Source organism: Sporosarcina sp. FSL K6-1540, assembly GCF_038620285.1.
GTDB classification, from domain to species: domain Bacteria; phylum Bacillota; class Bacilli; order Bacillales_A; family Planococcaceae; genus Sporosarcina; species Sporosarcina psychrophila.
The window spans coordinates 4,264,634-4,320,385 of record NZ_CP152018.1 but is presented as its reverse complement, the minus strand read 5'-3'; the positions used below and the strand labels follow the sequence as shown (position 1 = coordinate 4,320,385).

The window sequence follows — 55,752 nt, the reverse complement described above, 5'->3', positions numbered from 1 at the left end:
ATGATTTAGAGTGCGTCAAAATGTACGGTCATAATCACAAGATGGCGCACATGATGGGTACGCATTCATATTCAAAATGTGTTTTAGCCATTGGTCGGTGGGCTATGGAAGGTTTCATAGTGGGGTTAGAAGCGGAAGTGGAGCCTGAACAACGTGAACGGGTGAAAAAGGCGTTTGACCAGTTTAAGGAGTGATTAAATGGACAAACCAAAAATTACTCCTCACCAACTAAATCTGTACACATCCCAGGTAACTGATATCTATGTCGCACTTGAAGATGAAATCTTTCAGATGATTGCCAAGCGATTAAAAACGCCACCAGAACTCGGAAAAGACTACGTATTGCAGTGGCAAGTTGAGAAGATGCAGCAGTTACGAATGCTTAATGCTGATACGATTGCCGAACTATCAAAGGCTACAGGGTTATCTGCTGATGCCATTCGACAAGCAGTTGGCAACGTTGGATTTAAGACAATTGAGGGCATTGATGAAGAGTTGAAAAGCGTTAAAAAGAAGCTGCCTTTACCTACTCAAATTGATAAGGTGCTTGAGAGTTTTGTAAAACAGACGTTTTTGCAGATTGATAACTTTGTGAATCAGACGCTCATATCTACTAATTACGGCGAGGGTTCAGTTACTCGGATGTATCGGAAAATCATTGAAGAAACGACTGGTAAAGTGTTGGCCGGTACGAAGACGATTAACCAAGCGGTTGCTGAAACAGTTGTTAAGTGGGGCAATAAAGGCGTTGCAACGTCATTCGTCGACAAGGGTGGCAACGTATGGTCGATGGAACGTTATGTAGATGCAGTAATTCGCTCGACAACCAATAATACTTACAATAATCTGCGCATGTCCCGTATGGATGAGTACGGCGTGGACTTGGTGCTTGTGAGTAGCCACGCGGCAGCACGTCCGATATGTGCGAGGATTCAAGGGCGAGTGGCGTCGATGAGCGGTAAACATCCAGATTACCCCGACATAAAAGACTTTGGCTACGGGACTCCCGGAGGCATTCGAGGAATCCACTGCAAGCATTTGTTTATACCTTTTATTGAAGGCGTGAACACCAACAATCAACAGCAGTTCGATGTCGATAAAGTGGATGAACAATACAAATTGACGCAGAAGCAACGGCAGTTAGAAGTTCAAGTTAGAAAAGCAAAGCGCTCATTAACACTTGCCGATGAAGTTGGAGATGTAGATACAATTCAGAATTATAAAAACCTTGTGAGGTCGAAACAGGCTGACATTCGTGAGTTTATTGGTGAACACAACTTGCCAAGGCGTTATGATAAGGAAAAGGTGTTTTAGAGAGACGAGGTGTAACCAGTGAAGAAAATCAATTTCAAAGATTTTTATCATGAGTGGCCAATGAAAAAACCAGTATCCGTCGAAAAATATTATTTAAACGACGGTTATACACTCGATACTCGACAAATGACATATTCATTTATCGGCGTAGACCAAGAGGGAATGGAACCAACATTTGAAATAGATGATGTGATCCTACACCAACGTGATTCAAAGCCTTATGTAATCGTTAAGATTGAAAGATTCGCAAGTGAGGTATATGCAGAAAAGTTAGATGTAAATATGAAAAGGACAAATTACTTTATTTGGCTAGAAGAAACAGAAATATACCACAAACTCAAAGATGTTGAATGGGTTTAGGAGTCATCCAAATAGGCTGGCTTTTTTCTATGCAATGAAAGGGGTGTTTGAATGAAGATTGACGGCAATACCTCAGATGGATACCACACATTCAACGAACTTTACCACCATCGCATGATTCTGTTCTCGGTTATTTGCAATCAGAACAAACGGCGTGCTTGGAAGAGTAAGAAACACGACGACGGAACAATGTATGATGATTATTTCATCGTAGGAATTGAAACACCAGAAGGCAGTTACACCTATCACTACCACATTGACAATTGGGACTACTTCAAGGTTAAGCAGATTGCGAGAGCGCCAGAATGGGATGGTCACAAACCGGAGGATATTACACGATTGTTATCTTTAGTTGCTGATATAGCAGAAAGGTAAGGTGGTCCAGTATCTCGGTTGGCTACTCCGTTATGTAGCTACAATATAAAGCGAAAAGGAATGGTGTAAACGATGGGGAATTTTGCAGGTCTTCAGTTATGCGAAACGTGTGAAAAAACTATGACTGATGCTGGCGTTTTTGGTCTAGTTTTTAAAGAAACGATTAAATATAAAGAGGAATTAAATTTCGGTCAAGCATTTGAAGCTGTTGCACAAGGTGGAGGCATGAGGTTGCCGCAATGGGCGCCGGACGTTGTCATTCGTGCGCAATATCCTGATGAACATAGCAAGATGACAGCGCCTTATCTGTACGTTGAAAGTCGTTTTGGTCGAGTGCCGTGGAAAGAAACAATGATTGAGTTGTTTGCTGAGAATTGGGAGGTAGTTGAATAATGTCAAATCCACAAATTGAAAACAATTTTAAATATCACTCGCCAAAAGAAGGACAGCCCGAAAAGTACACTGCTATTCGTGAAAAGGCAAAGGAACTTGCATATTTGATCGACAAGGAATGTCCAAATAGCCGTGAAAAGTCGGTCGCTATGACCAATTTAGAAACAGCTGTCATGTGGGCGAACGCTTCGATTGCACGAAATTAAAACATGACTTGAGCTCAGTCATTAAATAGGCTTATTTATTTTGTCTTTATCCGTAGACGCTATAAAGAACGGAAGGAAAACACTATCCATAATTGGAGGGAACTATATATGTTTAAATTATTACGATTACCAATTCAATTCTTTTCAGCTGATACAGGCGGCGGAAGTGGTGACCAGACACCACCAGAACAAACTGGGGGAGAGCAACAAACTGACAATCAACAGCAACAACAAACGGGTACAGGCGACCAAACACCACCAGGGGACAGCAAGACGTTCACGCAAGACGATGTCAACAATCTGGTTGCACGCGAAAGTAAAACGGCGCAAGAAAAACTGTTGAAGAAACTCGGAATTGAGGACTTTGACAGCGCAAAAGATGGTCTCGAAAAGTTTCGCACTTGGCAGGATGAGCAAAAGACAGAAGCTGAAAGGCAAGCTGATTCATTGAAAGCATTGGAAACTGAAAAGGAATCCATGCTCACTGAAAATCAGACGCTTAAAGCGCAATTATCAGCCGTTAAAGCAGGAGTATTAGCCGATAGTGTGCCAGACGTGGTGACTTTAGCCAAAACTATGCTCAGTGATGAAGTGGATATGGATGCGGCTATTACAGCTGTTGTTGAGAAATACCCTCATTTTGCACAGGCGGCACAAGAAGAAACGGGAGATTCTAAACCGAAATTTTCGAATGGCCAACATCAAACGCAACCATCATCTGATGCAGATAAGTGGTTAGCAGCATTCAAACAATAAAAAATAGGAAATAGGAGTGATTATTAATGCCGGTTAACTACGCAGAAATGTACATGCAAGCATTGCAACAAAAATTTACAGAAGGACTACGATTTAACGCTCTTTTCAACACGGCGAACAACGCCAATATCAAGTGGATCAATGCAAAGACGGTACAAATTCCGCGCATTACAGTAGGTGGTTATGTAGATGTTGACCGTGATGTAGTCGGATCGTTTACTCGACGGGCGGACAACGATTGGGAAACGAAGACAATCGAACACGATCGTGAATTCCGTACGCTTGTAGATCCGATGGATATTGACGAAACGAATCTTGCGTTGTCTATTGCGAACATTACGCGCGTTTTCAATGATGAACAGAAGTTGCCGGAAATGGACAAGTACGCAGCATCCAAGTTGTTTGATGAATTCACGACATTCGGCGGTACTACAGACGAAACGGCGCTTACTGTGGCGAATATCTTAAGTAAATTTGATGACTTCATGGCGGACATGGACGATGCCGAAGTACCACAAAGCGGACGAATCTTATACGTAACTCCAACAGTCAACAAACTACTTAAAGAAGCGGAAGGGATTCAGCGCTCAATCGACGTTGCCGGAAATAGCCAAAACATAAAGCGTAGCATTTACTCACTTGATGATGTAACGATTGAAATGGTTCCGTCTAGTCGCATGAAAACGGCTTATAACTTCACAGATGGCGCGATTGCAGATGTAGCGGCGAAGCAAATCAATATGATTCTCGTTCATCCATTGTCTGTTATTTCACCGCACAAGTATGACTTTGTTAGTCTTGATCAACCATCCGCAGGTTCTGGTGGGAAATTCCTTTATTACGAACGTGCTTACTGGGATCTTTTCGCAATCGAAAAGAAGGTTCCGGGTATTATGTTCAACGTTGAAGGTGAATGAGCAGGAGATCGAGAGAGGGCATAGCGCCTTCTCTTTTTTAAATTATTAACTTGGAGGTAATCGAATGAGTAACGCAGTGAAAATCCGAAAGAAAAACCGTGTTTTACATGTGGAAACAGATCGTTTGGTAGGCTTTCTAAACCAAGGCTACGATCAAATCGATGAAGATGGAAATGTAGTTAAACGAGCTACTGGCGGTCGTACCGTATCGCTTCCTGAATACAACAAAGTCATTGATGAAAATGAAGCGCTTAAAGCGAAAGTGAAAGAACTTGAAGCTGCATCAAAAAAAGCAGAAACACCTAAAAAGTAAGGCGGTGATTGTGTGCCATATTTAACGTATAGCGAATACATGAGTTTTCTCCTTGCTGAAGTGGATGAAATCGAATTTAATAGATTGCTAATCAGAGCAAGTGATGTGTTGGATAACGTCACTAGTGATTTTTATCAATTAAACGTATTGGAAACGGATATTCCGTTTAGACGGAATAAATTCAAAAAAGCGGTTGCCTGTCAGGTTGAATACTTTAACGAGTTGGGCGCCACCACATTCGAGGGTATCAACAACTCTCCACAATCGTTTTCAGCAGGTCGTACTAGTGTATCTAATGCAAGTCGATACAATCCCGGCGGAGCAAATGAAAGTAAGCCATTAATAGCCGAAGAGGTGTTTATTCACCTTGAAAGAACCGGGCTTTTGTTTCGGGGGGTGAGTGTATGGTGATGCCAAAACCACCTAAGAAATTTTGTATTGATTCTTTCATTTACAAAGAGTATGCGGGCGAAAATAACTGGTCCGAACCCATCTACGCAGGTCCTGTCTTGATTGAACGTTGTCGTATTGATAGAGGGGCGGCATATACGTCCACGACGTCCGGTAAACAACTGCTGTATAATGCGGTTGTTTTTTGTTACGAAGGCATGACGACACCGTTGCCTATATTTAAGGCGCAATCTGTACTTGTATATGACGGTAACGAACATGTGGTGACGAAAGTCATTCCGATTCATGAAGCCTACAGCACCACCATTTATTCGTACGAATTAGAGGTGGTCTGATGGTGAATGTAAAGATTAACCTCGACGTAGCCAGGAGAAAGCTGAGCTCGCAAAGTTTGGACCGTGGCAGGTATGCACTTGCCAACCAAGCGATGGCGGATATGAATCAATTCGTGCCGATGCTTAGTACAGCACTGAGAGGAACAGCGAGCATTGACGGAGATGGTAAAGGTATCACCTACAACACGCCATATGCAAAGGCTCACTTTTATGGTTCCAGGACAACTAAAGGCGGTAAAACGATAACTTTCAATAACTACACCACGCCTGGCACTGGTCCACGGTGGGACCTAAAAGCGAAAAGTGTATTTATGTCCGATTGGATCAATGCATTTACGAAGGGGGCTGATTGGTAATGGACTTTATGGAGCGATTGTGCGACAAAATAAACGACATGCCACAGCTTCCTGTCGCGTGCAAGCTAGGCTATCTCGGCGTGGCTGAATCGCTTGTGATTTATCCGTTGCCCGGCTCAAAAGTGGTACAAGAATTCATGGACGGCACTAGTGACCAGCAACTCAATTATGAGATTGCTATGAAATCAAAGTCACAAAGCAAGATTAATGATGTGTTGTGGATGATTCAGAACGAGTTGGAAAAGCTCAAAGCGCTAGAAAGTCAAGACGACAGTTTCAAATTCGATGAATTAATCATAACGAACAAGCCTTTCATCAATCAGATTGATGAACAAGGTTGGTTTGTTTTTTTATTGGATGTACAAGCAAATATCACAGTATTTTAAAGGAGGAAAAATGAATGGGTAGAAAAAAGAACGCATTACGAGGGCATTTCGTGCAAGCATACGTACCAGGGGTAAATACACCAGTTGAGGATGATTGGTTGGAGTTGGCGAAACTCATTTCTGCAATCAATGATGACACGCAAGAAGAAACAGAAGATACAGCGTGGTATGACGGTGACGGAACGCCGGAAACAAGCGTCACCTCGGTTGCGGGAGCTTATTCTGTCGAAGGTCAATACGACCCATCTGACGAGGCGCAAGAACTAATCGCGGAAATGAAATACAAAACTGGTGAGGGCCGTAAAGTTTGGCACCGAGTTGTCGCATCTAGCGGTACAAAAGAGTGGGTAGGACGCGCAACTGTAACGGGTATTGTAGCCGGCTCTGGTGACGCTTCGGCTTATGAAGAGTTTAGTTGTAATATTCGGTTTGACTCTATCCCTACGGAGGGTGTGCCGGTCCCGTAATAGCCCTGTCAGTAATGAGCGCGCCCATGATAGGAGCGGAACCAATAACTGATGGGGCTATTTTAAAGCTTGAATAAAGGGATGTCTTCGGGCGTCTCTTTTATTTTTTAAAGGAGGAATAACAATGACGAATGAATTGACTATCGATATACAGCGTACAGGCTTTCCTGTAAAAATCGGAACGGTGGAATTATGGTTTGATAGCTCATTGGAAAATCTTCGTTCGTTTTTCAATATCGAAGAAGTGGCACAAGAGAAGCTGAAAGAGGCGCAAGAAAAGGCCAGTCACATTCATTTTCCTGCCGAGATCACCATCGAAAACTTGGATGATGAAATGGTGGACGCAGCATTTGATGTGAAAGGTGAGTTTTTAGCAGCGCAGTATGATGTATTGTTTGGCGACGGAACGTTTAAAAAGATTTACAAAAAGCACCCCGATATTTTGGCATTGGAGCAAACGCTTGAAATCGTAGGCGTAGCTATTTCTAAACGAATTGAAGAACAGGAATCAGTACGAGCGAAAGAAACGGAATCCAAAAAAGCTGAATATCTGAATAAAAAAGCACAAAAGAAGTAGGTGACTAGCTATGCGATTAAACGATCCATTGGTTAACACTTGTGAATATGAAGGTGCGCGGTATTCTCTTGATTTGTCGTTCGACAACGTACTGAATGTTTTTGATGTCTTTGATGACGCGGATCTACGAGAATATGAACAGGCTGATATAGCCCTAGCTCTACTGGTAGGTGTGGAGTACAAGTCCAACACTAATGATTTATGGAATTATATCTATGCAACTTATATCAATGTTGAAAGTAAACGTTCGATTGAATATGACAGGAAAGGTAATCCATTGCCGTTTCAAAAGGAGTCCAAGCAGTCGATCGATTTTAATAAAGACGCTGAGTATATATATGCCAGCTTCATGCAAGCATACAAAATCAACCTTTATCATGAACGAGGTAAGCTCCACTGGCACGAATTCAAATCACTGTTAAGTGGATTACCGTCAGATACGATTATGCAAAGAATCATTCAGATACGACTGTACGAACCGTCGAAAGGTGAATCAAGCGAATACAAACAAGCAATGCGCGATTTACAGAAAATATATGCGTTAGAAGAAATAGAAGAAGAGTAATTGTGAGTCGTCCATTCGGGCGGCTTATTTTTTATGTCTTTTGGAAAGGAGGAATAAAATGGCATCAGACGGTTTAATCAGAATCGACATAGAGGTTGACGGCAAGCAAATCACGGTTGCGTCAAGTGCATTGGACGGTCTCGAAGCGGCGGCTTTACGGTCTGGACGAGGAACTAAAACAGCGGCGGATGGCATGAGCGATCTAGGCAGTAGTAGCTCAAGAGCCGGCAAAGACTTAACGAGCACAAGTGGAGCTGTCAGCGGGTTAGCGGATGCCAGTACAAGCGCATCCAAAACTGTGGCAGGTGCGGCAAGTAACCTGGGTGACTTAGGAAGTATCAGCTCAAGCGCGAGTAAGAATCTGCAAGACACGAACTTAGTGATTGGGGATATTGCTGGCGGTAGTACTGCTGCGTCAGGAAGCATCAAAAACACTGCGGGCACTTTAGCCGATTTAAGCAGCATCAGTTCAACAGCGGGCAGTAATTTGCAAAATACCAATTTAGTAATCGGTGACATAGCTGGTGGCAGTTCTGCTGCATCAGGAAGCATTGCTGGCGCAGCAGATAGCTTAAATAATATGGGCGGCAGTGCAGATAATGCGGCAGATGCTACCAGACGAGCAGCGCAGGAAACTGCAAATGTTGGCGATCAATCTAGTAGAGCTTCGATGGGGATCAAGGATATAGCTGTAGCTCTCGGTTTAGTTGAGATAGCTTCGGCGGCATTCAGCGTACTGAAAGGTGCATTGGATAGCGCTATTAGTCGGTTTGATACTTTGGCAGGATTTCCTGTCGTAATGGAGCGCATGGGCTTTAGCAGTGAACAAGCTAAAGACTCTATTGAAAAACTATCCAACGGTATCCAAGGGCTACCAACGACACTAGATGGGATTGTTGCTAGTACACAAAGAATCGCGATATTGACGGGCGACTTAGACACGGCTACAGATACCGCATTATCACTGAATAATGCATTCCTAGCATCTGGCGCAAGTGCCGGAGATGCCGAACGCGGACTTACTCAATATGTTCAAATGCTCTCAAAAGGTTCAGTGGATATCATGTCATGGCGGACGCTCCAAGAAACGATGGGGTACGCGCTTAAAGAAACCGCAAAAGAGTTCGGGTTTACAGGAGAGTCGGCGCAGAATGATTTGTATTCAGCGTTGAAAGACGGCGACATTGTTTTCAAGGACTTTAATGCGAAATTAATCGAACTGAATGAAGGTGTTGGCGGGTTTGCTGATATGGCCGCGACTGGTAGTGCGGGTATTGCCACATCTTTCGGCAATCTAAAGAATGCTGTAACCGTTGGAGTAGCGAACATTATCATATCATTTGATAAACTCGCCCAAGATACGACTGGTAAGACTATTGCTCAAAATTTAGATGGTTTGAAAGTGGTCGTAAGTGCATCCTTTAAGGCGATTGGTTCGGTTATTGAAGCAACTGTACCGATTGTGAAAGGATTTGCGACCGTTGTGCAAGCGACGATACCAGTCGTTGAGGCGTTGTCTCCTGCAATTATAGGATTAGTAGCAGCTTACGCGTCATACATGGTCATCACGAATGTTACGGCGGCAATCAAGGCATCGAACGCGGTATTGGTTATTGCGCAAGCATCCCAAACCGCATTGACAGTAGCGACAAGAGCGCAAATGGCGGCGGCAGTAGCATCAGCGACAGCTACAGGTGCAAACGCGGCGGCTACGGTAGCGCAAACTGGCGCAGTCACTCTTAGCACACTAGCCATTGGGGTGCTGACAGGGAAAGAAAATCTGTTAACTGTTGCAAAAATAGCAGGGACGGCAGCTACTGTGGCATGGGGTGCGGCAATCAAGTTCCTGTTGGGCCCAGTTGGATTAGTGATATCCGGCATAGCAATCTTGGTTACCGGCATTGTCGCTTTAGTCAAATGGTTCAACAGAACAACCGAAGAAGGCGAAAAATTAACTGCTCAAACTGATAGCTTGGCAAGTTCCACAGAAACATTATCCACTGCTGTCGAGGATTCTTCAAAAGCGTTTGAAAAAAGCCAACAGAATATCGAAACGAGCGCACAAGCCTACGCAGAACTCGCCGTCAAAGTAGAAGAATTAGCAGCGAAAGAAAATAAGTCTGCGGAAGAAAAGAAGCAGTTAAAATCCTATGTCGATGAACTAAACAGGAGTGTTGATGGCTTAAACCTTGTATACGGAAAGCAATCTGAAGCACTGAACATGACCTCCGAAGAGATGACAAATCGCATTAACCTCATGAAAGAAGAGGAAGGAATGCTTGCATCACAGGAGAGGCTCACCGAATTAATAAAAGAAGAAATCGACATTGGACTCCAACTCAAAGAAGTTAATGGGCTAAGGGAAGAAAGTAATCAGTTATACAAAGACGGCGAGATAACAAAAAAAGAACATAAAGAAGCAGTTAAAGGCTTAGAAGAACAAGAAAACGCATTATCGGAAGCCCATACAAAGGCTGGAGCAGAACGTGTAAGTGTCGAGGGACAAATCATTGAGTCGAGCGGCAAGGTAGCTGCGGCGGCAGAAGAAGATATGGGGAAACAACTACTGTTGTTTGATGCGTTGCCTAAAGAATTACAAGAAACAGTGAAGTCTATGAAATCATCATGGGATGACTACGCAAGCGCTGCGACTGATATGTTTGATACTATCAGCACAAAATCGACGGTATCTGTTGGGAAAATGACAAAGAACCTTGAAGAGAATCAACGGGTAATTACTAAATGGTCAGAAAACATTGCTACACTCGCGAAACGCGGCATAGATGAGGGGTTACTCAACACCTTGCGAGAAGCGGGTCCAGAATCAGCAGGACATGTTAACGCCTTAGTTAAGGCGTCTGATACCGAGTTGGCCAAACTAAGCGACGCGTTTTCTAAAGGTGGAGATGTCGCTACTAAAGCGTTGAGCAAATCGCTCGGTATCGAAAATACCGGCATTATGGCGGAGGTCGGCCATTTAGTTGTCAACACCGAAAGGGCCTTGGCAGACCAAATTAAAGGCGCGGGCTTTGAAACTGTCGGCGCTGCCATCCCAGAGGGCTTGGCAAAAGGCGTAGATGGTGGTAAAAAGGATGTCGAAAAATCAGTAACGGATATGGCGAAAGGTACTGCCGAAGCAGCTAAGAAAGAATTGAAAGTTAACAGTCCGTCCAAAGTATTCGCCGATATCGGTGAAGGTGTTCCGGAAGGTATGGTTGTCGGCGTCGGGAAAGGTACACCGAAAGTTATTGAAGCTATGAACAAACTAGTCAAAGCAATGCTAGTTCCGTTCGCTAACATCAAAACCGAGTTCCAAAAGGTCGGAGGCTTTGCAGCAGACGGTCTAAACGTCGGATTGAACAACGGATCGTCTAAAGTTATGGCTACAGCTAGAGGGCTTGCTAATAGCGTTGCTTCTGAAATGAGAAGGGCGTTGGACATTAACTCCCCGGCTGGCGAAACAATAGAAATCGGTGAATTCACTGGCCAAGGTCTTGCAATTGGTATGGAGTCCACCAAAGAGTTGAACAAGAAAGCGGTAAACACTGTCGGTAGTGTAATCAAAGAAGCTACCAAAAAGAACGCTTCAGAAGTCACGAAGATCGCTGCCGAAGCCGAGAAAAAACGAACAGAAATTCAAAGCGATTACGCTAAGAAACGTGCTGAACTTTCCAAGAAAACCGCATCCTCTTCACAAGCGGCATTGAAAACGCACAAGGACAAAAAAGGTGTAATCGTTACAACTGGTGAAGCGAAAGTTTATAAGATCCGTCAAGATTCATCTGCTAAATTGACGAAACTAAATGAAGACGAGCAGAAGAAACTAGCAACCGTCAACACGAAGGCTTATGCGGAAATGCAAAAGAAAGAAAGTGAACTTTCTAAAGTAAGACTCGAAGCTCTTAAGAGCTTCGTAGCTGACAAGAAAACAACCGAAGAACTTTCATTAGCTGCCGAATCAGAGATATGGAGAAAGTCGTTAGTGTTATTCTCCGACGGATCTAAGGAACGCATAGAGGTTCAGAAGCAGCACCAGGCGGCGCTTAATACATTGAACGACAAGATACTGAAAGAAAACGAAACGTTCATCGGTAAAGTAACAACGATTAACGACAAGTTGGCCGCAAATGAACAAAAATTGACCGATGATTATACAAAGTCGGTTGATGATCGTACAAAGGCGTTAACTAATTTTGTCGGTATCTTTGACGCTTACGAATACAAGTTTGAACAATCCGGTCAAGATTTAACTAGCAATCTAAGGTCGCAAGTTTCGGCGCTTGAAGAGTGGTCCCGTATGTTCGAAATGTTATCCGGAAAAGCGATTGACAAAGGATTGCTTGAAGAATTGCGGATAATGGGAGTTAAGGCTTTACCTCAAATGGTGGCATTAAACACGATGACAGACAGAGAACTCACGGAGTATTCGAATCTGTACAAGCAACGATCTAAATCAGCACGCGAACAAGCCGAAAAAGAAATGGCTCCAATGAAAGCTAACACCGAGAAACAAATCATTGAACTACGCAAAGCCGCTAACAAAGAACTTACTTTGCTAGAGGTTGAATGGCTCTCCAAAATGAAAGCTATCACTAGAAGCAGTGATGAAGAATTGAAGACTCTTAAATCAATAGGCGTAAGCGCAGGACAAGGGTTGTTGAACGGCTTGTCATCTATGGAGTCGTCACTAGTTAACAAGGCTACATCAATAGCTGAGAACGTCAAAAAGGCAATGGCAAAGGCGTTAGACATCAACTCCCCTTCCAGATGGATGAGGGATTTTATTGCTGGCAACATGGCGTTAGGATTCATTGCTGGCGTTGATAAAAACGAATCGAAAATATTGAACGCGGCAAGCCACTTCGGAGAACTGATGAAACCTAAAACAAGTGACATCATGATCCCGAACGTCAACATTAGACCATTCAACCCTACGTTCGGTGGTGGGTCTGGTGGCGGTTCGACATCTACCGACAACAGAAAAACGTTCGCACCACAAATCACTAATCACTTCACACCAGCCGAATCAACACCGTCTCAATCAGCACGTAAACAGAAACAAGAACTTCAACGCCTGGCATTGGAATACCGAGGAGGGTAGCCATGATTAAATTAAATTTTACGAATACAAGAGGTCAATCAATAGAGTTATACGGTTCACCCTTCCGGCTTTCCAATTTCGAGGGGTTGGGTGACGTTGAAGCTGACATCCAAACGCAGAAGTCCCCATTTCAAGACGGTAGCACGTACACCGATGCGTTATTGTTGGAGCGTTATATAAAGCTAGAATTAAAGATTGAAGGAAAAGACGAGGTTGATCTAGCCAATAACAGACGGTTGTTGTCGGGGATATTTAGTCCGAAGTTAGGTCCAGGTATATTGCAATACACGGATGAAAGTGGCTCGAAACAAATTTACGCAGTTGCAGAAGGTGTGCCTACTTATCCGGACGGTTCAACTAATAGGGGAAGAACGTTTCAAAAAGCGCTTTTGTTTTTAGTATGTCCTAATCCCTACTGGCAGGATATCAATCCGATTGTGACAAAACTACAAGACTTCGTGGGCAACTTCTTCTTCCCTATATCATTCCCTGCGAGTTTTTCAATTCGTGGTGACGAGAAGAAATTGTTAAACGAAGGACACGCACCCACGCCGATTAAAGTCACATTTAGAGGTGAAGCAGTCAATCCGATGATTACGAAGGTCTCCACAGGCGAATTCATCCGAATTAACCGGACAATTCCCGCTGAACATAGTTTGGTAATTACGACGGACTTCGATTACAGGACGGTCCGTATCCTAGACCCATACGGAAATGAAAAAAACGCAATGGGTTATATCGACTTGGACGGCACGTTTTTCTCTCTCGATGTGGGCGAGAACAACCTGAAATTCATTACAAGTGGTGGTAATCCCGAAGTGTTTATAGAGTATCGAAATTTGTATTTAGGGGTGTGATTGAATGGCTGAACACAGTAAATTCTTTGATAGTTTAAATCCGCTCGATCCCGATAAAGTTTATACCGCTGATGAGTTTATAGATTACTTTGAAAAACTCATTACGACCGGAATTATGAAGAGTGAAGCGAACATGTTAAAAGTCGAAACAAGCGGGTCGAACATGAATACCACGGTTGATACAGGCGCCGCTTATCTGAATGGTAGGCTCTATGAAAACGACGCCAAATTATCATTAACACACGAGGTTGAAGCGTTGGGGAAATCACGCATTGACCGCGTGGTAGTTCGATTAGTATTGAGTGTGGATGCGCGATATATTAAAGCGTTCGTTAAGAAGGGTGTGGCGGGTGTTTCTCCGATTGCGCCACCTTTGGAACGTACTGGTGACATATATGAAATATCACTAGCTCAGGTCAAAGTGATTGGTGGGCAGACATATATCAATGTTGCCGATGTTGTGGATGAACGAGGGAAAGTTGATATTTGTCCGTGGGCGGGTAGTAAGATTTTGCCTAACTTTAATGATGCGGCTTTGGCTGAATTGGTTGCAAAAGTTGAAAACCTTACAGCGAATACATCTTGGAAAACGACAACGCTGCTTAATGGATGGGCAGGTACTTTTGAATATCGAAAAAATGCGGTCGGTATCTTGGAGTTATCTTTTATAGCGAACGCGACAAACACACATCCCACAACATTGATAGCCACTCTGCCAGCGGATTATAGACCACGCAGAACGACCGTCTTTCCTGTTATTCATGCAGGGAATGGAAGTATGGTCGGTGCTCAAATTTTTATACAATCCAATGGCGAAGTGCGGTTTGCGGGAGGGTCGGTAATATCTGCCGGAATTAACTACGGATTCAATGTCACGATTCCGTCGCAGTAGATGTCACGACAGGAAAGGAGGATGACGCAAATTGAAACCTATACGAATATTCACACCTGACATAGATTTACTAGGAGAGATTAGCAATTATGAATCTCTTTTTTTTGTGCGTTCTTTTCACGGAATTGGCGATTTGGAATTACGTATCAACCGACACAAAAATTACACCGACACCCTGCAAAAAGGAAACATCATCGTTGTCGGCAATGACAAGCATAAAGCGTACATTATCCTCCACAGAGAAATAGAGCTAGATGAGGCGGGCAAGGTAACAGAAAACTGGCTCATCAAAGCGCTTGAATTAAAAGCAGTAACGGGCGACCGTATAACATTGCCACCTTCCCATACGGCTCAGGATAACAAATCTGCACCTGCTGAGACGGTCATGAAACATTACGTTAATGGGAATGTCATAAATCCTGTAGACAGCAAACGGAAGATTCCGCAGATGTTGCTTGCACCTGACTTAAACCGTGGTCCACACATCAACTGGCAGTCCCGATTTAAAAATCTTGCTGAAGAGCAAGCGGAAATATCTTTAGTATCTGGCATCGGTTGGGGCGCACGCGTGGATTATGATTTGCGGAAATGGATATTCGACGTTTCAGAAGGACGAGATTTAACCGTCAATCAAGAGGTCCATTCACCTGTTATTTTCAGTCCACAGTTTGACAATATCAAAAACATGCAATATGTCGAGTCAGATTTAAATTTTAAAAACATGGCATATATCGCAGGTCAAGGTGAAGGTGTTGAACGGCGCGTGGTCGAACTTGGGCAAGCGTCTGGGTTAGCGCGCAAGGAGCTATTTGTGGATGCTAGGGACGTATCAGAGGAAACGGATATCGAAGGTGAAGATCCCGTACTTCGCCCTCCACAGGAGATAATCACAGACCTTATTAATCGAGGTGAACAAAAGCTTGCTGAAATGATACAGGAAATATTCTTAGAAGCACAAATTATGACGCCTGTAAAAACTGTGGACATTGAAAAACAAACGCACTTTGCAACACAATTCCAGATTGTGGAGTCGGTTAAAATAACTGAGGGATTCGCGTCATCTTTTGTCTATGAGCGAGATTATGATTTAGGTGATATCGCGACAATTCAAAATACGGATTGGGGTGTTACGAAAAATGCTCGGATTACCGAGGCTAAGGAAATCTATGAGCCGGACGGATTCCAACTCTATGTGACATTTGGAAACAGTCGTCCCACATTGATTAGCAAAATTAAGCAGGAATTATCCGGTATGAGAACAGAAATAACAAAGTGAGGTGAGGTTTATGAACGTAACGGATAAAGAATTATTGAGGGCGAAGGGTATTCCTGCACCTCAATATTATAATGAAGGAACTGGGAAATTTGAAGTTATCACAGGGCGCGATGGAGCAAACGCATTTATTGAAAAAGGACAAGTGACGGTAGATTCCTTTGGTGGTTCCGCGGATGTAACAAAAACATACGGGACTAAAAAGTTCGGGGTTGCCGTTATTAATTTAGGTACGTCTGATTTAACTTTTACAGTTAATGATATTACGATACCTGTTTACCCCGGCACTGCGTTCGGTTCTTTATTTGAAGGTTTTACTGAAATAACCATTAACACTACATCGAAATTTGATTGCGTTATAAAGGAGTGATGACAAATGGGATGGAACATAAATGACCCATCTTTGGGTAACGACCCCGCTTATTTAACGCCTAGAATTGTAAAGCTCGAAAGAGACAAGTTAAACACTTCCGAATTAGGCGCAACAGTTGCAACGCTAGTTGATGGCCAAGTTCCACTAGACCAATTGCCGGATATTGAAACTGGCGGTGTGAAAAGTGTCAACAGTAAATTACCTGATGTAAATGGTGACGTAGCAATCACAATACCATCAACTCCCGAAGACGTAGGTTTAAGCAACGTCGATAACGTCAAGCAGATGTCTATCGCGGGCGGGACATATACAGGTATTGCGAAAGCACATCCAAACACATCGTACACAGTCGCTCAATTGCACAACGTCATTTTATCAACAGGCGACCCAACAGGCGGCAATAACGGAGATATTTGGATTAAGTATGTGTGAGGTGATAATTTATGGCTACAGGTGACTTAAAAAAGTTCGGGACCGCTACGTTTAGTGGAACCAAGCAACTTAATCCAACTAATCCTAAAGGTTCTGGCAACATTCCTTCCGGTTCATTAGCCACACTAAACATCGTCAATTCTGATGCGGATGACGCTTATTTAATACGATGGATTGAGGTTGTCGACAATGACAAGTTGCTGCACATTAGCGACAGAGCTGTCGCGTCAAACGTTTCTTGGAATGAATTGAACGCCCAAGGGCTTATAGCGGGGAAAAACGTCACTATCGATGGTAAAGCTTACCTGTTGCGAGTCCTTTCCGGCGGTACTTCTGGAAGAGGTTCTAATAACGGAGCTTTTCCGATAGGCAACGAATGGGATAGGATAGTCGGCAACGAGAGTGGTTATGCAAATTTACCGACACCTACACCGACCGATTTAACGAACGTAGTAGCAAACGAGTTCGGCGTTCACAACCGTTTTTGGAATTGGTTTAGAGTGTGGACTTGGACTGATGAATGGTCGAGGGGGTGGGCGACGGCTAATTATTTCGCCGCAAATCCACACTCATATAAGGATAAAGAAACGGTATGGCGACCTGTCTTGGAGTCCGTTGCTATAAAAAAGCCCAACCTATCGCCAAATATCAACGGAGTCTACCACAAATACTCCGACGGGTGGGTAAATATTAACGGAACATATCGTAAAATCGATTCCATCCACACGAATATAAACGGCATATGGCGAAAGTCGTAAAGGAGGAAAACGATGATTGACATCGTAATATTTGACCGTCCATTGATCGGATACAAACAAAATAACGCAGTCGTCTACGCGAGTGTTCCGCATGAATTATCCGATGTGGACGCTAAACAATATGGCTATGAGCAAGTTAAATCGGCATTAGAATATGAACGGACGCGGGATTCTCCTTCAATTGACGGTAGTGAGATGGGAGCAATTGAAACGTTCATTCCTGAATTACCGAAAGTGAAAGCGTTGAAATTAATCGGTGATACTTACGTTCAATTTGAGGAAGATGAAACGGAACGAACGCTAGCTTTTACTATTGAAGCTACGGATCAATATGGCGACCCGATTGAGCGTGATTGGGAATGGACGGGCGCAGTTGACGGTGTGTTGACTGTTACACCGATTGACGAAGGTTTGACGGTTACAGTATCCGCTGATGGCGTCACTGCTAGCATTGATGTTAGTGTTTATCCATATGTTGAGCCTGTTCATGAAAAAACTATCGAGGAAAAACTAAACGAACTGTCGGTAAACCTAGGAAACACTCAAGCCCAATCATTCAACACAGATACGGCCTTAATGGAATTTATGGATTACTACTTTGAAAATGGAGGAATGTAAAATGGCGGTATTAGGATTCAGAACGACTAACTATGCGGTATGTATTTATGTTCACGGGACACAAAGGATTGCGAACATCGCAAGTGAATACCACGAACCGGTGAAGCAGTATGCGGCGAAGAAATATACAATTGAGCATTATGCGCCCGAGAATAATCGGACAAAGCAACTTGATATCGCATTGGCGAACGGTTATATCACAGTAGCAGAGTATGATGAAACGATTGCTTATATGGATACACCACTTGAAATGCTAATTGAGGATTGAACAATAACACTCGGTGAGGTGTATTTTTTTATGTCTGAAATCTAATTACCTATTAAATATATGAAAAGTAAAAGACCTCATTTGCGTTTGAGGTCTTTCTTTGAATTCAAATCAATGGTTAGAAGAGAGTAAATATTGTTTTGATTAGTTGAATGATATTCACTATTATAGTTGTTGATTTTATTATCGATTTTTTCAATTTCTTTGTTAGTTTCTTTAATAGACGTTTCCAAGGTACTTATTGCGTTTGTAAGTCTACCTAATTCAACATTGTCTCTTTCCTTCTCGACGATGACATTATATAAGGCTGAAACAGCTAAAAGTAAAGATAAACAAGCTATTAGCAATCCGAGAACAGTTAAAAAATTTGAATCTTCGGGAGGGATCATAGTTAGTCTGTAAATTGATGCGCATCCACCGGAAAATGCCATAATAGCTATTATGGTATAAAGGATTTTCATGTTTGATTCCTCCTAAGTAAATAATGCCTAGACGCAATTATATCAAACTATTAGGAGATTTGTGAGGAAATGAGGAGAATCAATGAATCTACCAATCTGAATCATAACGCGTCAATTATAGTTGCTTGTAGAAATCGTCCAACGTTGATTAGCAAGATTAAGCAGGAGTTGAGTGGGATGCGGAATGAGATGGTGAGGTAAATGCGGCTTAGGCTAGCGTTATTTTTTATGACATTTCAATTTTGTTCTATCTATTTTACTATGATATGGTATTTTTATCATGTAGGATATTATTGGAATGGGTGGTATAAAAATGAATGAAGAATTGTTTAAATTATTGAAAAGAGAACTTGAAGACCGTTCACATTATTATCATAAGGGAACAGAAGAATTAATAAAAATACTCGTCCTTGAAACAAGAAAAAGTCTTGAAACCATTTTGAAAGAGAATTCTTACTTTCCCTATGAGCCAATAGAATTACAAACAGTTTTAAAAGAATTTTTTGTTGAATGGAATAATGAAATGGAAGGTATTCTAGAGCGATTAGAGGAAGAAAAAGTAAATCTCGATGAAGATCTTGATGAAGATTTGCTTGAAGAACAGTATGAGACTATTAAAGAAGACATGAGATTTATGGAGTCAGTTTTTGATTTTGCGACAGATGTAGAAAATTTCCAAGCAAACGATAATTAATCGTACTTTTCAGAAGAATTTTAGTACAAACTTTCAAGTGGATATCCTTGATTAACAAAAAATGTAGCTTAATTGAATCTTGTAATAAAAAACATTAAAGATTATTAAAAATATTTTGTAGCTAGGTACTTTCAATCGAGAGTGCTTAATCTTTACCTGGAAATAAGAATTGATGAGATTTGGAGAAGTGGATAGCGGGTATAATTGGGGGAGGTGGAGTTACTGATGAGGATAAGTTCAGATTCACTTGAAACATTCGAACAAGAAATCTATTCCTGTCGGGATTGTCGAGTAGATATCCCGAAAAGTAAGGTGAATAAGGATACTTGGTGTTGTGATTATTGCGGGGAAAAGGTGATTATTGATATTGGTAAACGGCATAATTTAGCTAGGTTATATCCGCACGAGATGAACAATTTTGATATGGTGTATGATCAATATTCGGAGAAATTTTACGGTATCAAAGGTATTAACAATAAGGAAGAGAAATCTATTATTGGTGTCGAGGGATATCGGGGAATAACAGTTCGTGAGGATGAACTAGTTAATTGCATGTGGGTAATCCGATGAAATTAGTACCTGCAAGATAGGACTAATTTTTCAGCGACATTAAGCAAATCAAGAACGTCCAATTGGGGGCGTTCTTTTAATTTACTAAAAATAAGGAGTGAACTATATGGGAGGAATTAATCTGGAACATTTAGATATCGTACACATGTATTTATTCGGGGGAGTTAAGTTTCTACATTTTTTATTAATCTTAATGGCATTAGATATTATCACTGGAATCTTTAAGGCTTATAAGAATGAGAATTTATGGAGTCGGAAGAGTCTATTTGGATATGCGAGGAAACTATTGGTTCTCGTCATGATAATCACGGCTAACATTATTGACCAAATACTAGGTATGAGCGGCGCAGTAACATATGCGACCGTTCTTTTTTATATCGTAAATGAAGCATTGTCCATAATGGAAAACATGGCTGAGCTCGGTGTATTAGTACCAGCAGGATTAGCGTCGAAATTGAAGGTTATTGAATCAAGCAATCAATCATTTTCAGAGGAGATACGTGAAGAGCTGATTGGCTCGAAAGTGGACCATCAATTAATTGTCGCTAAAATCGACAATCGAATTAGTGCGAAAGTGGATGAGTTGGTTGATATTCAAAAGGATCAATTGAAGGAAGGTGAGTGACCATGTCGTACACAATAATTAACATCTTTATTCCGGCAACCCTCTATCCACTCAAAGCGCCATACGCAATGATGCCAGAATATATCACCATCCACAATACTTACAACGATGCTACAGCAGCCAATGAGATTGCTTATATGACCCGTAATACAAATCCAGTAAGTTACCACGTAGCCATCGACGACAAGCAAGCATTACAAGCCATCCCTTTTACACGTAACGCCTTTCACGCGGGGGATGGTCTGGGCAAAGGTAATCGAGCATCCATCGGAATTGAAATTTGTTATTCGAAATCTGGTGGACCTAAATATGTAGCTGCAGAAGAAAATACTGTTGAATATGTAGCTCATTTACTAAAGCAATACGGCTGGGGAATCGATCGCGTGAAATGGCATCGTGATTGGAGTGGGAAGAATTGTCCTCATAGAATCATCGATGAAGGACGTACCAAGTCAGTTAAGGACCGGATAGCGTCTAAATTAAAAGAGTTGAATAACCCAACACCACCAAAGGAGGAAATACGAATGTTCAAACCAAGTTCTGCAACGCTTAAAGCGGCTTACGAGCAGTTTCTAACAGGCGCAATTAAAGATGGTACGATTGCCGCTAAGTGGCTCACAGATTTTAAGGCGAATAAGTTGTCACTTGATGATGCGCTTGCTCTTAAAGTTATTGTTGATCAGCGTGAGAAATAAGTAAGACCAAAGTAAAAAGCGGAACCTCCACAGAATTAATTGTGGTAGGCCGCTTTTTTTATTTGCCAAGACACAGTCATCTATTCTTGGTTTACATACATAATTCACTTATCCCTACCAAAGTAAACGTGGAAAGATAAAATTGATTATTGAAAGTAAAAGGCGACTACTCTTAATTGAGCGGTCGCCTTTTTTTGTTTGTCGAATTAAAGAGGTATTCAAATGAATAAGGACGAATAGAGAATAATACCCTGTCCTTATTCAACTAAAGGGGCAGTTTACTTTAATAAAGGGAGACGAAAAACAATATGATAGATTCATGTAAATGTAATGAAACATATGATTTAAAAGTTGAAGCAGATATAGGTGCCGACGCTATATGGTGTAATAAATGTTATTATAACTTTGACATAGAATATGTCCCAATTTCAATCGAGCTGAAGTCGGAATTAATGGAATGGATATCGAAATATGGTGAATGGATTGATTGGGATAATGATGAAATAGTTCCTAGTGGGATTGAACTTGAAGAAAAACATAATAAACAAGGACTGAAATTAACAGAAAAAGTACAAAAAGAACTCGATGGTAAATATAAAGTTTCGTTTTCACCTTCTACATATGCAAAAAGACGTGCAAATAAAAATCAATAATCCTTGTTCAACTAACGTGGTGCTTTAGTTCAACAACAGGAGATCGTCAATTGACGGTCTTTTTATTTGTCCAGTTGTCTGTGGAAAGGTTAAATAAGTACAAAGCAAAAGCGACCCGTCCACAGATTATATTGTGGGTAGGTCGATTGTTTATTTGCACTTGTAAACTTCTAAATATACCCATATGATGAAGGTTACTGACCGTGGATATTTGAAGATGGTCGGATACATATAATTCATTGAAAAATGGTTGTTCAACAAACGGGCCATTTAATTGAACAGTAAGGGGGATTTATACATGTTGTTGCTATCGACCGTTTTAAGCGCAATAGCAAGTGGATTACTCATTTTAAGTGCTGCTTTTTATTTACGGCATTTACAAAAAACTAAAACACAAAGAAAACTTACATCTTTTGAATCGACAATGTACATTGTCATACAGCTTGCATATATTCTCTTTGCAATCAGCTTACTGATTGGGATATTTTTCAGATAGAATTTACTTCCGCAATCGGGCGCGATTGTTGGATAAATATTTTTTAGAAAAGGGTGGCTTCGGCTACTCTTAATTTGTAGGTAATTTAAAAATAATCAAAAAGCGACTACTCTTAATTGAGCGGTCGCCTTTTTTTGTTTGTCGAATTAAAGAGGTATCCGTATGAATAAGGACGAATAAAGAATAAAGCTCTGTTCTTATTCAACTAACAGGTAGTATATTAGAGCTTAATTAGAGAATTTAAAATTAACAAGATAAGGAGTGTAGTATTTTGGAACACGAATTAAAGGAGTTTATCGAGAAGTGTGATAAAGCAATAAAACAGGAAGATTTTGATACTCTGAAGAACTACTATACTGATGATGCGATTCTGGTAGTAAAACCAGAAATGATTGCCCGAGGAAAAGAGGAAATCAAACAAGCATTTATTAAAATTGCGAAATATTTTAATAATAGTCTTGTCCCAGCACAGGGAGAAATGATTATTCTAGAAGCCGGAGATACTGCATTAGTTATTTCTCAAACACTACTTGATGCCGATAAAAATGAAACGGAATATTCTATGGATAGAAGGGCGACATATGTATTTAAGAAAAATTCGCATGGCGAATGGCTTTGTGCAATCGATAACTCATATGGTACAGACTTAATCAATAAGTAGACTTTTATTATATAGGACCAAAGCAAAATCGGCTCCTCCACAGATCAGCTTGTGGATGGGCCGCTTTTTTGTTTAAGCGAGTTTGCAAGGTTCCAACTTTACCCATAGAATAAAGGCTAAAGAATTGAATAATAGATTAATAGGGGGGCGTCTTTATAGGTATCTTAAATAATCCTGTAACTACAAATAAAGAAGATGCAGGAATCTTGGAAGGACGGACAATTATGAAGGAAAAGAGTGAGATTTTTTTAAAGCTATATTCTTTATTGTTTGGGTCAGGGATGGCCAAAGATTTGAGACCTGTAAATTGCACGACACTGCTTGCGATAGCGTCATTCATAGACGACAAGGGAAACTGTTGCCCGACACAAGTACATATTGCCGAAGTCACAGGCATGTCTACAACTACTGTGAATAAGGCCGTTAATGCTTTACTGGAGTTCAAAGTAAATGGGAAATCAATAATTACTCGTGAATTTGTTCAGCAAGCACAATTTACATACTCCTACTACACTTTTCACCTGATTTGACGCTTTACATAGGTAATGTAGGAAACAGGACGCACAGGGCTTCAGATTAAAAAGAATAAATATTTCTTATTAAACTAACGGAGCAGTAGAGTTGAACAAGGAAAAGTTTACAGAGAATATAAGTTAATAGAAAATAGTGAAAAGCGGGGTTCGAAAATGGAGAAAGTTCTTGAAAAACTAAAAGAATTAGAGTCAGGTGAAGTGGGAATTATTATATATTCTCAAGTAAAACAGAATATACTTTTATCATTAAATAAAGGTTTAATAATACCTCTTGCTTCTGCGGCAAAAGTTGCAATTGCCTTTTGTATAGCAAAATTAGTTGAAGAAAGACACTATAAATGGACTGACATTATTGAAGATGTAATTTTAAATCCAGAAGAGGATAGTAACGAAGTGTATCCTCACTTTCAAAGTAGAGAAAATTTGGCACTCCAAGATGCGGTTGAAGTGATGATAGCCTGTCATGATAGCTTTGTTGCAGATAGAATTGTTCAATTTTGTGGTGGATGGGAAATGATTAACAATAAAATAAAATCATATTTTAAAAACATAAATATCACTCAAAATCCAAGAGACTTGGATAACAACGGAGAAATGAGTGAGATGCTAGAACTTTTACGATTAATATATCAAGGGTACAAAACTAATCCTGATTTATGGATTCCAGTTATTAATGGTTTAGTTAGGCAACGAGGCAATATAGAAGGTATACCAAGCCATTTCTTAAATCATATGACTGGCGGATTAGATAATGTAATAGTTGACATCGGTATAATGGGAGAGTTTTCCAAAAACCCGTTATTATTTGTTTTGGGTGCAAAGGAGTTACCAAATCGATATAAAGAGAAATTAGCAGATGAAATTATTATTGATGCAATGAAATTACTTTATGATGAGTATTGCAATCAGGAAGTTGCGCTAGAAAATAAAAGTCTATCTAATTAATAGTGCAACTTAAACTAACGGGCGGTTTAGTTCAACAACAGGAGATCGTTTATTGACGGTCTTTTTTATATGCCCAAAATATCTAAGATGTATCGTTTTAAAGGTTAATTGGTAATATTTTATAATTTCCATTTCGAGCTTGCAACGCGAACGGTCGTTCTATATACTAATGAAAAAGGGAGGGAACAAGTGTGCGTAATCAATTAATTAAGTCTACAGTGTATAACGAGCCCTTGGATATGATGTACATGGCTGCAGACGGTTCAATCAGCAAGCGAAGAATCAGCGTACTACAGGTCGGTGAGGCATCATTTCGCGCATTCTGTTTCTTACGTAAATCCAAGCGTACTTTTACAATTGATAACGTGCTCGCGCTTGTTCCCGTAATTACGAAAGAACGTGCATTAATATGATGGACTACAGTAAGTTTCCCGACCGACAAATCGCCTGTATCGATATGATGAGCTTCTACGCGAGCTGCATGGCTACATTGCATAATATAGATGTCCAAGCAGTTCCTATTGCTGTTGTAGGCAGTTTTAAACAAAGTGGGTCGGTTGTATTAGCTGCCAGTCCACCCATGAAAAAGAGATTTCGAATCAAGACGGGGCATCGATTATTTGAAATACCAAGTCATCCCGAAATTCGATTATTCGAGCCGCAAATGGCACATTTTCTTGAAATGTCAATGTCCATCACACGAATCCTCCATAAATACGTACCTGCAGAGGCTATACATGTCTACTCGGTCGATGAATCGTTTATTGACCTAACAGGAACCGAGAAGCTATGGGGCGATCCAGAACAAACTGTTAAGGATATACAAGCGGAAATACTGGAAACTTTAAATTTACCTTCCACAGCTGGCATGGGACCAAACATGTTAATGGCAAAGTTGGCTCTGGATCTCGAAGCAAAGAAAACAGGCTTTGCAAAATGGACCTATGAAGATGTGCCGACGAAACTATGGCCTATATCACCATTAAGTGAAATGTGGGGTATTGGCAGCCGGACGGAAAAGTCATTAAACGACATCAGTATATTTTCGGTTGGAGATCTAGCGAAAGCAGATTTGAAAAGGCTCGAAAAGAAGTTTGGTGTTATGGGCAATCAATATTATCATCATGCATGGGGAATCGATTTATCAGAGCTGGGTGCTCCACTCTTGGAAGGTCAAGCGAAGAGTTACGGCAAAGGACAGACGCTATATAGGGATTACGTGACCCGTGAATCCGTTCTCGTTGTCATATTGGAGATGTGTGAGGATGTTTCTCGTCGGGCAAGAGAGGCAAGAAGAGAGGGCAGGACTGTTCACCTTGGGATTGGTTACAGTAAGCATTCGTTCGGTGGCGGATTTAGTCGGTCACTATCAATAGAAGAAGCTACAAATGACACAATGAAGATTTACCGAACTTGCATGGCTTTATTCGATAAATTTCATGATGGCCGTCCTGTACGTAAAATCACGATTTCAATCACCAATCTTGAAGATGAAACGTCCATGCAGCTAAGCTTTTTTGATGAACATAAGGTCCGGAATCGCAAATTAGGAATGGTTATGGATAATATTCGTGATAGGTATGGATCCACAGCAATGCTAAGAGCCGTGTCGCTCACGGAAGATGGTACCGCAATCGGTCGTTCGAAGTTAGTCGGCGGTCACAAGTAATGGGAGGATTATCATGATAAGAGATCGTGGCAATATTAAATGGACTGCGATGATGCTATCAGAGCACGTCGCAGAGTTGCATAGATGGCAAAATGAAGATAATTACGAAGAACGTCCGCAGCTTGATGATTTTGATTTACAAGCTATCCAGTATGAAATAGAAGTTGCACAAAAAAGGGAATGCACAGTACACGTAAAGTTTTGGGATAAAGGGAATTCCGTGTTTTACATGGGTGTCATTCGAGAAGTAAATGTCGAGTCGATGTGGATTACGGTTGATAGCCCGTTTGGGAGGGACCGTATGCCGGTGAAGGATATAATAAGTGTCCAATGCGCAGAATAACGCCTAGAAGCCCTTTCCTGTCTTGGATTGGGTTTTTTGTTTGTCGTTAATTGTCGAAATATTATAAAAGGACTTACTTCCCACCTGTCGAATAGTGATAGATAGGAGGAATGTAAATATGAAATGCATGGTATGTGAAACGTCGTTTAGTCCATCGGACATACTTGTAATGGAGGATGACGAGTTGCCGATTTGTGAAAAATGTGAATGGAAAGAACACTACATTCTCGTTGAATATGACGGAAAGGAAGATTTGCTTGATCATTTGAAAATAAAGGTTCATAAAAAAAGAAGATGTTCGTATTGCGATCGCGGTCTAGTAGAATTACATAGTATTAAATTTGGGAATCCAATTGCAGCCGTTGTTTGTTGTGACGACTGTAAAAAGGAAGATAAAATGAACATATATTTACGTATGACTTAATTTGAAAAAAAGAGAGGGTTAATCTCACCTGAAAACAACAGCCACCTACTCGGTTGAGAAGATGGCTGTTGTTATTTTTATTATCCTTTTCCTGTGCTTATACATAGAAGGTTTTCAATAAATGTGGTCTTTTTTCGTGAAACCACATTTCCGACCACGCTAATGTGGTCTATTTTGTGGTCCGCTCACAATTAAATCACAAAAATAGAATGGCAAGGAAGAGCACAGAATAGAAAAGCGATGCAAAAACGCTCTACACCGGATTTCGATAACCGAATTCATGATGTGAATATGACAGGGAAAGTTGTTTTAAATGATGATTGTTCTCTTGATTATTTCGGTTCTCATTCTCATTGCAATCCCGAATGTCACAAAGCATTCTAAGTCAATTGATGAAAAGGGGTGTGATGCTTATATGCAAATGGTTCAAGGACAAATTGAAGCGTTTAAAATGGATGAAAAACATCTGCCGACCTCCCTTGCAGAAATGACTGAAAAGGAATATCTGCCCGAAAATGCCCAGTGCCCTGATGGAACGCAATTGTCAATTGATGGTGATGGGAAAGTGGATAAGGTGGGGGGAACCGCCAGTTTTGGAGCAGACTAAGGAAAGTGGATTCACGTTCCTTGAAATGGTTCTAGTATTAGCTGTTTTGTCAATTATAACAGCAATCATTTTGCCTATAGGTGACAAATGGATACAAGCTGAATCTGAGGATGACGCGCTTCAAGCATTTATAGCTACTGTCTATAATTTACAAGCTTATTCGATGGCAAACTATGTAGCAACAGGATTGCAATTCAAGGATTCGGGAACTGAATATATCACATCTTATTTGGTGGACGGGGAAGTGAAAGTTGAAGTTGCACGAAACGTTTTTCCTAATGGGATGCGTTTGGCAGGCACGAGCCAATTGAAGGCGATTGAATTTCGTGGAAATGGAGATATCCTGAAGTCTGGTACAATGGCATTCTTAACGAGTTCCGGAATTATCGAAATACGATTTCAGTTTCAGCGTGGAAGGATGATTATCTATGAATGAAGGGGGATACTCATGGCCGGAAGCGGTACTTACATTGACGATTGTGATTGTAATATTTGGGACACTACTTCCATTTGCTTCAATAGTGAACTCAAAGTTACAAATAAAGAAGGCGCATATGTATGCGGCGGAAACTACTCATCAAGGGGCTATTTATTTTAGAGCGTATGGTTTGATGGAGGGTGTCCGTCGAGTTGATGGAGTGGATTATAATTGGACTATTGACGGACAATCCGTTTGTGTGTCTTATGAGATAGTCGAGAAGGTGTTCAATAAATGCGTTCATTCGTGAAGAAACCAAATGAACAGGGCTATACATTTTTAGAAAGTATCTTTCAACTAATCATCATGACCATTTTCATTCATCTATTCCTATTATTTTTCTTCTGGAAAGGCTCGATAGAACAACACTATACAGATTACTCATCAACTGAATGGGAATTATTCTCGGCCGATTTACAATACCTTCTATCTGACGTCAACGAAATCCGATTGGTTAACGGTGGAAGTGCAATCCGGCTTAAGAACAATCGGGGGCTGATTGATATTGAACAAAGCGGAACAGTTATCCGGAAGCGAGTAGACACAACTGGGCATATTCCTTTAGTTACAGGAGTAAAGGCAGTCACGTTTACATTTGATGGAATAACTATAACTGCTAATGTGACAATGTTGAATGATTCCATTAAAGTAAGGGGTTTTGCGGTTGGATTTTATCCGAAATGAACATGGGGCCATGCTTGCGGCCGCAATTATTTTATTATTTTTCGTTAGTCTCTTTCTTTTCTCCCTCGTTTCATGGCATGATAGTATTCAAAGAAGTTATGATTCGCTTGAAACGTATTATGAAAACGAAACGGTGAGAACAATGAAACGGAACGGATAAAACTATTCGTTCTGCCAAGTGGGTGATGACATGAAAAAAGTGTATTTGATTGGCTATATGGGATGTGGGAAGAGTGCGATCGGTAAACGACTCAGCTTTGCGACGAAAATGCCATATTATGATATGGATACTGAAATCGTGAGGATGACTGGTTTGACGATCCCCCAAATATTTGAAATGTATGGTGAAGAACGTTTTCGTGAAATGGAAACGGAGTTCCTTCGCACGTTCCGTGATGAATTTTGTATCATTGCGACAGGTGGTGGTGTGGCGATGCGTAAAGAAAATAGGGAGATTATGCGGGAAACAGGTCTTGTCTTTTTTCTGAATGCTCCGTTTCGTGACATATGGCGACGGATTTCCACGGACCGAAACCGACCGATTGTACAAAGATCGACACGCTCCGACCTTGAACAGTTGTTTAATAATCGAAAACCTCAATATCTACATGGTGCACATTTTAAAGTCGAAACGGAAAATCGATCTTTGCGTGACATTGTGGATTATATCGCATTCCAAATAGGAAGACTTAAAGGGGAAATATAAATGAAGACGAAAATAAACCACCGATTATCGTTTTCTTATTCCTTTAATTGGACGAAAATTTAATTAATGACCAAAAAGACGAACGATTTATAGTTAATATCTATTTTAGTTCGTTAAAACGACTGTCAATTAAAAAGTATTGCGCTTTTAAAAATGAAATGTTAAGATATAAGGCGAAAGGGCATTAGTTGTCCGAATCTTAGTTATCTTTATTTCAATTGAATAACGCGAATGATTGTATGGGGAGAGCACGCAATGGCGTCGCCGAAGGAGCAAGTAACTTATTGTTATGAATCTCTCAGGTAACAAGACTCATACATGACGCATCTCTGGAGAGCGCCGGTTAAGCTGGTCACCAACGAGGAAAGCCGCAAGGTCAAACTTTCAGGTACAAGGACAGAGGTTTCCTAATTAGGGGACCTCTGTCTTTTTTTATCAAATTTTTAAGGGGGAATAGAACTTGTCAGAGTCATTGAAACGCACGGTTCTTTTTGACAGTTACGCTGAATACGGCGGTAAAACGATTGATTTTGGTGGTTGGGAATTACCTGTTCAGTTTTCAAGCATTAAAGCTGAACACGAAGCTGTACGGACAAAAGCAGGTCTTTTTGATGTTTCGCACATGGGCGAAGTGCTTGTCACAGGAGAAGGCGCATTATCATATTTGCAAAAGATGGTTACGAACGATGTATCGAAACTTAAAGACGGACAAGCTCAATACACGGCTATGTGTTATGAAAGTGGCGGGACTGTGGATGATCTTTTAATCTACAAACGTGGGGATAATAATTACCTTTTGGTAGTCAATGCTTCAAATATCGACAAAGATCTTGAGTGGATGAATAGCCATACTACGGACGATGTCAAAATTGAGGACGCATCATCTTCTTACGCACTGCTTGCATTGCAAGGACCTATTGCGCAAGAAGTACTTCAAACATTGACGGATGAGCCTTTAGCAGACATTAAGTTTTTCCGTTTCAAAGAAAATGTTGACATTTCCGGACACCAAGTTCTTGTTTCGCGTACTGGATACACGGGAGAAGATGGATTCGAAATTTACGGCTCTCCTGAAGCAATTGTCGCATTATGGAGTGTTATTCTGAAAGCGGGCGCAAGTGAAGGTGTTGTACCAGCAGGTCTTGGTGCACGTGATACACTACGTTTTGAGGCTGGTTTACCACTATATGGACAAGAACTATCAAAAGATATTTCACCACTTGAAACGGGCCTTGGCTTCGTTGTGAAGTTGAATAAAGAAGAGGATTTCTTTGGTAAAGAAGTTCTAGCTTCCCAAAAAGAAAATGGTGTGCCGCGTAAACTTGTCGGCGTGGAAATGATCGACAAAGGAATTCCGCGTACAGGTTATAAAGTATTCCTTGGCGAAGAACAAATTGGTGAAGTAACAACGGGTACACAATCACCGACACTTAAAAAGAACATTGGTTTTGCACTTCTAAACAGTGAACACACTGCTGAAGGAACTGAAATTGAAGTCGAAATTCGTGCTAAGCGTTTGAAAGCAGTAATTATCGCTACACCATTTTATAAACGCTAATCATATACCATCTATGAAAAGGGGTTAAGAGGACATGCAGCATCGTTATATTCCAATGACTGAAACCGATCGCGATGAAATGATGAAAACAATCGGAATTACTTCCGTAGATGAACTTTTTGAAGATATTCCTGAAAAGGTTAGATTTAAAGGCGAGTACAATATTAAAAAAGCGAAATCCGAGTCTTCTTTGACAAAAGAACTTTCAAAACTTGCAGCGAAAAATGCGGATGCGCGTACATATGCATCATTCCTTGGCGCAGGTGTCTATGATCATTACAAGCCGATCATTGTCGACCATGTCATTTCACGATCCGAGTTCTATACGGCTTATACACCTTACCAACCGGAAATCTCGCAAGGTGAATTGCAGGCTATCTTTGAATTCCAGACAATGATCTGTGAACTGACAGGTATGGATCTTGCAAACTCATCTATGTATGACGGCGGAACGGCTCTTGCAGAAGCGGGTACGCTTGCATCAGGTCATACACGCCGTAAAAAACTTCTTATTTCTGAAACAGTTAACCCTGAATCGCGTGATGTTGTACTTTCTTATGCGTCTGGGCAGTATATCGAAGTGGTCACAATTCCACAAAAAGATGGCGTAACTGATATGGCTAAGCTAGAAGAAATGATGGATGAGGATACAGCTGCTGTCCTTGTACAATACCCAAATTTCTTTGGTCAAATCGAAGACATTCAAAAAATTGGTGAAATTGCACATGCTAAAGGCGGACTGTTCGTTGTTTCATCAAATCCGCTTGCACTTGGCATACTAACACCACCAGGTAAGCTTGGTGCCGACATTACAGTTGGTGATGCACAACCATTCGGTATTCCTGAATCATTTGGCGGACCACATTGTGGTTATTTTGCGGTGACGAAAAAGTTGATGCGTAAAGTTCCAGGTCGTCTTGTTGGAGAAACAACTGATGATGAAGGCCGTCGTGGCTACGTGTTGACACTTCAAGCGCGTGAACAACATATCCGCCGTGATAAAGCGACGTCTAATATCTGTTCAAACCAAGCGTTGAACGCACTTGCTGCTTCTGTAGCGATGACTGCGCTCGGTAAAATAGGCGCACAAGAAATCGCCTACCAGAACATTGTTAAAACACGCTATGCGAAAGAAACCTTTGAAAAAGCTGGCTTCGACGTTAAATTTAGTGGATCACATTTCAACGAAATCGTCGTTGATTGCAAACGGTCTGTAAAAGAAGTAAATGCAAACCTATTTACAAAAGGGATTATCGGTGGTTATGACTTAGGCCTGACGTATCCTGAATTTGCTAACCATGCACTAATCGCCGTTACAGAACAGCGTACGAAAGAAGAAATCGATGCACTTGTGCAGGAAATGGAGGCCCTTCATGCATAAAGATAACCAGGCGTTAATTTTCGAACTTACTAGAGAAGGACGGATAGGTTATAGTCTTCCTGAACTTGATGTCCCTGAACTTGACCTTTCCAATCTATTACCAAAGGGATTTGTACGCGAGGAAGCTGCTGAACTTCCGGAAGTTTCTGAACTTGACATTATGCGTCATTACACTGCACTTTCCAATCGTAACCATGGTATCGATTCAGGATTTTATCCACTTGGATCATGTACGATGAAATATAATCCGAAAATCAACGAATCCGTTGCACGTTATCCTGGATTCGCGAATATTCATCCATTGCAAGAAGAGTCGACTGTTCAAGGTGCACTAGAGGTTTTATATGACCTGCAAGAGCATCTTGTAGAAATTACAGGAATGGATGAAGTGACACTTCAGCCGGCGGCAGGAGCGCACGGCGAGTGGACAGCATTGATGATGATTCGGGCTTTCCATGAAGCTAACGGCGACTTCAAACGTACAAAAGTACTTGTTCCCGATTCTGCACACGGTACAAACCCGGCATCAGCTACAGTTGCTGGTTTCGACACGATTACAGTCAAGTCAGGTGAAGACGGACTTGTAGATCTTGAGGACCTGAAACGACATGTAGGGGATGACACGGCGGCGCTTATGCTGACGAATCCGAATACACTTGGTCTTTTTGAAGAAGAAATTCTTGAAATGGCTGAGATCGTTCATGCTGCTGGCGGAAAACTTTATTATGACGGCGCAAACTTGAATGCGGTTATGTCTAAAGCACGCCCTGGCGATATGGGCTTCGATGCTGTTCACTTAAACTTGCACAAAACATTCACAGGACCACATGGTGGCGGTGGACCAGGTTCAGGTCCGGTTGGCGTGAAGAAGGATCTTATTCCATTCCTGCCGAAACCAGTCCTTGTGAAAAAAGATGAAGTTTACACATTTGAATACAATTTACCACAATCGATTGGTCGTGTTAAACCGTTCTACGGTAACTTCGGTATCTATCTGCGTGCATACACGTATATTCGTTCAATGGGGCCAGATGGCCTGAAAGCTGTTACGGAATATGCCGTATTGAATGCGAACTACATGATGCGCAGATTGGAGCCACATTTCGATTTGCCATATAACCGTCATTGTAAACATGAATTTGTTCTGTCGGGTCGCCGTCAGAAGAAACTTGGCGTGCGTACGCTGGATATGGCGAAGCGACTGCTTGACTTTGGCTATCACCCGCCTACAATTTACTTCCCACTTAACGTTGAGGAAGGCATGATGATTGAGCCTACAGAAACAGAATCGAAAGAAACACTCGATGCATTCTGTGATGCACTTATTCAAATTGCGAAAGAAGTGGAAGAAAACCCGGAAATCGTACAAAACGCACCGCATACAACTGTTATCAATCGTCTTGATGAAACGAAAGCGGCACGTTTCCCTGTACTTCGTTATACAAAAGCATAAGTTTGTAATTAGTCGCTAGTGAAAAAGCAAAGCATGCAGAGAAAGTAATTTATTTCTCTGCATGCTTTTTTGTCATTTTTAGGAGTAACTTTGAATGGAGAAGGATATGATCACATTGGAACAATTTTTGTTTGAATTCTCTTTATATCCCGAGGGTAATGCTGAATTGGTACTGTAATAATTAGTGGAGGTTAGGAAACGTAGCTTGGTTCGTTAGGAAAAAGAGAAAACAATTATAAATCCATTGGTTTCTCTTTTTGTCCGATCATATTCAATTCGCATTATGGAAGTGATTTTACTTTTCTTTACTACATATAATTAAAGAAAAGGAGTGGGGAAGATAAAACAGTCAAAAAGGACTTTATTTGTACTGTGTATTGTAGGCGTTTTTCTAGTAGTTTACGGATCAGCCATCGTCTTACGACTTCTATTAGGGAATTTTTTATTAGATGGTGGACTAACCAATCTGAATTACTTATTACTTACTCTTTTATGTGTGGTACCATTTCTATTATATTTATTGATCAGCAAGAATTATTGTGAAAAAGTTACGGAAGTAATTTTGATAAGCGGGCTCTTCTTTTTGATTTTTTTTGTTTACTCTAACTTTATGCTTGTGTTTTCTATGACTGAACAATCACAGGCGATTGCAGTCAGATTATTGATGATTTATCCCGCGTTAGCATTAATATTAGTAGTTGTTTTACATTTTACTCAAGGTAGAAATGCAGGAAGTAAGAATTTATTTGAACGTTAATGTGATCTCTTTTTAACTTTGGGAATCTTGTTCACAATTATAGCTTTCTTCGAAATCAGAGCAAGAAACTCTAAACAAAAAGATGATATTTCGTTCGAATACGAACGGAATATCATCTTTTTAAATTCCAATAAACTTACACACTTACGAACGTTTTCCAATGAAGGAAGAAGTTTCTGTTTTATTTACTTTTCACTTTACCTGTCCATTGACGGAAACCGCCTTGCAGGTGAAACAGTTGTTGATAGTCTTTTTTCTTTAAGAATAATGCTCCACGTGCACTTTTTCCGCCATTTTGATCGTACAAATAAACGGGCTTGTCTGAACGGATCTCTTTAAACCGTTGACGGAACTGAGAATAAGGGATATTGCGCGCACCTAAAATATGACCGGCATCATAATCTTTTGCCTCACGTACATCAATCAGTTGTGCTTTCCGATACCCTTCGATAAATTGCTCCTGCGTCAAGTTTGTAACGGCTTTACGCAGACGTAGCATCGTCACAACGAAATAAATGATTACGATGAGAGCGACGGCTCCTAAAAATATATAATTCAAAACAACTTTCCCCTTTCTCTCTACCTTTTCATTATAAAGATTGAACAGCACTTGTTCAATGGGCAAGCTCTTTTTTGATGTCGGTTAAAAAGCCATTATGATCAAAAGTTTGAACTTTTACTGGTTAATCCCTCCTTTTATAATTCGGATTTCGGTCATGTGGTGTTATCGCAGGAAGTAAAAGTGGCAAGATACTTTTTCACTAGAAGAGAGCGGAGTGAGTAAGGTACTTAGTTGTCCTTCGACTTAGCTAGTAAATAACCTAATATATAACCATAAATAATATGCCCAGCCATCCAGTATGAAAAAGAAGGAAAACTCCTGAAGTCTGGTGTTTTGTCTGAAAAGGTTGTTGTAGGAAAAAGGGCGATACCGATAATGAGGCAGACAGTAGTAGCCGTAACTATGATTTGCTTTCGGGAAGATATTTTTAGGTGAACAAACAACAGATACAAACAAATTGCTAAAGCGATTGAGACGAGTAGGTGAAAACCTACTTCAATTAGTTCTGGAAAAGCGAACGTGTTGATATAAGGAATATAATCGACGTTTAATAACAGTGTGTAAACTGTTAAGTGAGTAATTAGTTCAACGCCTTTCAAAAATGTTGCTAAAACTAAACCGGAGAGTAATCCGTATAAAATAGCATTTTTCAATCCTGTCTTTGTTAAAATCATGCCATCACTCCTTTTAAATTTTTCCATGTACGCAAACCGTGTTTAGCTTCTTAATTAGTGAGGCAAACTACAATAATGTTGAAAAAAGGGAGTAGATCATTATGAATGCAAAAAAAACAGCACTGAAAATCCTAAAAGAAAGCTTCGTGGGTACGATGGCGACTATTCAACAGAATAAGCCCCATACAAGATACATGACGTTTTTCAGTGATGAATTTATACTCTACACCGCAACATCGAAAAAAACGCAGAAAGTGGATGAACTTGAAAAAAATCCATATACGCACATATTAATCGGTTACGATGGAAAAGGTATTGGAGATGACTATCTAGAAATTGAAGGGACTGTCACTATTTCAGACGATGAAAGCTTTAAAGAGAAGGTTTGGAATAAGCATATGGCATCATGGTTTAGTGGTCCAGAAGATCCGAATCTCATCATTTTGAAAGTTTTACCCGATTCAATACGCTTAATGAATAACAATGGTGAAGAACCGCAAATGATTGAATTATGAATAGCGGGTGCCGGCTAAACAAGCCGGTGCCCTATTTTTGATCACTAGGATTGCCCCCAAAAAAATTCTTAGTTGCATAGTCGATTGCACTCGTGCCCCTAAGGTGAATATCGGTGTGCTCATTTTTTAGGGCTAATTTTTCGTTTATTTATAATAAGCTGGAATCCTTTTTAAAGGAAATAGTTGTTTACGCTCTGACTATTCAAAGGGGAAAAGGTTACGGGATAGGGTTTAAATCTGCAATATGCATATAGAAACAGTATTATGGAAGAAGTGTTACTGTCCGAACAAGCTAAATTACGACTATCGATACTGTCGGTTAATCCGTATACATATCCTAAATAGAGAAACAAGTTAGACTAGATTAGTCTTCCTCATAGGATATAGAACTTGTAAAATTGTATGAAACGAAGTGTAAGCCGATTTATGGTATATTACTATATAAAAAGAATGGATGTGAGACAATGTTTTTAGCTTGGAATGAAATTAAAAAGAATAAATTGCGATTTACATTAATCATAGGAATATTAATGCTCGTTTCATATTTAGTATTCTTTCTATCAGGTCTCGCAAATGGCTTGGAAAATATGAATCGAGAATCCGTCGACAAATGGGAAGCGACATCAATCATTTTGACTGAGGAATCAGACAAAAGTATGAATCAATCATCTCTTAAACTGGCTGATGTGGATAATATCGATACAAAGGAAATTGCTGTAATTGGTCAAATAAATGCTATCGCAGGAAATGGAGATCAGAAGAGCAACGTCTCTATTTTCGGGATAAATAAAGATGAATTCATAATGCCAAAGGTTACGGAAGGAGAAGTATTTGCAGGCAGTAACGAAGTGGTCGCGAGTGATGCATTAAAGGAAGACGGATTTAAAGTAGGCGATGAATTGCAACTATCTTCCTCCGATGAAGTTTTAACAATTGTCGGATTCACAGACAAAGCGCGATTTAATGCAGCTCCAGTACTTTATAGTGACCTTACCACTTTCCAACGGGTCAAGTTTGGAGAAGCGGCTGAGGCGAATAAGGAAAGCATAAATGGAATTGTTGTCCGAACTGGGGATACTTCAGGTCTCATTCGGGATGATTCACTCGAAGCTATTGAGATTGAAACTTTCATACGGAGTTTACCTGGTTATACAGAACAGAATTTGACGTTGAATTTCATGATCTATTTCTTGTTTGTTATTTCGGCGGTCATCGTAGCAATTTTCTTGTACGTATTGACAGTCCAGAAGATAAGTATGTTTGGTGTTATGAAAGCACAAGGCATCTCGAATAGGTATCTGTCTCGCTCAGTCGTTGCACAGACATTCCTATTGTCGGCAATTGGTGTAGCCATAGGTTTTGGATTCGCGTTAATTACGGGAGCATTTTTACCAAGTGCGGTGCCTGTTGCATTTGACCTTGTAAGTATGCTCATCTATGGACTGATTCTGATTGCCGTTGCGATATTGGGCGCATTGTTCTCGGTCCTTACAATTGTGCGAATCGATCCATTGAAAGCGATAGGAGGATAAATGATGGCAGTTTTAGAATTAATTCAAGTGAAAAAAACATTTGGCAGCGGTCATAAACAAGTTGAAGCAATGAAGGCAACTGACTTCATTGCAGAAAGAGGAGAACTTATCGCAATTATCGGTCCTTCAGGTTCGGGCAAAAGCACATTCCTTACGATTGTGGGCGGGCTTCTTACGCCTACTTCAGGAGATGTAATAATTAACGATAAGAATCTTGCGGATTTAAATGAAAAGGAACGGTCAAAAATTCGGCTGAAGGAAATTGGATTCATTTTACAGGCGTCTAATCTTGTCCCATTCCTAACTGTCGCAAATCAATTAAAACTGTTGGATCAAGTGAAAAAAGACAATATGACAAAAAAACAACTCGAAGAACTCTATGAAGACTTGGGAATTGGCGACTTGCGTTCTAAATATCCAGCTGATTTGTCCGGTGGTGAACGTCAGCGAGTGGCAATTGCCAAAGCACTTTATAGTAATCCATCTATTATTTTAGCTGATGAACCAACGGCTTCCCTAGACTCAGATCGTGCCTATGAAGTGATGGAACTGTTGAAAAATGAAACTAAGAATAAGAACACTACGACTATTGTGGTCACGCATGATACACGTTTAGTTGGCTATTGTGACAAGGTATATAACATGACGGATGGTGTTTTGATCTTAGATGATGAAAATAGATAGCCTAAGTGTTGATGGGAATGTTAAAATGATAGTCGTTGTGAAGGGGGGAATTCGGATGGGGAAAAAGGTTTGGCACTTCATTAATTCAGGGAAATGCCGCGCTTCGTTCAACATGGCGCTCGACGAAGCATTGCTGGAATGGCATAGTAAAGGGGAAATTGGTCCAGTGCTTCGATTTTATGAATGGGAGCCGGCGACACTGTCGATTGGTTATTTTCAAAGTGTTGAAAAAGAAATAAATTTGGATGAAGTGAAAAAACATGGGCTTGGTTTCGTCAGGCGACCTACTGGAGGAAGAGGCGTTCTCCATGAACATGAACTTACATACAGCGTAATTGTCAGTGAAAGTTATCCGAATATGCCTGAAACGGTTACGGAAGCATACCGCGTTATTTCGGGTGGTGTGCTTGAAGGGTTCCGTAATCTTGGGCTGGATGCAACATTTTCAGTGCCCCAAACGGCGCAACAGAGCGATGATTTAAAAAAACCAAAAAGCGCCGTGTGTTTTGATGCGCCTAGTTGGTATGAACTTGTTGTTGAAGGAAAGAAAGTGGCTGGCAGTGCGCAGACGAGACAGAAAGGTGTCATTTTGCAGCACGGTGCGATACTTCTAAGTCTGGATGTTGATAAGCTCGTTTCCCTTTTTACATTCAAGTCAGAAGTGCAGCGTGAACAAATGCGTACAAGCTTGCCTGAGAAAGCGGTAGCGATCGATAGATTGGTTGACCGTCCAGTGACGGTTAGCGAATGTGCGGACGCGTTTTCAAAAGGATTTGAATTAGCGCTCGATATGGAACTGGAACCTATGGAATTAACAGAGCAACAGCTCCAATATGTCTTCGAAATTGAACGTACTAAATATGCAAATGACGACTGGACATTTAAGAAATAATACCTAATTAAATGAAAAAGCGGAAGTAGCCATAATTGGCAGCTTCCGCTTTTCTTAAGTTACAGGAACAGTTTCTGTTTCTGTTTCAGAATCGCTCTTCGTTACAACTTCCATAGCCACAGCGCCATGCTCTTCAATCTCTAACAATCTTTCGAATGAAGCAATTGCAACTTCTACTTGCTTGTCATCCGGATCTTTTGTCGTCAATAACTGAAGCCACAATCCAGGATAACCTAAATATTTCAGTACTGGAACGTTACGAAGTGAGTTTGTTAATTGTAAAACCTCGAAAGAAATACCAAGCACAACCGGAATAAGAAGAATCCGGTTCACAATGCGTAACCAAAATGGGTCGGTCGGCACGAGGAAGTAGACAAACATCCCAACAATTACAGTGAATAGCATGAAACTACTGCCGCAACGGAAATGAAGTCTTGACTGTGCCTGAACATTTTCGACTGTCATGGGCAATTTGTTTTCATAAGCGTTGATTACTTTATGCTCAGCCCCGTGATATTGGAATACCCGTTTAATAAGGGGAGTCATCGAGATGAGGGAAACATACGTCAGTAACAAAATAAGTTTGAACAAACTTTCAAGTAAAATTTGGGCAGTTTTCCCGGGAGCAACAAACTGCAATGCTTGTGCAAGAAAAACTGGGATAAGTGTGAAAACAAATTTCCCGAAAAGCAGAGATAATACTCCGACCGCAGCGACACCAAGAACCATCGCTAATTTTGAAGTCTCTTCTTCCTTTTCTATTTCTTCTCCCGGCATTACATCGTACCGTTCGCTTGAAAATGTTAAATGCCGCGATCCGACGCCAGCGGATTCGATTAATGCAACTATCCCCCGAACAAATGGGATTTTTTTCAGTTTCATCCGGACACTATTCTTTTCTTTAGGCAGATGGAAGTAATCGATTGTATCGTCCTTCCGTCTAATTGCCGCCACAGTATGATTTTTACCGCCGAACATTACCCCTTCGACAAGTGCTTGTCCCCCGTAAGCGGGAGGTTGTTGTTCTTTTCCCATACATTTACCCACGCTTTCTTTTATATCAACTAAATCCTATAATTCATTATACTAAAAAACAGCCATACACTCCACAATGATGTTTAAAATGTTCTGAACCTCCCGACACTTTGTATAGGAGGGATTTTCATGATTAATAAAACATTAATATGGACCGCGCTAATTGGCGCCTTTTTCACCACAATAGCACTTAAATTTTTGCAGTCATTTAATTTTATAAGCTGGTCGCCTGTTGGCTGGGCAAAAAAGTGGCAGTTGTTCGCTTCGGCACATTTCACAATTAAATGGGCTTTGCTTTTTGTAGCGCTAGTATTGTTATATATTATTGTTTATTTTGCGGTTTCATTCACAACGTCAATTCCTCCATCTATTACTGCCTTAATCATCGGAATTATCGTTGTTTTTGCAGTCGAATGGACGATTGGCTCACCGAAAACGCCTTTAGAAGCTATAAAATCCATATCACTCCCATATTTTGCCGTTATGGCTATAGTTTTCAGGTTTATTACTGGTACGGCCGTTTTTATGAAGAAACTTTCGGATGAAAGTGTAAAATGAGTTGCTACAAAAGAACGATATGATAAAATGGGATAGACAACGGTGAGGGGAATGGTGTGGCGATGAAGTTACTAATTCTGAACGGACCCAATCTTAACAGGCTCGGAAAGAGAGAGCCGGGTATTTATGGCGCAGAAACATTGGAAGACGTTGAACGTAAATTAGACAAAGTGGCTTTGTTACATGGTGTTGAACTATCATTCTTCCAATCTAACTGGGAGGGTGCTTTAATCGACCGAATCCATGAAGCAGAAGACGCTGGCTTGGATGGTATTGTCTTCAATCCAGGTGCGTTTACGCATTATAGTATCGCTCTGCGTGATGCTGTCGCGTCTGTTGATGTACCTGTCATCGAAATCCATATTTCGAACATACATAGCCGTGAACCGTTCAGAGAGACATCCGTTATTGCGCCAGTCTGTATCGGCCAGTTAGCCGGATTCGGCACGGACGGATATGAACTCGCCTTCCACGCTTTCCTTCTCCGGGGAAAAGGGGTATGAAACTGTGAAATTGACAAAACTACGTGAACTGTTAACAGAAAATGGCATTGATGCACTACTCGTTACGAACTCGTACAACCGTCGTTATATGACTGGCTTCACGGGGACAGCAGGACTTGCTCTTATCTCGTCTGACGATGCAGTGTTCATTACAGATTTCCGTTATACTGAACAGGCGGAACGAGAAATCAATGGCTTCCGTATCGTTCAGCATACGACTACCATCATTGAAGAAGTGGCCGAGCAAGCGAAAAACATGAAGCTTCGGACAATCGGTTTCGAAAAAGATGATATGTCATTTGGTCTTTACGAATTATATAATGGAAAAGTCGAAGCGGAGCTAAAACCTGTTTCGGGACTCGTCGAAAAACTGCGTATGGTGAAAACAGAAGATGAGCTAGCTATTTTGAAAAAAGCAGCTAAAATTGCAGATGATGCATTCACGCATATTTGTAAATTTATCAAGCCGGGCGTGACGGAATTAGAAGTCTCAAATGAACTTGAGTTTGCGATGCGTAAACAAGGGGCAACTTCATCTTCCTTCTCAATTATCGTGGCATCTGGTTTACGCGGAGCACTTCCACACGGAGTTGCAACGGACAAAGTAATCGAATCAGGAGATCTTGTTACGCTCGATTTCGGCGCATTGTATGAAGGGTATATTTCTGACATTACGCGTACTGTCGCTGTCGGTGAACCTTCTGATAAACTGAAAGAGATTTACGCAGTGACTCTTGCAGCACAAGAACTTGCTTTAAAAGAGATTAAACCGGGTATGACCGGAATAGAAGCGGATGCAATTGCACGCGATTACATCAAATCTAAAGGCTACGGTGAAGCATTTGGTCATTCAACGGGACATGGTATCGGTCTTGAAGTACACGAAGGACCGGCATTATCTTTCCGTTCTGGAACGGTACTTGAGCCAAATATGGTTGTCACAGTTGAGCCAGGTATCTATCTGCCTGGAATCGGCGGTGTCCGTATCGAGGACGATATCATTATGACGCAAAATGGTAACGAACGTTTAACACATTCAACAAAAGAACTACTTATCTTATAATCTATTATCAATTGGAGGAATCATCTTGATTTCAGTAAACGACTTTAAAACAGGATTAACAATCGAATTTGACGGGGATATTTGGCGCGTAATGGATTTCCAACACGTTAAACCAGGTAAAGGCGCGGCGTTCGTTCGTTCGAAACTGCGCAACTTACGTTCAGGCAACGTCAATGAAAAAACGTTCCGTGCTGGAGAAAAAGTTGCGAAAGCACAAATTGATAACCGCCGCATGCAATATTTGTATGCAAATGGAGACGAGCATGTCTTTATGGATAACGAATCGTACGAACAGATTGAACTTCCAGAGAAGCAGATTGAAGACGAATTGAAGTTCCTAAAAGAAAATATGGAAGTTCATGTTATCTTGTTTAAAGATGAAGTACTTGGTGTTGAACTACCTGTAACAGTTGTTCTTGAAGTTGCAGAAACTGAGCCGGGTATTAAAGGCGATACAGCAAGCGGTGGTTCTAAACCAGCTAAAATGGAAACTGGCGTTGTTGTACAAGTGCCATTCTTCGTTAACATCGGAGATAAACTTATCATCAATACAGTGGAATCTGAATACGTTTCTCGCGCATAAGGAAGAATCGTTCTTTTTGCCAACTTACTTTGTTAAAACTAAAAAAACACCTTGCGTTCCTAATTGGGATGCAAGGTGTTTTTTGCATATGACAGGTCCACTGCACATAGGATAGTGTAATGGGGGGAATACCGGATGGAACTAAATGATTTGCTACGCGTTGCCGGTATCGGATTAGTCATCGGTTTTCTGCATATCTTTTTCGAACAAACTGGCAGGAAAGAGTTTTCCTTTTTTCTTTTTTTCATCGCTTATATCTATATCACTGCTGAAATGCTCCGCTTCCTGAAGATTTTCTTCACTGAAATCACGGAGTTTTTCCAGTGGTTGTCGATGTCAGTCTGATGTTAACCTTAATTCAGTTAATTGTTGTCTTCCTTATTCTCCTCCTCATTTCATTTACTGTACCTAAACTGCAGCCAATTTTGTATGCATCTATTTTTTTCTATTTTCTCTTCCACCTGCTTAATACAATCGTCTTTCCGTTCGGGAAATATTTTGTCGCTTTGTTTGAACCATTACCAGATCCATTTGCAAAATTATTAATCGGCAGTGCCATTCTGTTTTATGTCTCTGAGCTCATCGCAAAACATATCGAAGAGGCAGGATACGGCTCACTTGCCGCAGTAGCTCATTTCGCTGTAAAAATTGTCATACTGACTTTGTGGATGCAGCAGACGTCCGCATTAATCGAAATCCTTTCAAAACTCATTACAAAATGAACAGGCGGGGCATCCATGATTTCTTTTTTAGAATCGATACTCGGAACCGTATTGTCAAGCTTTGTCATTATCATCATTGCAACTTTTATGGCATTGTTGGTAGATTTTTTGTTCCCATCGTTTGCAAAATGGACGAGGATGATTTTGATATTTATTGTTGTAACGGTTGTATTGCAACCCGCATTTGAACATCTAACTCTCATTCGTGATATTGCAAACTCGATATCGATGATGTTCATTTCTATTTATCCGATATTGACTGCCAGCATGGTTGCTGCGGGTGGAGCATTCAGTATGCTGAACTTTCAGCCTGCAATGCTGTTATTTGCAAATGGTGCAATTGTCCTCACGGAGAAAGTACTGATACCACTTTTAACAGCTGCACTTATCTTAGATCTTGTATCTAGGATACTACCGGCCGTTCCGTTTACTAAAATGGCAGATTTAATTCGGACGACCCTTCTGGGAACGGTTTCGGCCGTCGTTGCAGCTTACTCCATTTTTATAACCGTGGGAGGCACGATGACTTGGGCGCTCACTGGGCTAGCGAGCGAACCTATTAAAGAGCTGATACGTCAAAACGTCCCCCTTATTGGTTCATTTATGACCGAAAGCATGGGAACGATGGGTCGCTATTCGTCGGGGGCGAGTGTTTTCGCTGGAGGTTGGCTTATATCGGCAATTTGGACTGTTGCACTCATTCCATCGTTTAAAACACTCCTTACCGCGTTTTTCTACAGATGGACCGCAGCACTCATTGAACCATTTGCGAATGAAGATATCACTGGAATTTTGGACGATATTGGTAGAACGTTATTTGTGTTATGTGCTGTTTCTTTTTTAATAGCTTTTGCGTTTATCTATACTGCACTTTTTTCAATAATCCTTGTGAAGTTGATTACTACGATGAAATGAGGCGTGGAATGGAGTCTTTTTTAATAGGTGTTCTTCTTATCACCCTTTTGGCTTCAACAATTCTGTTGTTATTTCCAAATGAAACAGAAGAAAATTTCCTGCCAATTGTTAAACTCGCTATGGGCATTTGGATGATTCAATCATTCTTCAAGATTTTTGGTCATAGCCTTCTATGAAACTGCATAAAATGATTCATTGATGACAGGTCGTACAAGCGGCACAATGAGTGGAAATGGTGATAATATGCACAAACCAACAAGGAAAACCCATACGATCCTCCTCGGGACGATTGTTCTCCTGGTCATCATTTTCATCAATTCTAGTCTTGGGGTCATCGGGGGGGAGAAGGGAAAGAGGGAGGAGAGCGGGGAATTTGCAGCACTACAAGAGGCGCTGATGAAAATTGAAGGGATCGGGGAAATTTCGTTATATTTCCATTATGAAAATAGGGAGTCTACTAATCAGCTAACCGATTACTTTTCAACGTCCACTGCATCGGCTAAAAAGGGAAGTGAGCTACAAGGCGTTCTTGTCGTTGCGGAAGGTGCGGAAGACTTCAAAATTCAAAACGAACTATCGAAGATCCTGTCAACCGTCCTCCAGCTGCCCGAACATCGAATTGTCATCGCTAAAATGAATAATAGGGGGAACACTAATGAGAACGAATAAAAGAACAGTATGGTTTTTAACATTGCTCAGTCTAGTTGCAGTCATTTCCATCTATTACATCAAGGAAAAATCACCAATGCCGTTCGATGGGATCAACATTTTTAAAGACTCAGAAAGCGCTGTACAACTGGTCGAAAACTCGAATGATGCAGAAAAAACACAACCAGTCTTCGCAGAAGCAGTTGTGTTCGAAGAAATGCGAATGCAGATCCGTGATGAACGAAGCAAAATTGGGGAGCAATTGTTGTCTAAAATATTAACGTCTGATACAGCCGAAGAAAAAAACAAGGTGTACGAAGAGATGGGTCAGCTGACTAAACGCGAATCGGCTGAGGCGCTAATGGAATTACAAATTAAAGCAATGGGATATCCTGAAGCATTTGTCTACAATGAAGACGGTGCAGTGAAAATTACTGTCCTTTCCAACGAAGGCCATTCATCTAAAATGGCGGAAGAGATTACTCATTACGTCATGACGAGCTGGAAAGACGCAAAAGCAGTGAATATTACTTTTACTGGTGACATGGAATGAATATGGAAAATGAAGGCCCTAAATAGGGTCTTTTTTTTATTATATAGGAGATAATAAAATCTCGTACTGTGGAGAAGTTGTAACGTAGAGATTTTACGTCTAGACTCCAGCGCCTATCCCTTGGGCCACACGACGTGGGTCATGCAGCTATTGCAACAGGATGTCGCGGAATTAAACTGCCTTCCTCTGTCACTTTAGGCCTTTGCCTACAGACCTTCCGGCTGAGACTGAACTTCATCCCTCCTACATATCGGAGCTAAACATACGCCTATGCTTTTGTTCTTTAACAGCAAACTTTAATGTAAATAACCATTATCTATTTCAATATGGGACGAAAACAGCTAAAATAGTTAAAGAACATAATTATAATGGAGTCAGGAGAATCGATCATGCTAAAAATTCAAGAAATCCGTGAAATTATTAAACTAATTGATCAATCTTCAATTGAAAAATTCACTTATGAATCAGATGGTGCAAAACTCGTATTAAAAAAAGGTAGTGCGGCACAAGCTGCAGTAGCTACAACAGTTGTCGAACAAGAACAATCTGTTCAACAGGGAGTGTCTGCTGAGCAAGTTCAGAGAACAGAAGAAGTAATTGCTCCTCAACAGGTAACACCAGTTGTACCCGTTGTTGAAGTACAAGTGGAAGATCCATCGCTGCACAAAATTACATCACCGATGGTTGGAACATTCTATTCAGCATCGTCCCCTGATGTACCAGCTTATGTACAAAAAGGTGATAGCGTGAAATCGGAAGCTATCGTGTGCATCGTAGAAGCAATGAAGCTATTCAATGAAATTGAAGCGGAAGTTTCAGGGGAAATCGTTGAGATTCTCGTAAAAGACGGTCAGCTCGTTGAATACGGACAACCTCTCTTCCTTGTAAGAGCTAATTAAGGAGGAATGAAAAATGAAGAAGGTTTTAATAGCTAATCGCGGTGAAATTGCCGTACGTATTATCAGGGCTTGTAAAGAACTTGGTATGAAAACAGTCGCGGTTTATTCAGAAGCTGATCAGGAAGCTCTTCATGTCGAATTAGCAGATGAAGCTTATTGCGTCGGTCCAAAATTATCTAAAGACAGCTACCTAAATTTTTCAAATATCATCAGTGTTGCAAAACTAACTGGTTGCGATGGAATTCATCCGGGATATGGTTTCCTAGCGGAAAATGCGAGTTTCGCCGAACTATGTGAAGAGGTTAACATTGAATTTATTGGACCTACTGCGGACAATATTTCACGGATGGGTACGAAAGACGTAGCACGTGAAACAATGCGAGAAGCAGGTGTGCCAATTGTTCCAGGTTCTACTGGAATCGTTGCTGATGAACAAGATGGTCTCCGAATCGCTGAAGAAATCGGTTTTCCAGTTATCATCAAAGCTACAGCAGGCGGCGGTGGTAAAGGTATTCGTGTTGCAAGGGATGCTGAAGAGTTAATCAATGGAATCAAAATCACTCAAAAAGAGGCTGCTGCTGCATTCGGCAATCCTGGCGTCTACATTGAGAAGTTTATTGAAGTGTTCCGCCATATCGAAGTTCAAATACTTGCTGATAAATATGGTAATACAATTCATTTAGGAGAACGTGATTGTTCGATTCAGCGCAGAATGCAAAAGCTTGTTGAAGAAGGGCCATCACCAGCTCTGACACCTGAACTGAGATTAGCAGTAGGCGACGCGGCGGTCAAAGCGGCAGAAGCTGTCAATTACGAGGGTGCTGGAACAGTTGAATTCATTTTCGATCATATCAATCAAAAATTCTACTTCATGGAAATGAATACGCGAATCCAAGTAGAACACACGATTACAGAGATGATTACAGGAATTGATTTGGTTCAACAGCAACTGAAAATTGCGTCAGGTGAAAAACTTGCCTATCGCCAAGAAGATATTAAAATCAATGGTTGGTCAATCGAATGCCGCATCAACGCAGAAAATCCGTCGAAAAACTTTATGCCTTCACCGGGGAAAGTAACTATGTACATGCCTCCAGGCGGCTTTGGTGTTCGGGTAGATTCTGCCATGTATACGGGCTATTCAATCCCGCCGTTTTACGATTCGATGGTTGCGAAACTAATTGTTCATGCAGATACAAGGGAAGAAGCGGTAGCTAGGATGAAACGTGCACTTGATGAATTTATCATTGAGGGTGTCGAAACAACTATCCCGTTCCACTTGAAGCTTATGGATAATGAAGTCTTCAAATCAGGAGATTTCGATACGAAATTTCTTGAAAGATACACGATTATGAACTGAAAGGGAGGGGACTTGGAATGACTGATAAAACAATTCCAACATTCGTCGGGATGGCTCCGGCGGGGGATGGTGAGCTCGGACGTGTCCAGCTTGCTCCCGAAGTTCTTGAAGTGATTATCGGAATTGCGACGACGGAAGTAAAAGGCGTCGCGAATACAAGAGGAAACTTTGCCACTGGAGTTGCGGAAAAGTTCGGTAAAGTGAACCATGGGAAAGGGGTCAAAACGGAATGGTCTGAAGAGGGTCTGACGATTGACGTATATTGCGTTGTCGAATACGGCTATTCTGTACCTGCCATTGCCGTGGATATCCAAAAGCAAATTCGTCATGCAATTTTCCACATGACTTCCCTTGAAACGAAAGAAGTCAATGTCCATATTACAGGGATCCAGTTTGAGGCTGGAGCGGAAACGGAATGATCTGAAAAGCATCGTCCAGCCGGATGATGCTTTTCAACTTGTCTTACTGTATCCGGCAACCTGTTTATGCTATGATAATGCCCTAGAGATATGGTAGTGGAGGAGAATAAGAAGATGAAACGAAGAGAAGCACGTGAAAAAGCAGTACAAACCCTTTTTCAACTTGATAATACAGAATTGAGTGTAGATGAAGCAATTAACTACATTGTTGAAGAACCAGCAAATCGTTTTTATGAACAGCTTGTACGGGGAACTGTGCAAAATAAAGAAGCAATAGATGAGGTCCTCACAGGAAAACTGGAACACTGGTCATTGGACCGACTTCCGAAAATTGAGCGGACTGTTTTGAGAATCGCAGTTTATGAATTGCTGTTCAATGAGGAAGTACCACATAGAGTGGTCTTGAATGAGGCAATCGAGCTATGTAAAATATTCGGCGATGAAAAATCAGGCCGTTTTGTGAACGGTGTACTATCCAAGTTTGAAGAAAAATAATTGAAACCATTTGGAGGAATCATGATGACTGGAAAACTGATTGATGGAAAAGTAATCGGGCAAGAGATCAGAGACGAAATCAAGGAAAGAGTAACTGCTTTGAAAGAGCACGGTTGTCAGCCGGGGCTTGCGGTCGTTCTGGTTGGTGAGAATCAGGCTTCCCGTACATATGTTAGGAACAAGCAGAAATCAAGTTCGGAAGTGGGCATGAAATCGGAACTGATTGAACTTCCAGTCACAGTATCCGAAAAGGAGTTACTCAATCATGTCACACGGCTGAATAATGATGATTCAATTCATGGTATTCTGGTTCAGCTTCCATTACCCGACCATATTGACGAAAACCTAGTCATCAGTGCAATTGACCCGACAAAAGATGTAGATGGATTCCATCCTGAAAATGTTGGGAAAATGATTATTGGTCAAAAAGCATTTCTATCATGCACGCCATACGGTATCATCAAACTCCTCGAACGAACAGATACTGAAATCAGCGGTAAGCATGCTGTTATCGTTGGACGCAGTAACATTGTCGGAAAACCGATGGGTCAATTGCTTTTACAGCGCGATGCGACAGTCACATACTGTCATTCTAAAACCAAGGATTTAGCTTCATTTACGAAACAGGCTGATATTCTCATTGTCGCAATAGGCAAGACAAAGTTCATCACAGATGAGCACATTAAAGAAGGCGCTGTCGTTATAGATGTTGGTATGAACCGCGATGAAAATGGTAAATTATGCGGAGACGTCGATTTCGAATCGGCAAAAACGAAAGCTTCAGCTATTACACCGGTTCCAGGTGGGGTAGGTCCGATGACAATTACGATGTTACTGAAAAACACACTTCATAGTGCAGAACAGGCTTCTGCAGAGGGAAGATGTTCACAACAACTATAAAAAACCGGACGGACGCTGTTTTTCATTGAAAAGACAGCGTTTCTATACGTCAAGAAACGGGAGGCGGGACTGTTGGCCGGACACCCACACTTGTCTGTACAAGCATTAACGAAATACATTAAACGGAAGTTCGATGCAGATCCCCATTTACGTAATGTATTTGTTAAAGGGGAACTGTCGAACGTTAAAAGTCATCCGAGCGGACATATATACTTCACCTTGAAAGATGAAAAAAGTAGGATACAGTCAGCGATGTTCCGTTCTAGCGCATCAAGTCTTAAATTCAAGCCTGAAAATGGCATGAACGTACTGATTACAGGCGATGTAACAGTTTTTGAAACGAGCGGAAACTATCAATTATATGTCCAATCAATGCAACCTGATGGTATCGGTGCGCTTTATCTCGCGTTTGAACAATTGAAAGAGAGTCTGGGGAAAGAAGGATTGTTCGATGCGCGTTGGAAAAAACCGCTACCTTTGTTTCCAACTAAAATCGGTGTAGTTACGGCGCAATCTGGTGCCGCAATTCAAGATATCTGTTCAACAATTGAAAGACGTTATCCACTTGCAGAAATCATTTTGTTTCCTGCGATTGTTCAGGGACCGCAAGCCGCACCTTCCATTGTCAAATCAATCGAACAGGCAGATACATATGGTTCCATCGATGTTCTCATCGTTGGACGCGGCGGGGGTTCTATAGAAGACCTATGGGCGTTCAATGAAGAGTCGGTAGCACGAGCAATCTTTTCTTGCCGACTTCCGGTTATCAGCGCTGTCGGGCATGAAACCGACACGACAATTGCCGATTTTGTCTCGGACAGAAGGGCACCTACTCCGACAGCAGCAGCTGAAATGGCCGTTCCTGCACGTGACGAGTTGTTTGAAAGGCTATTGGACCGGAAACGTGCTATTTATAATTCACTTTCCAATCAGATAAAAAATGAACGCAAACATCTTATAAGCTTACAAACATCCTATCCACTTCAATTTCCAGAGCGTCTTTATCGTCCGTTCACTGATAGATTGATTGGACTTGAGGGCAGACTCTTACGAAGCGGACAAGATATTACAGGCCACCGGCTATCCCAATACCAAAGGTTAAATAGTATGCTGTCCACTTTCTCACCTGAACAGCGAATCAAAGAAGGTCACAGGAATATAGTGGCACTCACGGAACGTTTGACTAGGGGAGTTCATCAAGACGTTCGCATACAAAGTGATCGTTTCCATGCATCTGTTCGTATGCTAAAGGCACTTAACCCACTTACTATTATGGAGCGCGGCTATTCGATTGTTTATCAGAACAACGAAGTTGCTAATTCTACCAAATCGCTTGAGGTTGGTGGAAACATTCAAATACGCTTGCAAGATGGAACCGTAGAAGCGATGGTCCAAAAGATTACATTGCATGAAGGGGAGGAAATTTAATTGGGAAAAGAGCCAATCCGCTTTGAAGAAGCGATGCTTAACTTAGAGGAAGTTGTCCAAAAGCTTGAAACAGGGGACGTACCACTTGAGGATGCAATTACACTTTACAAAAAAGGGATGGAACTATCCGCTTATTGCCACGGGAAATTACAGGATGCTGAAAAACAACTCATTTCCATTATCGACAAAGATGGCAATAAGGCAGAATTCGATCCTGCGAAAGGTTCTGAGTCGAATGCATAATGAATTACAACAATTTATAACAAAAAAATTACCTATTATCAATGCCAAATTGAATAGCTTGCTTGCGGCTACGAATGTATCTGAAACATTGAAATCCTCGATGGCCTATTCAATCAATGCCGGTGGAAAAAGGATCCGACCTCTCCTCGTTCTAGCCACGCTCGAAGATCTTGGCGTGGAATCTGAAGATGCATTGACGGTAGCTTGTGCTGCTGAATTACTGCACACGTATTCCCTCATTCACGACGATTTGCCATGTATGGATGATGATAATTTTAGGCGCGGTAAACCGACGAACCATATCGTGTATGGGGAAGGGGTTGCTGTACTTGCAGGAGATGCTCTACAGACGCTGGCATTTGGAAGTTTAACTCACTTATCAGATACATCCGCACAAGACACTATTCGAATCATCCGTTTACTATCGGACGCTTCTGGAGCGACAGGAATGGTCGGCGGACAAATGCTTGATATTGAAGGCGAGACAAAAAGCGTGTCTTTATCGGAGCTTGAAACAATACATGTAAATAAAACAGGGGCTTTATTGTCATTTTGTATTGGTGCTGGTGCCATATTAGCCGGTTTAGATGAAGAAAAGTCTGCAAAGTTGAAAGACTTTGCTTACCATATTGGACTCGCATTTCAAATACAGGACGATATTTTAGATATCACGTCTACGACTGAAGAACTTGGAAAGACTGCAGGAAGCGATGCGTTAAGTGAGAAGTCCACGTACCCATCACTGCTTGGTCTAGAGGGTGCAATGGCACGTCTGGCAGAACATCACCAATCCGCAAGAGAATCTCTTGCTTTTTTGGAAGCGGAGCATCCGCTTCTAGGGTTATTCGCGGATTATATCGTCGAACGAGAGTCGTAAAGCGAACTAAATTGTTGTGCTGATCGTCCTTATTGATATAATGTATGCAGTTCAGAATTATCCGTGGCAATTAATATGTGAAGGTGTGTGATAATGATGGAACTCACAGAAATTACTAATCCATCTTTTATTAAAAAACTCAATAGGGATCAGATGGTGGAATTAGCAGAAGAAATTCGGAAATTTCTTATTGGAAAGTTATCAGTTACTGGTGGTCATATAGGGCCTAATCTTGGAGTAGTTGAATTGACAATTGCTTTGCATCGTCATTTTGATAGTCCTGATGATAAAATCATTTGGGATGTCGGCCACCAGGCATATGTCCATAAAATTTTAACAGGTCGTGCTGGTGATTTCGATACGCTTAGGCAATTCAAAGGCTTATGCGGATTCCCCAAAATGATTGAAAGCGATCATGACGTCTGGGAAACAGGTCACAGTTCTACCTCTCTTTCGGCGGCTATGGGAATGGCGGCTGCACGAGATGTCAAGGGAGATTCGAACTATGTAATACCGGTCATCGGAGACGGTGCGCTAACAGGTGGTATGGCACTTGAAGCACTTAATCATATCGGTCATGCAAAAACCAACATGATTGTCATTTTGAATGACAATGAGATGTCAATTGCTCCAAATGTCGGTGCGCTTCATGCAGTCCTTGGAAAGTTAAGAACTGCCGGTAAATATAATAGTGCAAAAGATGAACTTGAATATATATTGAAAAAAATTCCGGCGGTTGGCGGTAAACTTGCTGCTGCTGCGGAGCGTGTGAAAGATAGTTTGAAATATCTTCTCGTTTCGGGTGTCTTTTTCGAAGAACTTGGCTTCACATATCTTGGACCAATCGACGGGCATGATTTCAATGATCTTGAACGCAATATTCAATACGCCAAGAAAATGGATGGACCTGTTTTGCTTCATGTTATTACGAAAAAAGGCAAGGGATATAGCCCGGCCGAAGACGATAAAATCGGTACATGGCATGGCACAGGACCTTATAAAATCGAGACAGGTGATTTCGTCAAATCTTCTTCAGTGGCACCTTCATGGAGTGGACTTGTTGCAGGTACGGTTCAAAAACTTGCTCGAGTTGATAGACGTATCGTCGCAATAACGCCGGCAATGCCTGTCGGTTCGAAATTAGAATCATTTGCAGCGGAATTCCCGGATCGATTCTTTGATGTCGGTATTGCTGAACAGCATGCAACGACGATGGCAGCAGGTCTTGCGACGCAAGGGATGAAACCGTTCTTAGCAATTTATTCGACATTTATGCAACGAGCTTACGATCAGATGCTTCATGATATCTCTAGACAAAACCTAAACGTCTTTATCGGTATTGACCGTGCTGGGCTGGTTGGCGCAGACGGTGAAACGCATCAGGGCGTCTTCGATATTGCATTCTTAAGGCATATGCCGAATCTGGTTATTATGATGCCGAAAGATGAAAACGAAGGTCAGCATATGGTGAAAACGGCTATAGATTATGATGAAGGACCTATAGTAATGCGTTATCCAAGAGGAAATGGACTCGGTGTAACTATGGATGAAACATTACGTCCAATCCCGATTGGCTCATGGGAAGTACTACGTGAAGGCCATGATGGCGTCATCTTGACATTTGGAACAACAATTCCGATGGCATTGGAAGCCGCCAACATATTATTTGCTAAAGGGATTCATGTAAAAGTCATAAATGCAAGATTCATCAAGCCACTTGATACGGCAATGTTAGATACAATTTTTGCAACAGGAATGCCGATTATAACAGTTGAAGAGGCGGTTCTCGCTGGCGGTTTCGGCAGTGCTGTACTTGAATATGCACATGACACACTTCAGAACGTTGCCCCAATTAGACGGATGGGCATTCCAGATCAGTTCATTGAACATGGGAATGTTGACGAACTACTTGCAGAAATCGGTATGACTGCAGGTCATCTAGTTGAGAATATGGAATCATTTATTAAAATGCAAGCAGTGGAAAGGGAACAAGTATGACAAATCGTATACCGAAAGAGCGGGTAGATGTCCTTCTGGTCGCGCGTGGTCTCTTTGAAACAAGGGAACAAGCAAAGCGCTCCATTATGGCGGGCATCATCTTTACCGCTGAAACAAGGCTCGATAAACCAGGCGAAAAAATTTTTGCGGATGCACCTCTTGTAGTCAAAGGTTCGAAACTGAAGTATGTCAGTCGGGGTGGCCTGAAGCTCGAAAAAGCGCTTGAGCAGTTTGATGCTGACGTTAACGGCAAAATTGTGTTGGATATCGGGTCGTCAACGGGCGGTTTCACAGATTGTGCCCTTCAAAATGGCGCGTCACATTGCTACGCGCTTGATGTTGGGTACAATCAGCTGGCATGGAAAATACGTCAGGATCCGCGCGTAACTGTAATGGAAAGAACAAACTTTAGACACGCTACACCAGAACTTTTCACCGAGGGCATACCTCAATTTGCAACAATAGACGTATCCTTCATCTCATTGACGCTTATCCTACCTGCTTTAAAACGCATTCTTGCAGACGGTGGCGACGTCATGGTCCTTGTAAAGCCTCAATTTGAGGCTGGAAAAGGAAAAGTAGGGAAAAAAGGTGTTGTCCGGGAAAAATCCATTCATCTTGAAGTTTTAAGAAAAATCGCTGATGCATCTATACAAGAAGGTTTCAGTCTTCGCGGAATTTCATATTCTCCTGTCACTGGCGGGGAAGGGAATATTGAGTTTCTATTCCACCTGACTTCGGAAGATCATGCTTTGACATCATTTGACGATGTTTCATTCGACAATCTTGTCGAAGAAGCGTACAAGGAACTGCAATAGCACGCATTAATTTGCGTGCTATTCTTGTTGGATGAAATAATGGGTGGTACAGTATGAAGTAAGATATTATTAAGGTATGGGAGTGATTAGTATGAATAAAGGGCATAGGCAAATTCGTATTCGTGATATTATCTCGAATTTTGAAATAGAAACACAAGATCAGCTCGTAGATAGCCTAAA

General features: G+C 41.2%; 76 protein-coding genes and 1 riboswitch (2 of these 77 only partly in view). Of the genes, 72 read left to right on the top strand and 4 right to left on the bottom strand.

Annotated features, from left to right (window positions below):
• The 25 genes from MKY15_RS20660 to MKY15_RS20540 form a co-directional block, all read left to right on the top strand.
• Positions 1–194, top strand: partial view of a hypothetical protein gene (locus MKY15_RS20660; protein WP_342538459.1) — the 3' portion only. Its footprint begins 25 nt before the window's first position; 194 of the gene's 219 nt are visible here — the last part of the coding sequence; the start codon falls outside the window, past its left edge; its stop codon occupies positions 192–194.
• Between the two features lie 4 nt (positions 195–198).
• Positions 199–1,314 carry a phage minor capsid protein gene (locus MKY15_RS20655; protein WP_342538458.1) on the top strand — a complete coding sequence of 372 codons (1,116 nt, stop codon included), beginning with the start codon at positions 199–201 and terminating at the stop codon, positions 1,312–1,314.
• An 18-nt stretch (positions 1,315–1,332) separates the two neighbouring features.
• On the top strand, positions 1,333–1,674 hold the full coding sequence (locus tag MKY15_RS20650) for a hypothetical protein (RefSeq protein ID WP_342538457.1): 342 nt from the start codon (positions 1,333–1,335) through the stop codon (positions 1,672–1,674).
• Positions 1,675–1,725: 51 nt separating this feature from the next.
• A complete protein-coding gene (locus MKY15_RS20645; RefSeq protein WP_342538456.1) occupies positions 1,726–2,049 on the top strand; it encodes a hypothetical protein in 324 nt (107 codons plus the stop codon).
• A 72-nt stretch (positions 2,050–2,121) separates the two neighbouring features.
• On the top strand, positions 2,122–2,442 hold the full coding sequence (locus tag MKY15_RS20640) for a hypothetical protein (protein ID WP_342539812.1): 321 nt from the start codon (positions 2,122–2,124) through the stop codon (positions 2,440–2,442).
• Entirely contained in the window at positions 2,442–2,648 is a 207-nt protein-coding gene (locus MKY15_RS20635; protein WP_342538455.1) for a hypothetical protein, read from the top strand. The genes MKY15_RS20640 and MKY15_RS20635 overlap by 1 nt, the downstream gene beginning before the upstream one ends.
• Positions 2,649–2,756: 108 nt before the next feature.
• Positions 2,757–3,404 (top strand): hypothetical protein, encoded by a 648-nt coding sequence (locus tag MKY15_RS20630; RefSeq protein WP_342538454.1) that lies wholly within the window; start codon positions 2,757–2,759, stop codon positions 3,402–3,404.
• A 26-nt stretch (positions 3,405–3,430) separates the two neighbouring features.
• On the top strand, positions 3,431–4,321 hold the full coding sequence (locus tag MKY15_RS20625) for a capsid protein (RefSeq protein WP_342538452.1): 891 nt from the start codon (positions 3,431–3,433) through the stop codon (positions 4,319–4,321).
• A gap of 64 nt (positions 4,322–4,385) precedes the next feature.
• On the top strand, positions 4,386–4,634 hold the full coding sequence (locus tag MKY15_RS20620) for a hypothetical protein (protein ID WP_342538451.1): 249 nt from the start codon (positions 4,386–4,388) through the stop codon (positions 4,632–4,634).
• Positions 4,635–4,646: 12 nt separating this feature from the next.
• Positions 4,647–5,045, top strand: coding sequence for a hypothetical protein (locus tag MKY15_RS20615; protein ID WP_342538450.1), 399 nt, complete (start codon positions 4,647–4,649; stop codon positions 5,043–5,045).
• Positions 5,045–5,380, top strand: a complete 336-nt coding sequence (locus MKY15_RS20610) for a putative minor capsid protein (RefSeq protein ID WP_342538449.1) — start codon at positions 5,045–5,047, stop codon at positions 5,378–5,380. The genes MKY15_RS20615 and MKY15_RS20610 overlap by 1 nt, the downstream gene beginning before the upstream one ends.
• Positions 5,380–5,736, top strand: coding sequence for a minor capsid protein (locus MKY15_RS20605; protein ID WP_342538448.1), 357 nt, complete (start codon positions 5,380–5,382; stop codon positions 5,734–5,736). Before MKY15_RS20610 ends, MKY15_RS20605 begins: the two co-directional genes overlap by 1 nt.
• The gene (locus MKY15_RS20600) at positions 5,736–6,122 is read left to right on the top strand and encodes a minor capsid protein (protein ID WP_342538447.1); all 387 of its coding nucleotides are present in this window, start codon (positions 5,736–5,738) and stop codon (positions 6,120–6,122) included. Before MKY15_RS20605 ends, MKY15_RS20600 begins: the two co-directional genes overlap by 1 nt.
• 14 nt (positions 6,123–6,136) lie before the next feature.
• Positions 6,137–6,589, top strand: coding sequence for a phage tail protein (locus MKY15_RS20595; protein ID WP_342538446.1), 453 nt, complete (start codon positions 6,137–6,139; stop codon positions 6,587–6,589).
• 124 nt (positions 6,590–6,713) lie between these two features.
• Positions 6,714–7,166 (top strand): hypothetical protein, encoded by a 453-nt coding sequence (locus MKY15_RS20590; protein WP_342538445.1) that lies wholly within the window; start codon positions 6,714–6,716, stop codon positions 7,164–7,166.
• Between the two features lie 10 nt (positions 7,167–7,176).
• The gene (locus MKY15_RS20585; RefSeq protein WP_342538444.1) at positions 7,177–7,731 is read left to right on the top strand and encodes a Gp15 family bacteriophage protein; all 555 of its coding nucleotides are present in this window, start codon (positions 7,177–7,179) and stop codon (positions 7,729–7,731) included.
• A gap of 58 nt (positions 7,732–7,789) precedes the next feature.
• Positions 7,790–12,832 (top strand): tape measure protein, encoded by a 5,043-nt coding sequence (locus MKY15_RS20580; protein ID WP_342538443.1) that lies wholly within the window; start codon positions 7,790–7,792, stop codon positions 12,830–12,832.
• A 2-nt stretch (positions 12,833–12,834) separates the two neighbouring features.
• On the top strand, positions 12,835–13,689 hold the full coding sequence (locus tag MKY15_RS20575) for a phage tail family protein (RefSeq protein ID WP_342538442.1): 855 nt from the start codon (positions 12,835–12,837) through the stop codon (positions 13,687–13,689).
• A 4-nt stretch (positions 13,690–13,693) separates the two neighbouring features.
• Complete coding sequence (locus tag MKY15_RS20570; protein ID WP_342538441.1) at positions 13,694–14,581, top strand: hypothetical protein; 888 nt, start codon at positions 13,694–13,696, stop codon at positions 14,579–14,581.
• A gap of 31 nt (positions 14,582–14,612) precedes the next feature.
• Entirely contained in the window at positions 14,613–15,857 is a 1,245-nt protein-coding gene (locus tag MKY15_RS20565) for a siphovirus ReqiPepy6 Gp37-like family protein (protein ID WP_342538440.1), read from the top strand.
• 10 nt (positions 15,858–15,867) lie between these two features.
• Positions 15,868–16,224, top strand: coding sequence for a hypothetical protein (locus MKY15_RS20560; RefSeq protein WP_342538439.1), 357 nt, complete (start codon positions 15,868–15,870; stop codon positions 16,222–16,224).
• A gap of 6 nt (positions 16,225–16,230) precedes the next feature.
• Positions 16,231–16,659, top strand: coding sequence for a hypothetical protein (locus MKY15_RS20555; protein WP_342538438.1), 429 nt, complete (start codon positions 16,231–16,233; stop codon positions 16,657–16,659).
• 11 nt (positions 16,660–16,670) lie between these two features.
• Positions 16,671–17,417 (top strand): hypothetical protein, encoded by a 747-nt coding sequence (locus MKY15_RS20550; protein ID WP_342538437.1) that lies wholly within the window; start codon positions 16,671–16,673, stop codon positions 17,415–17,417.
• A gap of 12 nt (positions 17,418–17,429) precedes the next feature.
• Positions 17,430–18,035, top strand: a complete 606-nt coding sequence (locus MKY15_RS20545; RefSeq protein ID WP_342538436.1) for a hypothetical protein — start codon at positions 17,430–17,432, stop codon at positions 18,033–18,035.
• 1 nt (position 18,036) lies between these two features.
• Positions 18,037–18,303, top strand: a complete 267-nt coding sequence (locus MKY15_RS20540; RefSeq protein WP_342538434.1) for a hypothetical protein — start codon at positions 18,037–18,039, stop codon at positions 18,301–18,303.
• 77 nt (positions 18,304–18,380) lie between these two features.
• Here the strand turns inward: MKY15_RS20540 and MKY15_RS20535 are convergent, their stop codons facing one another.
• Positions 18,381–18,764 (bottom strand): hypothetical protein, encoded by a 384-nt coding sequence (locus MKY15_RS20535; RefSeq protein WP_342538433.1) that lies wholly within the window; start codon positions 18,762–18,764, stop codon positions 18,381–18,383.
• Positions 18,765–19,077: 313 nt separating this feature from the next.
• Here MKY15_RS20535 and MKY15_RS20530 point away from each other — a divergent pair, with 313 nt between their 5' ends.
• From MKY15_RS20530 to gcvPB, 22 genes are all read left to right on the top strand, one after another.
• The gene (locus tag MKY15_RS20530; protein ID WP_342538432.1) at positions 19,078–19,458 is read left to right on the top strand and encodes a hypothetical protein; all 381 of its coding nucleotides are present in this window, start codon (positions 19,078–19,080) and stop codon (positions 19,456–19,458) included.
• A gap of 225 nt (positions 19,459–19,683) precedes the next feature.
• Positions 19,684–20,028, top strand: coding sequence for a hypothetical protein (locus MKY15_RS20525; RefSeq protein WP_342538431.1), 345 nt, complete (start codon positions 19,684–19,686; stop codon positions 20,026–20,028).
• 106 nt (positions 20,029–20,134) lie between these two features.
• Positions 20,135–20,653, top strand: coding sequence for a phage holin family protein (locus MKY15_RS20520; RefSeq protein ID WP_342538430.1), 519 nt, complete (start codon positions 20,135–20,137; stop codon positions 20,651–20,653).
• A 2-nt stretch (positions 20,654–20,655) separates the two neighbouring features.
• Positions 20,656–21,348 (top strand): N-acetylmuramoyl-L-alanine amidase, encoded by a 693-nt coding sequence (locus MKY15_RS20515; RefSeq protein WP_342538429.1) that lies wholly within the window; start codon positions 20,656–20,658, stop codon positions 21,346–21,348.
• A 308-nt stretch (positions 21,349–21,656) separates the two neighbouring features.
• Positions 21,657–22,001 carry a hypothetical protein gene (locus MKY15_RS20510; RefSeq protein ID WP_342538428.1) on the top strand — a complete coding sequence of 115 codons (345 nt, stop codon included), beginning with the start codon at positions 21,657–21,659 and terminating at the stop codon, positions 21,999–22,001.
• Between the two features lie 298 nt (positions 22,002–22,299).
• A complete protein-coding gene (locus MKY15_RS20505) occupies positions 22,300–22,497 on the top strand; it encodes a hypothetical protein (protein WP_342538427.1) in 198 nt (65 codons plus the stop codon).
• Positions 22,498–22,768: 271 nt separating this feature from the next.
• Positions 22,769–23,158 carry a nuclear transport factor 2 family protein gene (locus MKY15_RS20500; RefSeq protein ID WP_342538426.1) on the top strand — a complete coding sequence of 130 codons (390 nt, stop codon included), beginning with the start codon at positions 22,769–22,771 and terminating at the stop codon, positions 23,156–23,158.
• 224 nt (positions 23,159–23,382) lie between these two features.
• Complete coding sequence (locus MKY15_RS20495; protein ID WP_342538425.1) at positions 23,383–23,688, top strand: helix-turn-helix domain-containing protein; 306 nt, start codon at positions 23,383–23,385, stop codon at positions 23,686–23,688.
• Positions 23,689–23,844: 156 nt separating this feature from the next.
• Entirely contained in the window at positions 23,845–24,636 is a 792-nt protein-coding gene (locus tag MKY15_RS20490) for a serine hydrolase (protein WP_342538424.1), read from the top strand.
• Between the two features lie 191 nt (positions 24,637–24,827).
• Entirely contained in the window at positions 24,828–25,049 is a 222-nt protein-coding gene (locus tag MKY15_RS20485; protein ID WP_342538423.1) for a transcriptional regulator, read from the top strand.
• Complete coding sequence (locus MKY15_RS20480) at positions 25,049–26,305, top strand: UV damage repair protein UvrX (protein WP_342539794.1); 1,257 nt, start codon at positions 25,049–25,051, stop codon at positions 26,303–26,305. The genes MKY15_RS20485 and MKY15_RS20480 overlap by 1 nt, the downstream gene beginning before the upstream one ends.
• A gap of 13 nt (positions 26,306–26,318) precedes the next feature.
• Positions 26,319–26,648 (top strand): YolD-like family protein, encoded by a 330-nt coding sequence (locus MKY15_RS20475; RefSeq protein ID WP_342538422.1) that lies wholly within the window; start codon positions 26,319–26,321, stop codon positions 26,646–26,648.
• 118 nt (positions 26,649–26,766) lie between these two features.
• Positions 26,767–27,072: a hypothetical protein gene (locus MKY15_RS20470; RefSeq protein ID WP_342538421.1), complete on the top strand. Its 306-nt coding sequence runs from the start codon at positions 26,767–26,769 to the stop codon at positions 27,070–27,072.
• Between the two features lie 313 nt (positions 27,073–27,385).
• On the top strand, positions 27,386–27,679 hold the full coding sequence (comGC, locus tag MKY15_RS20465; protein ID WP_067209960.1) for a competence type IV pilus major pilin ComGC: 294 nt from the start codon (positions 27,386–27,388) through the stop codon (positions 27,677–27,679).
• Positions 27,666–28,115, top strand: a complete 450-nt coding sequence (locus tag MKY15_RS20460; RefSeq protein ID WP_067209959.1) for a type II secretion system protein — start codon at positions 27,666–27,668, stop codon at positions 28,113–28,115. Before comGC ends, MKY15_RS20460 begins: the two co-directional genes overlap by 14 nt.
• Positions 28,108–28,407 carry a hypothetical protein gene (locus MKY15_RS20455; protein ID WP_342538420.1) on the top strand — a complete coding sequence of 100 codons (300 nt, stop codon included), beginning with the start codon at positions 28,108–28,110 and terminating at the stop codon, positions 28,405–28,407. The genes MKY15_RS20460 and MKY15_RS20455 overlap by 8 nt, the downstream gene beginning before the upstream one ends.
• On the top strand, positions 28,392–28,841 hold the full coding sequence (comGF, locus tag MKY15_RS20450; RefSeq protein WP_187045008.1) for a competence type IV pilus minor pilin ComGF: 450 nt from the start codon (positions 28,392–28,394) through the stop codon (positions 28,839–28,841). Before MKY15_RS20455 ends, comGF begins: the two co-directional genes overlap by 16 nt.
• Positions 28,822–29,001, top strand: a complete 180-nt coding sequence (locus MKY15_RS20445) for a hypothetical protein (RefSeq protein ID WP_187045007.1) — start codon at positions 28,822–28,824, stop codon at positions 28,999–29,001. Before comGF ends, MKY15_RS20445 begins: the two co-directional genes overlap by 20 nt.
• A 30-nt stretch (positions 29,002–29,031) precedes the next feature.
• A complete protein-coding gene (locus MKY15_RS20440; protein WP_187045006.1) occupies positions 29,032–29,547 on the top strand; it encodes a shikimate kinase in 516 nt (171 codons plus the stop codon).
• A gap of 231 nt (positions 29,548–29,778) precedes the next feature.
• Positions 29,779–29,871: riboswitch (glycine riboswitch) on the top strand.
• 136 nt (positions 29,872–30,007) lie between these two features.
• Complete coding sequence (gene gcvT / locus MKY15_RS20435) at positions 30,008–31,105, top strand: glycine cleavage system aminomethyltransferase GcvT (RefSeq protein WP_067209946.1); 1,098 nt, start codon at positions 30,008–30,010, stop codon at positions 31,103–31,105.
• Between the two features lie 34 nt (positions 31,106–31,139).
• A complete protein-coding gene (gene gcvPA, locus MKY15_RS20430) occupies positions 31,140–32,486 on the top strand; it encodes an aminomethyl-transferring glycine dehydrogenase subunit GcvPA (protein ID WP_187045005.1) in 1,347 nt (448 codons plus the stop codon).
• On the top strand, positions 32,479–33,939 hold the full coding sequence (gene gcvPB, locus MKY15_RS20425) for an aminomethyl-transferring glycine dehydrogenase subunit GcvPB (protein WP_067209940.1): 1,461 nt from the start codon (positions 32,479–32,481) through the stop codon (positions 33,937–33,939). The genes gcvPA and gcvPB overlap by 8 nt, the downstream gene beginning before the upstream one ends.
• 938 nt (positions 33,940–34,877) lie before the next feature.
• On the opposite strand, the gene MKY15_RS20420 is transcribed toward gcvPB, so the two are convergent.
• The gene (locus MKY15_RS20420) at positions 34,878–35,255 is read right to left on the bottom strand and encodes a rhodanese-like domain-containing protein (protein WP_067209937.1); all 378 of its coding nucleotides are present in this window, start codon (positions 35,253–35,255) and stop codon (positions 34,878–34,880) included.
• Positions 35,256–35,485: 230 nt separating this feature from the next.
• A complete protein-coding gene (locus MKY15_RS20415; RefSeq protein ID WP_197485316.1) occupies positions 35,486–35,932 on the bottom strand; it encodes a hypothetical protein in 447 nt (148 codons plus the stop codon).
• A gap of 101 nt (positions 35,933–36,033) precedes the next feature.
• Between MKY15_RS20415 and MKY15_RS20410 the strand changes: the two genes are divergently transcribed.
• The 4 genes from MKY15_RS20410 (at position 36,034) to MKY15_RS20395 (ending at position 39,555) form a co-directional block, all read left to right on the top strand.
• Positions 36,034–36,447, top strand: coding sequence for a pyridoxamine 5'-phosphate oxidase family protein (locus MKY15_RS20410; protein ID WP_187045004.1), 414 nt, complete (start codon positions 36,034–36,036; stop codon positions 36,445–36,447).
• Between the two features lie 464 nt (positions 36,448–36,911).
• Positions 36,912–37,979 carry an ABC transporter permease gene (locus MKY15_RS20405; RefSeq protein WP_187045003.1) on the top strand — a complete coding sequence of 356 codons (1,068 nt, stop codon included), beginning with the start codon at positions 36,912–36,914 and terminating at the stop codon, positions 37,977–37,979.
• A gap of 3 nt (positions 37,980–37,982) precedes the next feature.
• A complete protein-coding gene (locus MKY15_RS20400; RefSeq protein WP_067209928.1) occupies positions 37,983–38,663 on the top strand; it encodes an ABC transporter ATP-binding protein in 681 nt (226 codons plus the stop codon).
• Positions 38,664–38,718: 55 nt separating this feature from the next.
• Positions 38,719–39,555, top strand: coding sequence for a biotin/lipoate A/B protein ligase family protein (locus tag MKY15_RS20395; RefSeq protein WP_067209926.1), 837 nt, complete (start codon positions 38,719–38,721; stop codon positions 39,553–39,555).
• Between the two features lie 54 nt (positions 39,556–39,609).
• On the opposite strand, the gene MKY15_RS20390 is transcribed toward MKY15_RS20395, so the two are convergent.
• Positions 39,610–40,590 carry a DUF1385 domain-containing protein gene (locus tag MKY15_RS20390; RefSeq protein ID WP_338656455.1) on the bottom strand — a complete coding sequence of 327 codons (981 nt, stop codon included), beginning with the start codon at positions 40,588–40,590 and terminating at the stop codon, positions 39,610–39,612.
• 129 nt (positions 40,591–40,719) lie between these two features.
• Between MKY15_RS20390 and MKY15_RS20385 the strand changes: the two genes are divergently transcribed.
• The 21 genes from MKY15_RS20385 to argR all read left to right on the top strand — a co-directional run.
• The gene (locus MKY15_RS20385; protein ID WP_187045001.1) at positions 40,720–41,148 is read left to right on the top strand and encodes a hypothetical protein; all 429 of its coding nucleotides are present in this window, start codon (positions 40,720–40,722) and stop codon (positions 41,146–41,148) included.
• 62 nt (positions 41,149–41,210) lie between these two features.
• The gene (gene aroQ / locus MKY15_RS20380) at positions 41,211–41,651 is read left to right on the top strand and encodes a type II 3-dehydroquinate dehydratase (protein WP_067209918.1); all 441 of its coding nucleotides are present in this window, start codon (positions 41,211–41,213) and stop codon (positions 41,649–41,651) included.
• The gene (locus tag MKY15_RS20375) at positions 41,605–42,714 is read left to right on the top strand and encodes a Xaa-Pro peptidase family protein (RefSeq protein WP_342538416.1); all 1,110 of its coding nucleotides are present in this window, start codon (positions 41,605–41,607) and stop codon (positions 42,712–42,714) included. The genes aroQ and MKY15_RS20375 overlap by 47 nt, the downstream gene beginning before the upstream one ends.
• Positions 42,715–42,739: 25 nt before the next feature.
• Positions 42,740–43,297, top strand: coding sequence for an elongation factor P (gene efp, locus MKY15_RS20370; protein ID WP_067209913.1), 558 nt, complete (start codon positions 42,740–42,742; stop codon positions 43,295–43,297).
• Between the two features lie 135 nt (positions 43,298–43,432).
• Complete coding sequence (locus MKY15_RS20365) at positions 43,433–43,642, top strand: SpoIIIAC/SpoIIIAD family protein (RefSeq protein ID WP_067209912.1); 210 nt, start codon at positions 43,433–43,435, stop codon at positions 43,640–43,642.
• Positions 43,621–44,019, top strand: a complete 399-nt coding sequence (locus MKY15_RS20360) for a SpoIIIAC/SpoIIIAD family protein (protein ID WP_156476044.1) — start codon at positions 43,621–43,623, stop codon at positions 44,017–44,019. Before MKY15_RS20365 ends, MKY15_RS20360 begins: the two co-directional genes overlap by 22 nt.
• 15 nt (positions 44,020–44,034) lie before the next feature.
• On the top strand, positions 44,035–44,934 hold the full coding sequence (locus MKY15_RS20355; RefSeq protein WP_187044999.1) for a stage III sporulation protein AE: 900 nt from the start codon (positions 44,035–44,037) through the stop codon (positions 44,932–44,934).
• 8 nt (positions 44,935–44,942) lie between these two features.
• Entirely contained in the window at positions 44,943–45,110 is a 168-nt protein-coding gene (locus MKY15_RS20350; protein WP_156476043.1) for a hypothetical protein, read from the top strand.
• A 22-nt stretch (positions 45,111–45,132) separates the two neighbouring features.
• On the top strand, positions 45,133–45,603 hold the full coding sequence (locus tag MKY15_RS20345; protein WP_187044998.1) for a hypothetical protein: 471 nt from the start codon (positions 45,133–45,135) through the stop codon (positions 45,601–45,603).
• Positions 45,590–46,135 (top strand): SpoIIIAH-like family protein, encoded by a 546-nt coding sequence (locus MKY15_RS20340; RefSeq protein WP_067209902.1) that lies wholly within the window; start codon positions 45,590–45,592, stop codon positions 46,133–46,135. Before MKY15_RS20345 ends, MKY15_RS20340 begins: the two co-directional genes overlap by 14 nt.
• Positions 46,136–46,524: 389 nt before the next feature.
• Entirely contained in the window at positions 46,525–47,034 is a 510-nt protein-coding gene (gene accB / locus MKY15_RS20335; RefSeq protein WP_067209900.1) for an acetyl-CoA carboxylase biotin carboxyl carrier protein, read from the top strand.
• Between the two features lie 13 nt (positions 47,035–47,047).
• A complete protein-coding gene (accC, locus tag MKY15_RS20330) occupies positions 47,048–48,394 on the top strand; it encodes an acetyl-CoA carboxylase biotin carboxylase subunit (RefSeq protein ID WP_338656468.1) in 1,347 nt (448 codons plus the stop codon).
• A gap of 17 nt (positions 48,395–48,411) precedes the next feature.
• Positions 48,412–48,813, top strand: a complete 402-nt coding sequence (locus tag MKY15_RS20325; RefSeq protein ID WP_067209894.1) for an Asp23/Gls24 family envelope stress response protein — start codon at positions 48,412–48,414, stop codon at positions 48,811–48,813.
• Between the two features lie 114 nt (positions 48,814–48,927).
• Positions 48,928–49,308, top strand: a complete 381-nt coding sequence (nusB, locus tag MKY15_RS20320) for a transcription antitermination factor NusB (protein ID WP_067209891.1) — start codon at positions 48,928–48,930, stop codon at positions 49,306–49,308.
• A gap of 24 nt (positions 49,309–49,332) precedes the next feature.
• Positions 49,333–50,208 (top strand): bifunctional methylenetetrahydrofolate dehydrogenase/methenyltetrahydrofolate cyclohydrolase FolD, encoded by an 876-nt coding sequence (gene folD / locus MKY15_RS20315; protein ID WP_338656838.1) that lies wholly within the window; start codon positions 49,333–49,335, stop codon positions 50,206–50,208.
• A 72-nt stretch (positions 50,209–50,280) separates the two neighbouring features.
• Complete coding sequence (xseA, locus tag MKY15_RS20310; protein ID WP_342538414.1) at positions 50,281–51,636, top strand: exodeoxyribonuclease VII large subunit; 1,356 nt, start codon at positions 50,281–50,283, stop codon at positions 51,634–51,636.
• 33 nt (positions 51,637–51,669) lie between these two features.
• The gene (xseB, locus tag MKY15_RS20305) at positions 51,670–51,879 is read left to right on the top strand and encodes an exodeoxyribonuclease VII small subunit (RefSeq protein WP_067213961.1); all 210 of its coding nucleotides are present in this window, start codon (positions 51,670–51,672) and stop codon (positions 51,877–51,879) included.
• Complete coding sequence (locus MKY15_RS20300; protein ID WP_338656471.1) at positions 51,872–52,756, top strand: polyprenyl synthetase family protein; 885 nt, start codon at positions 51,872–51,874, stop codon at positions 52,754–52,756. The genes xseB and MKY15_RS20300 overlap by 8 nt, the downstream gene beginning before the upstream one ends.
• A gap of 96 nt (positions 52,757–52,852) precedes the next feature.
• Entirely contained in the window at positions 52,853–54,754 is a 1,902-nt protein-coding gene (gene dxs, locus MKY15_RS20295) for a 1-deoxy-D-xylulose-5-phosphate synthase (protein ID WP_067213960.1), read from the top strand.
• Positions 54,751–55,572, top strand: coding sequence for a TlyA family RNA methyltransferase (locus tag MKY15_RS20290; RefSeq protein ID WP_067209882.1), 822 nt, complete (start codon positions 54,751–54,753; stop codon positions 55,570–55,572). The genes dxs and MKY15_RS20290 overlap by 4 nt, the downstream gene beginning before the upstream one ends.
• A gap of 91 nt (positions 55,573–55,663) precedes the next feature.
• A protein-coding gene (gene argR, locus MKY15_RS20285) for a transcriptional regulator ArgR (protein ID WP_067209880.1) crosses the window boundary here: on the top strand, positions 55,664–55,752 show its start. It continues 361 nt past the right edge of the window; the window shows 89 of its 450 coding nt (coding positions 1–89); the start codon lies at positions 55,664–55,666; the stop codon falls past the right edge of the window.

Bases quoted from the DNA above. Each gene is read 5' to 3' on its own strand.
- MKY15_RS20585 (WP_342538444.1), top strand. From the start codon at position 7,177: ATGCGATTAAACGATCCATTGGTTAACACTTGTGAATATGAAGGTGCG.
- MKY15_RS20645 (WP_342538456.1), top strand. From the start codon at position 1,726: ATGAAGATTGACGGCAATACCTCAGATGGATACCACACATTCAACGAA.
- MKY15_RS20455 (WP_342538420.1), top strand. From the start codon at position 28,108: ATGAATGAAGGGGGATACTCATGGCCGGAAGCGGTACTTACATTGACG.
- MKY15_RS20405 (WP_187045003.1), top strand. From the start codon at position 36,912: ATGTTTTTAGCTTGGAATGAAATTAAAAAGAATAAATTGCGATTTACA.
- MKY15_RS20410 (WP_187045004.1), top strand. From the start codon at position 36,034: ATGAATGCAAAAAAAACAGCACTGAAAATCCTAAAAGAAAGCTTCGTG.
- MKY15_RS20590 (WP_342538445.1), top strand. From the start codon at position 6,714: ATGACGAATGAATTGACTATCGATATACAGCGTACAGGCTTTCCTGTA.
- MKY15_RS20545 (WP_342538436.1), top strand. From the start codon at position 17,430: ATGATTGACATCGTAATATTTGACCGTCCATTGATCGGATACAAACAA.
- MKY15_RS20350 (WP_156476043.1), top strand. From the start codon at position 44,943: ATGGAGTCTTTTTTAATAGGTGTTCTTCTTATCACCCTTTTGGCTTCA.
- MKY15_RS20300 (WP_338656471.1), top strand. From the start codon at position 51,872: ATGCATAATGAATTACAACAATTTATAACAAAAAAATTACCTATTATC.
- MKY15_RS20395 (WP_067209926.1), top strand. From the start codon at position 38,719: ATGGGGAAAAAGGTTTGGCACTTCATTAATTCAGGGAAATGCCGCGCT.
- MKY15_RS20655 (WP_342538458.1), top strand. From the start codon at position 199: ATGGACAAACCAAAAATTACTCCTCACCAACTAAATCTGTACACATCC.
- accC (WP_338656468.1), top strand. From the start codon at position 47,048: ATGAAGAAGGTTTTAATAGCTAATCGCGGTGAAATTGCCGTACGTATT.
- MKY15_RS20605 (WP_342538448.1), top strand. From the start codon at position 5,380: ATGGTGAATGTAAAGATTAACCTCGACGTAGCCAGGAGAAAGCTGAGC.
- MKY15_RS20555 (WP_342538438.1), top strand. From the start codon at position 16,231: ATGGGATGGAACATAAATGACCCATCTTTGGGTAACGACCCCGCTTAT.
- MKY15_RS20640 (WP_342539812.1), top strand. From the start codon at position 2,122: ATGGGGAATTTTGCAGGTCTTCAGTTATGCGAAACGTGTGAAAAAACT.
- MKY15_RS20340 (WP_067209902.1), top strand. From the start codon at position 45,590: ATGAGAACGAATAAAAGAACAGTATGGTTTTTAACATTGCTCAGTCTA.
- MKY15_RS20530 (WP_342538432.1), top strand. From the start codon at position 19,078: ATGAATGAAGAATTGTTTAAATTATTGAAAAGAGAACTTGAAGACCGT.
- gcvPA (WP_187045005.1), top strand. From the start codon at position 31,140: ATGCAGCATCGTTATATTCCAATGACTGAAACCGATCGCGATGAAATG.
- MKY15_RS20610 (WP_342538449.1), top strand. From the start codon at position 5,045: ATGCCAAAACCACCTAAGAAATTTTGTATTGATTCTTTCATTTACAAA.
- comGC (WP_067209960.1), top strand. From the start codon at position 27,386: ATGATGATTGTTCTCTTGATTATTTCGGTTCTCATTCTCATTGCAATC.
- MKY15_RS20470 (WP_342538421.1), top strand. From the start codon at position 26,767: ATGAAATGCATGGTATGTGAAACGTCGTTTAGTCCATCGGACATACTT.
- MKY15_RS20345 (WP_187044998.1), top strand. From the start codon at position 45,133: ATGACAGGTCGTACAAGCGGCACAATGAGTGGAAATGGTGATAATATG.
- MKY15_RS20510 (WP_342538428.1), top strand. From the start codon at position 21,657: ATGATAGATTCATGTAAATGTAATGAAACATATGATTTAAAAGTTGAA.
- MKY15_RS20475 (WP_342538422.1), top strand. From the start codon at position 26,319: ATGATAAGAGATCGTGGCAATATTAAATGGACTGCGATGATGCTATCA.
- nusB (WP_067209891.1), top strand. From the start codon at position 48,928: ATGAAACGAAGAGAAGCACGTGAAAAAGCAGTACAAACCCTTTTTCAA.
- folD (WP_338656838.1), top strand. From the start codon at position 49,333: ATGACTGGAAAACTGATTGATGGAAAAGTAATCGGGCAAGAGATCAGA.
- MKY15_RS20365 (WP_067209912.1), top strand. From the start codon at position 43,433: ATGGAACTAAATGATTTGCTACGCGTTGCCGGTATCGGATTAGTCATC.
- dxs (WP_067213960.1), top strand. From the start codon at position 52,853: ATGGAACTCACAGAAATTACTAATCCATCTTTTATTAAAAAACTCAAT.
- MKY15_RS20505 (WP_342538427.1), top strand. From the start codon at position 22,300: ATGTTGTTGCTATCGACCGTTTTAAGCGCAATAGCAAGTGGATTACTC.
- MKY15_RS20595 (WP_342538446.1), top strand. From the start codon at position 6,137: ATGGGTAGAAAAAAGAACGCATTACGAGGGCATTTCGTGCAAGCATAC.
- MKY15_RS20535 (WP_342538433.1), bottom strand. From the start codon at position 18,764: ATGAAAATCCTTTATACCATAATAGCTATTATGGCATTTTCCGGTGGA.
- MKY15_RS20375 (WP_342538416.1), top strand. From the start codon at position 41,605: ATGAACTCGCCTTCCACGCTTTCCTTCTCCGGGGAAAAGGGGTATGAA.
- MKY15_RS20600 (WP_342538447.1), top strand. From the start codon at position 5,736: ATGGACTTTATGGAGCGATTGTGCGACAAAATAAACGACATGCCACAG.
- MKY15_RS20355 (WP_187044999.1), top strand. From the start codon at position 44,035: ATGATTTCTTTTTTAGAATCGATACTCGGAACCGTATTGTCAAGCTTT.
- MKY15_RS20400 (WP_067209928.1), top strand. From the start codon at position 37,983: ATGGCAGTTTTAGAATTAATTCAAGTGAAAAAAACATTTGGCAGCGGT.
- MKY15_RS20415 (WP_197485316.1), bottom strand. From the start codon at position 35,932: ATGATTTTAACAAAGACAGGATTGAAAAATGCTATTTTATACGGATTA.
- MKY15_RS20520 (WP_342538430.1), top strand. From the start codon at position 20,135: ATGGGAGGAATTAATCTGGAACATTTAGATATCGTACACATGTATTTA.
- MKY15_RS20550 (WP_342538437.1), top strand. From the start codon at position 16,671: ATGGCTACAGGTGACTTAAAAAAGTTCGGGACCGCTACGTTTAGTGGA.
- MKY15_RS20385 (WP_187045001.1), top strand. From the start codon at position 40,720: ATGATTAATAAAACATTAATATGGACCGCGCTAATTGGCGCCTTTTTC.
- MKY15_RS20630 (WP_342538454.1), top strand. From the start codon at position 2,757: ATGTTTAAATTATTACGATTACCAATTCAATTCTTTTCAGCTGATACA.
- MKY15_RS20390 (WP_338656455.1), bottom strand. From the start codon at position 40,590: ATGGGAAAAGAACAACAACCTCCCGCTTACGGGGGACAAGCACTTGTC.
- MKY15_RS20495 (WP_342538425.1), top strand. From the start codon at position 23,383: ATGAAGGAAAAGAGTGAGATTTTTTTAAAGCTATATTCTTTATTGTTT.
- MKY15_RS20540 (WP_342538434.1), top strand. From the start codon at position 18,037: ATGGCGGTATTAGGATTCAGAACGACTAACTATGCGGTATGTATTTAT.
- aroQ (WP_067209918.1), top strand. From the start codon at position 41,211: ATGAAGTTACTAATTCTGAACGGACCCAATCTTAACAGGCTCGGAAAG.
- MKY15_RS20480 (WP_342539794.1), top strand. From the start codon at position 25,049: ATGGACTACAGTAAGTTTCCCGACCGACAAATCGCCTGTATCGATATG.
- MKY15_RS20625 (WP_342538452.1), top strand. From the start codon at position 3,431: ATGCCGGTTAACTACGCAGAAATGTACATGCAAGCATTGCAACAAAAA.
- MKY15_RS20620 (WP_342538451.1), top strand. From the start codon at position 4,386: ATGAGTAACGCAGTGAAAATCCGAAAGAAAAACCGTGTTTTACATGTG.
- MKY15_RS20515 (WP_342538429.1), top strand. From the start codon at position 20,656: ATGTCGTACACAATAATTAACATCTTTATTCCGGCAACCCTCTATCCA.
- MKY15_RS20580 (WP_342538443.1), top strand. From the start codon at position 7,790: ATGGCATCAGACGGTTTAATCAGAATCGACATAGAGGTTGACGGCAAG.
- comGF (WP_187045008.1), top strand. From the start codon at position 28,392: ATGCGTTCATTCGTGAAGAAACCAAATGAACAGGGCTATACATTTTTA.
- MKY15_RS20290 (WP_067209882.1), top strand. From the start codon at position 54,751: ATGACAAATCGTATACCGAAAGAGCGGGTAGATGTCCTTCTGGTCGCG.
- MKY15_RS20440 (WP_187045006.1), top strand. From the start codon at position 29,032: ATGAAAAAAGTGTATTTGATTGGCTATATGGGATGTGGGAAGAGTGCG.
- MKY15_RS20635 (WP_342538455.1), top strand. From the start codon at position 2,442: ATGTCAAATCCACAAATTGAAAACAATTTTAAATATCACTCGCCAAAA.
- MKY15_RS20570 (WP_342538441.1), top strand. From the start codon at position 13,694: ATGGCTGAACACAGTAAATTCTTTGATAGTTTAAATCCGCTCGATCCC.
- accB (WP_067209900.1), top strand. From the start codon at position 46,525: ATGCTAAAAATTCAAGAAATCCGTGAAATTATTAAACTAATTGATCAA.
- MKY15_RS20575 (WP_342538442.1), top strand. From the start codon at position 12,835: ATGATTAAATTAAATTTTACGAATACAAGAGGTCAATCAATAGAGTTA.
- MKY15_RS20490 (WP_342538424.1), top strand. From the start codon at position 23,845: ATGGAGAAAGTTCTTGAAAAACTAAAAGAATTAGAGTCAGGTGAAGTG.
- MKY15_RS20525 (WP_342538431.1), top strand. From the start codon at position 19,684: ATGAGGATAAGTTCAGATTCACTTGAAACATTCGAACAAGAAATCTAT.
- MKY15_RS20325 (WP_067209894.1), top strand. From the start codon at position 48,412: ATGACTGATAAAACAATTCCAACATTCGTCGGGATGGCTCCGGCGGGG.
- xseB (WP_067213961.1), top strand. From the start codon at position 51,670: ATGCTTAACTTAGAGGAAGTTGTCCAAAAGCTTGAAACAGGGGACGTA.
- gcvPB (WP_067209940.1), top strand. From the start codon at position 32,479: ATGCATAAAGATAACCAGGCGTTAATTTTCGAACTTACTAGAGAAGGA.
- MKY15_RS20560 (WP_342538439.1), top strand. From the start codon at position 15,868: ATGAACGTAACGGATAAAGAATTATTGAGGGCGAAGGGTATTCCTGCA.